Source organism: Mycobacterium sp. D16Q16, assembly GCF_002013745.1.
GTDB lineage: Bacteria > Actinomycetota > Actinomycetes > Mycobacteriales > Mycobacteriaceae > Mycobacterium.
In genome coordinates this window covers 57,672-114,816 of the sequence record NZ_MAEY01000011.1, presented here as the reverse complement: position 1 = coordinate 114,816, position 57,145 = coordinate 57,672, and the positions used below count along the sequence as shown (strand labels likewise).

55 protein-coding genes and 1 riboswitch (2 of these 56 only partly in view) are annotated in these 57,145 nt (G+C 65.0%); of the genes, 37 read left to right on the top strand and 18 right to left on the bottom strand.

The annotated features are described in order from the left end of the window. Window positions 1-593, bottom strand: the 5' portion of a protein-coding gene (locus B4394_RS12065) for an Rv0361 family membrane protein (RefSeq protein ID WP_078307542.1). Its footprint begins 187 nt before the window's first position; 593 of the gene's 780 nt are visible here — the first part of the coding sequence; it begins with the start codon at window positions 591-593; the stop codon falls past the left edge of the window. Window positions 594-697: 104 nt separating this feature from the next. Between B4394_RS12065 and B4394_RS12060 the strand changes: the two genes are divergently transcribed. Next, the gene (locus B4394_RS12060; RefSeq protein ID WP_078307544.1) at window positions 698-1,126 is read left to right on the top strand and encodes a DUF3151 domain-containing protein; all 429 of its coding nucleotides are present in this window, start codon (window positions 698-700) and stop codon (window positions 1,124-1,126) included. A gap of 156 nt (window positions 1,127-1,282) precedes the next feature. Further along, on the top strand, window positions 1,283-2,203 hold the full coding sequence (locus tag B4394_RS12055) for a cation diffusion facilitator family transporter (RefSeq protein WP_078315163.1): 921 nt from the start codon (window positions 1,283-1,285) through the stop codon (window positions 2,201-2,203). Window positions 2,204-2,216: 13 nt separating this feature from the next. On the opposite strand, the gene B4394_RS12050 is transcribed toward B4394_RS12055, so the two are convergent. Further along, window positions 2,217-2,981 carry a site-2 protease family protein gene (locus B4394_RS12050; protein ID WP_078307548.1) on the bottom strand — a complete coding sequence of 255 codons (765 nt, stop codon included), beginning with the start codon at window positions 2,979-2,981 and terminating at the stop codon, window positions 2,217-2,219. 9 nt (window positions 2,982-2,990) lie between these two features. Continuing rightward, window positions 2,991-3,662: a diacylglycerol kinase family protein gene (locus tag B4394_RS12045; protein WP_078307663.1), complete on the bottom strand. Its 672-nt coding sequence runs from the start codon at window positions 3,660-3,662 to the stop codon at window positions 2,991-2,993. A gap of 159 nt (window positions 3,663-3,821) precedes the next feature. Between B4394_RS12045 and B4394_RS12040 the strand changes: the two genes are divergently transcribed. Further along, window positions 3,822-5,117: an adenylosuccinate synthase gene (locus B4394_RS12040; RefSeq protein WP_078307550.1), complete on the top strand. Its 1,296-nt coding sequence runs from the start codon at window positions 3,822-3,824 to the stop codon at window positions 5,115-5,117. Continuing rightward, window positions 5,114-5,776 (top strand): PaaI family thioesterase, encoded by a 663-nt coding sequence (locus tag B4394_RS12035; RefSeq protein WP_078315162.1) that lies wholly within the window; start codon window positions 5,114-5,116, stop codon window positions 5,774-5,776. The genes B4394_RS12040 and B4394_RS12035 overlap by 4 nt, the downstream gene beginning before the upstream one ends. 4 nt (window positions 5,777-5,780) lie before the next feature. Here B4394_RS12035 and B4394_RS12030 read toward each other — a convergent pair whose 3' ends face one another. Beyond that, complete coding sequence (locus B4394_RS12030) at window positions 5,781-7,361, bottom strand: Na+/H+ antiporter (protein ID WP_078307555.1); 1,581 nt, start codon at window positions 7,359-7,361, stop codon at window positions 5,781-5,783. 60 nt (window positions 7,362-7,421) lie between these two features. Between B4394_RS12030 and B4394_RS12025 the strand changes: the two genes are divergently transcribed. The 7 genes from B4394_RS12025 to B4394_RS11995 all read left to right on the top strand — a co-directional run bounded on the left by B4394_RS12025 (window position 7,422) and on the right by B4394_RS11995 (window position 14,868). After that, window positions 7,422-7,739 (top strand): UBP-type zinc finger domain-containing protein, encoded by a 318-nt coding sequence (locus B4394_RS12025; protein ID WP_078315161.1) that lies wholly within the window; start codon window positions 7,422-7,424, stop codon window positions 7,737-7,739. 62 nt (window positions 7,740-7,801) lie between these two features. Further along, window positions 7,802-9,193 carry a formate-dependent phosphoribosylglycinamide formyltransferase gene (gene purT / locus B4394_RS12020; RefSeq protein ID WP_078307559.1) on the top strand — a complete coding sequence of 464 codons (1,392 nt, stop codon included), beginning with the start codon at window positions 7,802-7,804 and terminating at the stop codon, window positions 9,191-9,193. Beyond that, entirely contained in the window at window positions 9,190-9,639 is a 450-nt protein-coding gene (locus tag B4394_RS12015; protein ID WP_078307561.1) for an Rv0361 family membrane protein, read from the top strand. Before purT ends, B4394_RS12015 begins: the two co-directional genes overlap by 4 nt. A 46-nt stretch (window positions 9,640-9,685) precedes the next feature. Further along, window positions 9,686-10,099, top strand: coding sequence for a rhodanese-like domain-containing protein (locus B4394_RS12010; protein ID WP_078307563.1), 414 nt, complete (start codon window positions 9,686-9,688; stop codon window positions 10,097-10,099). Continuing rightward, complete coding sequence (locus tag B4394_RS12005) at window positions 10,096-11,328, top strand: O-succinylhomoserine sulfhydrylase (RefSeq protein ID WP_078315191.1); 1,233 nt, start codon at window positions 10,096-10,098, stop codon at window positions 11,326-11,328. Before B4394_RS12010 ends, B4394_RS12005 begins: the two co-directional genes overlap by 4 nt. A 62-nt stretch (window positions 11,329-11,390) precedes the next feature. After that, window positions 11,391-11,864: a hypothetical protein gene (locus B4394_RS12000; protein WP_078307565.1), complete on the top strand. Its 474-nt coding sequence runs from the start codon at window positions 11,391-11,393 to the stop codon at window positions 11,862-11,864. 10 nt (window positions 11,865-11,874) lie between these two features. Beyond that, a complete protein-coding gene (locus B4394_RS11995; protein WP_078315160.1) occupies window positions 11,875-14,868 on the top strand; it encodes an MMPL/RND family transporter in 2,994 nt (997 codons plus the stop codon). Window positions 14,869-14,883: 15 nt separating this feature from the next. On the opposite strand, the gene B4394_RS11990 is transcribed toward B4394_RS11995, so the two are convergent. Beyond that, window positions 14,884-16,389 (bottom strand): carotenoid oxygenase family protein, encoded by a 1,506-nt coding sequence (locus B4394_RS11990; RefSeq protein ID WP_078315159.1) that lies wholly within the window; start codon window positions 16,387-16,389, stop codon window positions 14,884-14,886. Window positions 16,390-16,485: 96 nt separating this feature from the next. Between B4394_RS11990 and B4394_RS11985 the strand changes: the two genes are divergently transcribed. Then, the gene (locus B4394_RS11985; RefSeq protein ID WP_078307571.1) at window positions 16,486-17,106 is read left to right on the top strand and encodes a TetR/AcrR family transcriptional regulator; all 621 of its coding nucleotides are present in this window, start codon (window positions 16,486-16,488) and stop codon (window positions 17,104-17,106) included. On the opposite strand, the gene B4394_RS11980 is transcribed toward B4394_RS11985, so the two are convergent. Next, a complete protein-coding gene (locus B4394_RS11980; RefSeq protein ID WP_078307573.1) occupies window positions 17,103-17,498 on the bottom strand; it encodes a PPOX class F420-dependent oxidoreductase in 396 nt (131 codons plus the stop codon). The two genes, B4394_RS11985 and B4394_RS11980, sit on opposite strands and share 4 nt — an antisense overlap. 123 nt (window positions 17,499-17,621) lie before the next feature. Here B4394_RS11980 and B4394_RS11975 point away from each other — a divergent pair, with 123 nt between their 5' ends. The 9 genes from B4394_RS11975 (at window position 17,622) to B4394_RS11935 (ending at window position 25,297) form a co-directional block, all read left to right on the top strand. Then, window positions 17,622-18,503, top strand: coding sequence for an amino acid ABC transporter permease (locus tag B4394_RS11975; protein WP_078315158.1), 882 nt, complete (start codon window positions 17,622-17,624; stop codon window positions 18,501-18,503). Beyond that, on the top strand, window positions 18,500-19,261 hold the full coding sequence (locus tag B4394_RS11970) for an amino acid ABC transporter ATP-binding protein (RefSeq protein ID WP_078315157.1): 762 nt from the start codon (window positions 18,500-18,502) through the stop codon (window positions 19,259-19,261). The genes B4394_RS11975 and B4394_RS11970 overlap by 4 nt, the downstream gene beginning before the upstream one ends. After that, complete coding sequence (locus tag B4394_RS11965; protein WP_078315156.1) at window positions 19,258-20,190, top strand: ABC transporter substrate-binding protein; 933 nt, start codon at window positions 19,258-19,260, stop codon at window positions 20,188-20,190. The genes B4394_RS11970 and B4394_RS11965 overlap by 4 nt, the downstream gene beginning before the upstream one ends. Before the next feature lies 1 nt (window position 20,191). Continuing rightward, the gene (locus B4394_RS11960) at window positions 20,192-20,686 is read left to right on the top strand and encodes a GNAT family N-acetyltransferase (RefSeq protein ID WP_078315155.1); all 495 of its coding nucleotides are present in this window, start codon (window positions 20,192-20,194) and stop codon (window positions 20,684-20,686) included. 58 nt (window positions 20,687-20,744) lie between these two features. After that, on the top strand, window positions 20,745-21,509 hold the full coding sequence (locus B4394_RS11955; RefSeq protein ID WP_078307584.1) for a DNA polymerase beta superfamily protein: 765 nt from the start codon (window positions 20,745-20,747) through the stop codon (window positions 21,507-21,509). An 11-nt stretch (window positions 21,510-21,520) separates the two neighbouring features. Continuing rightward, the gene (locus B4394_RS11950) at window positions 21,521-21,715 is read left to right on the top strand and encodes a hypothetical protein (protein ID WP_078315190.1); all 195 of its coding nucleotides are present in this window, start codon (window positions 21,521-21,523) and stop codon (window positions 21,713-21,715) included. Window positions 21,716-21,804: 89 nt separating this feature from the next. Continuing rightward, window positions 21,805-22,845 (top strand): LLM class flavin-dependent oxidoreductase, encoded by a 1,041-nt coding sequence (locus tag B4394_RS11945; protein WP_078315189.1) that lies wholly within the window; start codon window positions 21,805-21,807, stop codon window positions 22,843-22,845. After that, a complete protein-coding gene (locus tag B4394_RS11940) occupies window positions 22,842-23,954 on the top strand; it encodes an LLM class flavin-dependent oxidoreductase (protein ID WP_078307586.1) in 1,113 nt (370 codons plus the stop codon). The genes B4394_RS11945 and B4394_RS11940 overlap by 4 nt, the downstream gene beginning before the upstream one ends. Next, window positions 23,939-25,297, top strand: a complete 1,359-nt coding sequence (locus B4394_RS11935; RefSeq protein WP_502688378.1) for an NtaA/DmoA family FMN-dependent monooxygenase — start codon at window positions 23,939-23,941, stop codon at window positions 25,295-25,297. The genes B4394_RS11940 and B4394_RS11935 overlap by 16 nt, the downstream gene beginning before the upstream one ends. On the opposite strand, the gene B4394_RS11930 is transcribed toward B4394_RS11935, so the two are convergent. Then, window positions 25,259-25,990, bottom strand: a complete 732-nt coding sequence (locus B4394_RS11930; RefSeq protein ID WP_078307588.1) for an MBL fold metallo-hydrolase — start codon at window positions 25,988-25,990, stop codon at window positions 25,259-25,261. The genes B4394_RS11935 and B4394_RS11930 overlap by 39 nt on opposite strands. Before the next feature lie 68 nt (window positions 25,991-26,058). On the opposite strand from B4394_RS11930, the gene fgd reads away from it, so the two are divergent. Genes fgd through B4394_RS11905 form a run of 5 tightly spaced genes read left to right on the top strand, consistent with a single transcriptional unit; the run spans window position 26,059 to window position 33,683 of the window. Then, a complete protein-coding gene (fgd, locus tag B4394_RS11925) occupies window positions 26,059-27,072 on the top strand; it encodes a glucose-6-phosphate dehydrogenase (coenzyme-F420) (RefSeq protein ID WP_078307590.1) in 1,014 nt (337 codons plus the stop codon). Window positions 27,073-27,100: 28 nt separating this feature from the next. After that, window positions 27,101-27,451, top strand: coding sequence for a PNPOx family protein (locus tag B4394_RS11920; RefSeq protein WP_078307592.1), 351 nt, complete (start codon window positions 27,101-27,103; stop codon window positions 27,449-27,451). Between the two features lie 30 nt (window positions 27,452-27,481). After that, window positions 27,482-30,484: an alpha-mannosidase gene (locus B4394_RS11915; RefSeq protein WP_078315154.1), complete on the top strand. Its 3,003-nt coding sequence runs from the start codon at window positions 27,482-27,484 to the stop codon at window positions 30,482-30,484. Next, the gene (gene pta / locus B4394_RS11910; protein WP_078315153.1) at window positions 30,481-32,568 is read left to right on the top strand and encodes a phosphate acetyltransferase; all 2,088 of its coding nucleotides are present in this window, start codon (window positions 30,481-30,483) and stop codon (window positions 32,566-32,568) included. Before B4394_RS11915 ends, pta begins: the two co-directional genes overlap by 4 nt. Further along, on the top strand, window positions 32,565-33,683 hold the full coding sequence (locus B4394_RS11905) for an acetate kinase (protein WP_078315152.1): 1,119 nt from the start codon (window positions 32,565-32,567) through the stop codon (window positions 33,681-33,683). The genes pta and B4394_RS11905 overlap by 4 nt, the downstream gene beginning before the upstream one ends. Here the strand turns inward: B4394_RS11905 and B4394_RS11900 are convergent. The 3 genes from B4394_RS11900 to B4394_RS11890 are packed head-to-tail and all read right to left on the bottom strand — an operon-like array spanning window position 33,672 to window position 38,256. Then, window positions 33,672-35,948 carry a serine/threonine-protein kinase PknG gene (locus B4394_RS11900; protein ID WP_078315188.1) on the bottom strand — a complete coding sequence of 759 codons (2,277 nt, stop codon included), beginning with the start codon at window positions 35,946-35,948 and terminating at the stop codon, window positions 33,672-33,674. The two genes, B4394_RS11905 and B4394_RS11900, sit on opposite strands and share 12 nt — an antisense overlap. Beyond that, window positions 35,948-36,931 carry a glutamate ABC transporter substrate-binding protein gene (locus tag B4394_RS11895; RefSeq protein ID WP_078307683.1) on the bottom strand — a complete coding sequence of 328 codons (984 nt, stop codon included), beginning with the start codon at window positions 36,929-36,931 and terminating at the stop codon, window positions 35,948-35,950. Before B4394_RS11895 ends, B4394_RS11900 begins: the two co-directional genes overlap by 1 nt. Continuing rightward, the gene (locus B4394_RS11890; RefSeq protein WP_078315151.1) at window positions 36,928-38,256 is read right to left on the bottom strand and encodes a GlnX family signal transduction membrane protein; all 1,329 of its coding nucleotides are present in this window, start codon (window positions 38,254-38,256) and stop codon (window positions 36,928-36,930) included. The genes B4394_RS11895 and B4394_RS11890 overlap by 4 nt, the downstream gene beginning before the upstream one ends. A gap of 77 nt (window positions 38,257-38,333) precedes the next feature. Between B4394_RS11890 and B4394_RS11885 the strand changes: the two genes are divergently transcribed. Beyond that, a complete protein-coding gene (locus B4394_RS11885) occupies window positions 38,334-38,873 on the top strand; it encodes an NUDIX domain-containing protein (protein ID WP_078307686.1) in 540 nt (179 codons plus the stop codon). Between the two features lie 9 nt (window positions 38,874-38,882). Further along, window positions 38,883-39,254, top strand: coding sequence for a hypothetical protein (locus tag B4394_RS11880; RefSeq protein ID WP_078307602.1), 372 nt, complete (start codon window positions 38,883-38,885; stop codon window positions 39,252-39,254). Window positions 39,255-39,310: 56 nt separating this feature from the next. Here B4394_RS11880 and thiE read toward each other — a convergent pair whose 3' ends face one another. Continuing rightward, complete coding sequence (gene thiE, locus B4394_RS11875) at window positions 39,311-39,985, bottom strand: thiamine phosphate synthase (RefSeq protein ID WP_078307604.1); 675 nt, start codon at window positions 39,983-39,985, stop codon at window positions 39,311-39,313. Between the two features lie 24 nt (window positions 39,986-40,009). After that, a riboswitch (TPP riboswitch) is annotated at window positions 40,010-40,125 on the top strand. Between thiE and thiO the strand changes: the two genes are divergently transcribed. The 8 genes from thiO to B4394_RS11835 all read left to right on the top strand — a co-directional run bounded on the left by thiO (window position 40,124) and on the right by B4394_RS11835 (window position 47,491). Beyond that, window positions 40,124-41,185: a glycine oxidase ThiO gene (gene thiO / locus B4394_RS11870; RefSeq protein ID WP_078315150.1), complete on the top strand. Its 1,062-nt coding sequence runs from the start codon at window positions 40,124-40,126 to the stop codon at window positions 41,183-41,185. It overlaps the preceding riboswitch by 2 nt. Beyond that, window positions 41,182-41,379, top strand: coding sequence for a sulfur carrier protein ThiS (gene thiS, locus B4394_RS11865; protein ID WP_078290201.1), 198 nt, complete (start codon window positions 41,182-41,184; stop codon window positions 41,377-41,379). The genes thiO and thiS overlap by 4 nt, the downstream gene beginning before the upstream one ends. Window positions 41,380-41,444: 65 nt before the next feature. Beyond that, window positions 41,445-42,167: a thiazole synthase gene (locus B4394_RS11860; protein ID WP_502688523.1), complete on the top strand. Its 723-nt coding sequence runs from the start codon at window positions 41,445-41,447 to the stop codon at window positions 42,165-42,167. A gap of 17 nt (window positions 42,168-42,184) precedes the next feature. Beyond that, window positions 42,185-43,159 (top strand): ABC transporter ATP-binding protein, encoded by a 975-nt coding sequence (locus B4394_RS11855; RefSeq protein ID WP_078307612.1) that lies wholly within the window; start codon window positions 42,185-42,187, stop codon window positions 43,157-43,159. Beyond that, entirely contained in the window at window positions 43,159-43,911 is a 753-nt protein-coding gene (locus B4394_RS11850) for an ABC transporter (protein ID WP_078307614.1), read from the top strand. The genes B4394_RS11855 and B4394_RS11850 overlap by 1 nt, the downstream gene beginning before the upstream one ends. Window positions 43,912-43,931: 20 nt before the next feature. Next, a complete protein-coding gene (locus B4394_RS11845) occupies window positions 43,932-45,431 on the top strand; it encodes a M28 family metallopeptidase (protein WP_078307617.1) in 1,500 nt (499 codons plus the stop codon). Window positions 45,432-45,559: 128 nt separating this feature from the next. Continuing rightward, a complete protein-coding gene (locus tag B4394_RS11840; RefSeq protein WP_078315148.1) occupies window positions 45,560-47,056 on the top strand; it encodes a M28 family metallopeptidase in 1,497 nt (498 codons plus the stop codon). Window positions 47,057-47,095: 39 nt separating this feature from the next. Then, window positions 47,096-47,491, top strand: a complete 396-nt coding sequence (locus B4394_RS11835; protein WP_078307619.1) for a hypothetical protein — start codon at window positions 47,096-47,098, stop codon at window positions 47,489-47,491. Window positions 47,492-47,506: 15 nt separating this feature from the next. On the opposite strand, the gene B4394_RS11830 is transcribed toward B4394_RS11835, so the two are convergent. Next, window positions 47,507-48,223, bottom strand: a complete 717-nt coding sequence (locus B4394_RS11830; RefSeq protein WP_078307621.1) for an NUDIX hydrolase — start codon at window positions 48,221-48,223, stop codon at window positions 47,507-47,509. A gap of 95 nt (window positions 48,224-48,318) precedes the next feature. On the opposite strand from B4394_RS11830, the gene B4394_RS11825 reads away from it, so the two are divergent. Beyond that, complete coding sequence (locus B4394_RS11825) at window positions 48,319-49,269, top strand: TauD/TfdA dioxygenase family protein (RefSeq protein ID WP_078315147.1); 951 nt, start codon at window positions 48,319-48,321, stop codon at window positions 49,267-49,269. 1 nt (window position 49,270) lies between these two features. Here the strand turns inward: B4394_RS11825 and B4394_RS11820 are convergent, their stop codons facing one another. The 6 genes from B4394_RS11820 to B4394_RS11795 form a co-directional block, all read right to left on the bottom strand. Beyond that, complete coding sequence (locus tag B4394_RS11820; RefSeq protein WP_078315146.1) at window positions 49,271-50,725, bottom strand: NAD-dependent succinate-semialdehyde dehydrogenase; 1,455 nt, start codon at window positions 50,723-50,725, stop codon at window positions 49,271-49,273. Continuing rightward, on the bottom strand, window positions 50,722-52,071 hold the full coding sequence (gene gabT / locus B4394_RS11815; RefSeq protein ID WP_078307627.1) for a 4-aminobutyrate--2-oxoglutarate transaminase: 1,350 nt from the start codon (window positions 52,069-52,071) through the stop codon (window positions 50,722-50,724). The genes B4394_RS11820 and gabT overlap by 4 nt, the downstream gene beginning before the upstream one ends. A 136-nt stretch (window positions 52,072-52,207) precedes the next feature. After that, on the bottom strand, window positions 52,208-53,749 hold the full coding sequence (locus B4394_RS11810; RefSeq protein WP_078315145.1) for an APC family permease: 1,542 nt from the start codon (window positions 53,747-53,749) through the stop codon (window positions 52,208-52,210). Next, complete coding sequence (locus tag B4394_RS11805; RefSeq protein ID WP_078307632.1) at window positions 53,742-54,632, bottom strand: universal stress protein; 891 nt, start codon at window positions 54,630-54,632, stop codon at window positions 53,742-53,744. Before B4394_RS11805 ends, B4394_RS11810 begins: the two co-directional genes overlap by 8 nt. Window positions 54,633-54,634: 2 nt before the next feature. Next, on the bottom strand, window positions 54,635-56,578 hold the full coding sequence (locus B4394_RS11800) for a primary-amine oxidase (RefSeq protein WP_078315144.1): 1,944 nt from the start codon (window positions 56,576-56,578) through the stop codon (window positions 54,635-54,637). A 2-nt stretch (window positions 56,579-56,580) separates the two neighbouring features. Next, window positions 56,581-57,145 carry the 3' end of a gamma-aminobutyraldehyde dehydrogenase gene (locus B4394_RS11795; RefSeq protein ID WP_078307636.1) on the bottom strand. 872 nt of this gene lie beyond the right edge of the window, so only the last 565 of its 1,437 coding nucleotides appear in the window; the start codon falls outside the window, past its right edge — the gene reads right to left on this strand; its stop codon occupies window positions 56,581-56,583.

Sequence of the window (57,145 nt, the reverse complement as noted above, 5' to 3'; positions counted from 1 at the left end):
GTCTGGGACCACTCGGCGTCGGGGTAGCGGACGTAACCGTCACGGGTTTCGCCGCACGTGATTGTCCGCAGCGCTGCCAGGTTGCCGGTCTGGATGGCGTTGTCGTAGTTCTGAATGCTGGTGCGCACCAGCTCTTCTTGTGACGCCTTCGGTGCGGTGGTGCGCGAGATGACGACCGCGGCAAGGACGATCACCGCCGCCAGCGCGGCGACGACGAGTGCCAGCGCGATCACCCAGCCCCAGCTGCGCTTCTCCTCCTTGCGAGGAGCGATCGTCTCGGGGGTGGCGACCTTCGGGCGGGCCTGGGTCGCCAGCGGCGCGATGAGCTCAGTTTTCGGATCGTCGCCGACGGGCGCGATCATCTCGGTCTTGTTGGCGTCGAATCCCGGTGCCGTGTAGCGCGGAACGTCGGGCTTAGCGGGAGCCATCACGACGGTCTGGGCGTCATCGAGCGAGGGGACCGGTCCGGTGTCGGCGGTGTCGGATATCTCCGGGGTATTCGCGGCGCCTTCCGGCTGCTCGGCGGAGTCCGCAGGCTTCTCGCCCTGTGAGTCGGGCTTGGCCTCGGAATTTCCACCGGTGGGGTTCGCCATGCGTCTCGTTCCTTATCCGTGCTGAGCGCTCTTTTGCGCAGGCGCGATCGACCGCGCCCACCCTATCGCGATCGCGGGAGGCGGTTCGCGTCAGAATGGTTTCCATGAGTCCAATGCATGATCTGCTGGGTCCCGAGCCGGTGCTGCTACCCGGAGATGAGGACGCCGAGTCAGCCCTGCTCAACGGGCAGGATCCCGCCGCGGTGGCGGCGGCCTATCCGTCCGCCTCGATCGCCTGGGCCGAACTGGCCGAGAACGCGCTGGACGGTGACGGGTCCGTCGGCAGCACCGTCACCGCCTACGCCTTCGCGCGCACCGGGTATCACCGCGGCCTGGACCAGTTGCGACGGAACGGATGGAAGGGCTTTGGTCCGGTGCCGTATTCGCATGAGCCCAATCGTGGCTTCCTGCGGGCGGTGGCGGCCCTCGCGCGTGCCGCTCAGTTGATCGGCGAGAACCACGAGTTCGCGCGGTGCTGCGATCTGCTCGATGACTGCGATCCGGCGGCCCGCCCCGCGTTGCTCACGTCCTGACGTCGGCGCTCCCTAAAACCTTCTCGCCGACACGCCGCGTTATGCGCGGATCGTTCGGCATGTCACGGCGTGTCGGCGGGGTAAGGGGCGGACGAGCGGACCCATTGGCCTATGCGAACTTTTGCATATAAGTTCGAGAGGTCGAGAGGAGCCACCGTGGGAGCCGGACACGATCACTCGCACGTCGCCAGTTCAGCCAATCCGGCCGATGTCCGAGTGGGACGCATGTGCGTCTCGCTGGGCATTGTCGGTTCGTTCTTTGTGCTCGAACTCGTCGTCGCCCTGCTGATCAACTCGTTGGCCCTGTTGGCCGATGCCGGGCACATGCTCACCGACCTGGTCGGGCTCATCATGGGGCTCAGCGCCATTCTGCTGGCCCGCCGCGGAAGCACCTCGGCGGCAAGGACCTACGGATGGCACCGGGCAGAGGTGCTCACCGCGATCGTCAACGCGGCGCTGCTCACCGGCATCGCGGCGTTCGTGATGTACGAGGCGGTGGAACGTCTCACCAGTGGCGCGCCTCCGGAAGTGCCGGGGCTGCCGATGATGGTTGTCGCACTGGCCGGGCTGGCCGCCAACGTGGTGGTGATCTGGCTGCTGCGTTCACACGCCGAGAGCAGTCTTGCGGTGCGCGGCGCGTACATGGAGGTGCTGGCCGATGCCGTCGGCAGCGTCGGGGTGCTCGTGGCCGCCATCATCACCCTGACCACCGGCTGGAAGTACGCCGATATCGTTGTTGGCGTACTGATTTCGCTGTGGATTCTGCCGCGGGCGTTCTCGCTGGCGCGGGCCGCGCTGCGCATCCTGACGGAGACGTCGCCCAAGCACATCGACGTCGAAGAACTACGTGCCGCGCTGCTGGCGGTCGACGGTGTGACCAGCGTGCACGATTTGCATGTGTGGACCCTGGTGCCCGGCAAGGACATGGCCACCGCGCACCTGACCAGCACCGCCGACTCGGCGCAGGTGCTCGCCGGGGCGCGGTCCGTGCTCGCCGAGCGCGGTCTTCCCCATGCCACGATTCAGGTGGAACCACCTGAGGCGCAAGAGCATTGCGAAGAGCACGCCAACTGGTAGGGATCGGGCGCGGTTAGAGCAGCTTGCCCCAGAAGCGGAACAGCCAGCCGCCCACGCGGGAGAGATCGGGGTCGACACCCAATGACGCGACGATCCAGTAGACGGCGTCGAAGAATGCCCTGTTGATCGGTGGCGACATCAGCAGCACGAACAGGATCAAGAATCCGAACGTCTTGGCATTGCCGAGCGCGCGCTGCGTGTTCGGGCTCAGATGGGGTTCGAGCGCACCGTAACCGTCCAGGCCCGGCACCGGCAGCAGGTTGAGCACCACCGCCGTCACCTGAAGAAAACCCAGATAGGCCATGGCTGCCCAGAACACGATGTGCTCGCGGTCGGCGAAAAGCGCCGTCGTTCCCAGAATCAGCACCGCGAGGATGGCGTTGGCGCTCGGCCCGGCCACGCTCACCAGGGTGCGCTGCCGGTTGCTCATGCCCGCGGTGTGCACGTACACGGCGCCACCCGGGAGCCCGATGCCGCCGAGGGCGATGAACACGAGGGGCAACACGATGGAGAGCACCGGATCGGTGTATTGCAGCGGGTTCAACGTCAGATATCCGCGCGCACCGGTGTCGCCGAAACGCCACGCGGTATAGGCATGCCCGAACTCGTGCAGACACAGGGACACCACCCAGCCGGCGAACACGAAGACAAACACTCCGCCGCGGGCCAGCAGCTCGGTCGAATTGCCGCCGAGCCATGCGAGCACCGCCCCGGCGACGGTGACTGCGACGAGCGCGAGAAAGACAGGGCTGGGCCGGACCGACTGCGTGACGTTCACGGGCAAAAGCTACCGGACGAGCAACCAGCCCTGCTGGTGCCGATAGAAGGTGGACCGGGTGACGGGACGAGGGCCCGCGACACCGTCACGGACGACTACGGCGGCCTCGGTGCCCAGTTGAGCGGCTCGTCCGGTCACCCAGCGACGGGGAACCAGCCCCGCTCGGCCCCGTACGGAGGCCCGCAGGCCGGGCAGCGACTCGATGGGCTCGACGTCGACGGCGGCGATGCCCTCGAACAGCAGGGTGTCATCGACGGTGGCCTCACCGGTGACCCCGTCGCCGTCGATGCTCTGCCATGAGGCACGTCCGGCGAGGGCGGTGCCGGTGTCATCCCGGATAAGCGGCACCCGGCGCGCATGGCCCGCGCGGGCCCGCCGTGCCGCACCGATCCCGATCCGATAGATCCGGCGCGCGCGTGAACGGCGGTCCGGTACAAAACCCAGTTCCACGTCCAGTCTTTCGGCGCGCATCAGTCGGGTCAGCACCTGTCCGAGCTCACCGTCCCCGCCGACGACGATGAGCCGTATCGTGCCGTCCGGAAGCGCGTCCACGAGCGCGCGGACGGCGTCCGAATCCTGCACCCGGTGCACGGGGAGGTCCCGGAGAGCGCGGGGCAGCCGACGTACACCGAACAGCAAAACCCGCACGGACCCCGTTTCGGTGCCGCTCGGGGCACTCACCATGGAACTCCTTCGTCGGTGGCGAATACGTACAAAGCCCGTGGCCTGCGATACAGTGGCTCACCGGCTGAACAACATTTTGCACGCGCAGCGTCGCGCCGCCTTCGCCCAGCCGGAAGGACAGTGTGTGCTGCCAACAGGGAAGCGCAGATAACGCACATGCCGGCAATAGTCCTGATCGGCGCCCAATGGGGTGACGAGGGGAAAGGCAAGGCAACCGACCTGCTCGGTGGCTCGGTTCAATGGGTAGTCCGCTACCAAGGCGGTAACAACGCCGGACACACCGTGGTCTTACCCAATGGCGAGAACTTCGCCCTCCACCTCATCCCGTCGGGAATCCTCACCCCGGGAGTGACCAACGTCATCGGCAACGGGGTCGTTGTGGATCCCGGCGTACTGCTCACCGAGCTCGCGGGTCTGGAGCAGCGGGGTATCGACACCTCGGGCCTCATTCTCTCCGCGGACGCGCATCTGTTGATGCCGTATCACGTCGCGATCGACAAGGTGACCGAAAGATACTTGGGATCCAAGAAGATTGGCACCACCGGCCGCGGTATCGGCCCCTGTTATCAGGACAAGGTGGCGCGCATCGGGATCCGGGTCGCCGATGTTCTCGACGAGGAATCTCTGCGCCAAAAAGTCCATGCCGCACTGGAAATCAAGAACCAGGTGCTGGTCAAGATTTACAACCGCAAGGCGCTCGACCCGGATCAGGTGGTCGACGGCGTGCTCGAGCAGGCAGAGGGATTCAAGCACCGTATCGCCGATGCGCGTCTTGAGCTCAACCAGGCGCTGGAACGTGGCGAGACGGTGCTGCTGGAGGGATCGCAGGGCACCCTGCTCGACGTCGATCACGGCACGTACCCCTTTGTGACGTCCTCGAACCCCACGGCGGGCGGTGCATCCGTGGGGTCCGGCATCGGCCCCACCCGGATCACCACCGTGCTCGGGATTCTCAAGGCTTACACCACGCGGGTGGGTTCGGGTCCGTTCCCCACCGAACTGTTCGACGAGCATGGTGCCTACCTGGCCAAGACCGGCGGCGAGGTGGGCGTGACCACCGGGCGTGCCCGGCGTTGTGGCTGGTTCGATGCCGTCATCGCCCGGTATGCCACCCGGGTCAACGGCATCACCGACTACTTCCTGACCAAGCTGGACGTGCTGTCCAGCCTGCAGACCGTCCCGATTTGCGTCGGGTACGAGGTGGACGGCAAGCGCACCAACGAGATGCCGATGACCCAAAGTGAGATCTACCGCGCCACACCGGTTTACGAAGAGCTTCCGGGTTGGTGGGAGGACATCTCCGGTGCCCGCGAGTTCGGCGATCTGCCCGCCAAGGCGCAGGACTATGTGCTGCGCCTCGAAGAGCTCGCCGGTGCGCCGATGTCGTGCATCGGCGTCGGGCCGGGCCGGGATCAGACGATTGTGCGGCGGGACATACTCTCGAGGTCATGACCGCCGACGGGGACAGACTCGCCGCACTGCATGAAGAGATGAATCGGGCGATCCGTGAAATCCGTGGCGGGGGATTCCCGCAGTACTCGCCCTCCTCGGTGGGGCCGGGGTTCGGGCGCTTCCTGACTGCCGTGCGGCGGCTGCAGGATCTCGCGGTATCCGCCGATATGGACGACCCGCGCTGGGACGAGGCGGCCGATCTCACCGAGAAACTCGTCGAGCTGATGGACCCGTATGAGGCACCCGAAGGCGTTGGACCCGCCAACCGGGTCGCCGACGAGCCCGCCAACGGGCACCTGCTGCTGCCGCCGTGGTTCATCGACAAGGCCGGTCCGGACGGTATCCAGGCTCACGGCGACTTTCCGCGGTTCTACCTCGGCGGCAACGGCGCCGTGCACGGCGGCATCTTGCCGCTGCTGTTCGATCATCTCTTCGGGATGACGGTGATCATGGCGGGCCGCACCATCAGCCGTACGGCCTTCCTGCACGTCAACTATCGCCAGGTGGTGCCGGTGGGTGTGGCCCTGACGGCGTGCAGCCGCATCGACGAGGTGGATCGCCGCAAGGCGTTCGTCTCAGCGGAGCTCTACGACGCGCAGGGCGCGGTGCTGGCCGATGCGAATGGGTTGATGGTGCAGCTACTGCCCGGACAGCCGTGAGCGGCTACCGGTCGGCCTGATTCATGGTGGCCTCTTCGAGGTCGAGTCCGCGGAGCACGGTGCGCAGCACCTCGTCGTCGATATTGCCCGCGTCGCGTTCGGCGATGAACACCTCGCGCTCCTTCTCGAGCATCTCCAGCCGCAGATTCCGGAATGCCGCCATGGGGCTCTCGCCGGCGTCTTCGTCGCTGCGTCCGAGGCGCTCCCATGCCGCGTTGCGGCGGCGGGTGTTCCAGTGCCGCAGGATTTCGGCGGCGCGGCTGCGCACGTTGGTGTCCTCGATGCCGTCATTGTCATCGAGAAGTTCCTCGAGACGGTCCGCGGCCGCACGGGCGGCCTTGTCCTGAGCGGCGGCCTCGGCGAGCGCGTCCTTGCGTTCGTCATCGCTTTGCACGCCGAGTACCCGGATCACCCACGGCAGGGTAAGCCCATGCAACAGAAGGGTTCCCACTACCACGACGAAGGTCAGGAACACGATGTGCGGGTGCCCGGGCAGGGGCTCGCCGGTGATGGTGGTCAGCGGTACCGCGAAGGCCATCGCCAGGGACACCACGCCCCGCATTCCGGCCCATGCCACCACGAAAACCCCACGCGCTGAGGGGCGTTGGCCGGGTGGACGCATATACGCGAACGCGAAGACGAACAGGATGCGCACCACGATCACCGTGGAGAGCACCGCGATCGAAGACAGCACGATGGTGGCGAAGGACAGGCCTCGTAGTCCTTCGACGACCTTGGGCAGCTGCAACCCGATGAGCAGGAAGGCGAAGGATTCCAGCAGCAGCTGCACGGCCTTCCACACCGCGTCGTCCTGGAGCCGGGTGGCGTATCCGGCGTGCACCGAGCGGTGTCCCAGCATGAGCCCGGCGACCACGACGGCGATCACGCCCGAGCCATGAATCTCCTCGGCGAGCAGGTACGCGAAGAACGGCACCACCAGGCCGATGGCGCTCTCGGACAGAGGATCGTCGAGCTTGCACCGGATGATGTTGACCAATTTGCCGATGATGAACCCGACGAGCACCCCGCCGATGGCCGCGAGCGCGAAAATCTTGAGCCCGTCGGCCACGGTGGCGCCGAGCCCGATCGCCGCGGCTATCGCCACCCGATACGCGGTGAGCGCTGTCGCGTCATTGAGCAGACTTTCGCCGCCCAGCAGCGTCATGATGTTGCGCGGCAGCCCCAGGCGCCGGCCGATCGCGGTGGCCGATACCGCGTCGGGCGGTGCCACGATGGCACCCAGCACGAGTGCGCCGGCCAACGGCAGCTCGGGGACGGTGTAAAAGGCCACGAACCCGACCGCAACGGTGGTGAGCAGCGGAAGCAGCACGGCGAGGCTGCTGACCGCCCGCATGTTCTTGCGCAGGTTGACGTAGGAGCTTTCCAGCGCCGTCGTGTACAGCAGCGGCGGCAAGATCACGAACAGGACGAGGTCCGGATCCATCTCGATGGACGGCAGGCCGGGGATGGCGGTGGCCGCCAATCCGGCTACGACCAGCACCAACGGGGTCGGAAGCCCAAATCGCCGGGAAATCGCGGCCAGGACCAGGGCAACCGTCAGTACCGCCAGCAGGGAAACGTTCACCTTCGTATTCTGTGCGGAGAGCGGTTCTGGCGCCTAAGCGGGCATGTTGAGAGGGCATATATGAAGCGGCTGTTCCGGCGTGGATCCGCCGCTCCCGAGTCGACACAGGGCGAAGGCGCCTGTCCTGAGCTGGCCGCCGCCACCGGGCAAGACCCACAGCCCCGGACCCCGGGGCAGTGCGAGGACTGCGCGGCACTGGGTGAGCAGGTGTGGGCCCATTTGCGGTTGTGTCTGGAATGCGGCCGGGTCAGCTGCTGTGATTCGAGCCCCCACCAGCACGCCACCGCACATTTTCATGCCTCGGGGCATCCGGTGATGCGGTCACACGAGCCGGGTGAGGATTGGCGCTGGTGTTATGTCCACAGCACTCTCGGTTGAGGATGTGTGGCAATCTGGCACGCTAGGCACGGTCCAATAGGGCTACAGGTCGACCGGAAGGCGTGAAAGGCATCGTGGTGACGCAGGAGGGTTCGCCCCCCAGCGAGCACGGCTCGACGGGTTCCACGGGCACCGTCGAGCCCGGGCCCGCCGAGGCCGCGCCGGTGACCGAAGACGCCGTGCGTGCCACCAATGGCGCCAAGTCCGCTAAGGCTGCTAAGGCTGCCAACAGCGTGAAACCCCTCTCCGAACTGGCCAGCACCGAGTCCCCGGCGTCGAAGGCACCGGAACCCGTGGCCGTCAACCGCACCACCGTCATGCTGCTGGGGTCGGGTGAATTGGCCAGGGAACTGGCCATCTCCTTCCAGCGTCTGGGCGCTGAGGTGGTCGTGGTGGATACCGGCGAGGGCGGACCTGCCCATACCGCCGCAGACCGTTCGGTGCTCGCGCCGATTGGTGAGTCGGAGAGCCTGCTGGCGCTCGTCGAGAAAGAACGGCCCCGATTCGTGGTGCCGCTGGTCGAGACGGCGTCGGGCGAGGCGCTCGACAAATTGGCCGAGGGCAAGGTCACCCAGGTGATTCCGACGGCTAAGGCCGTCCGGATGGCCGGCGATCGCGAGGCGATGCGGCGGATGGCCGCCGAGGACCTGGGCCTGCCCACGCCCGCGTACTGGTTCGCGAACTCGGTCGAGGAGCTGCACAAGGTTCTCGAGACCGCGGGTTTCCCGGTTGTGGTGCGTCCGGTGTCGGCCGCCTACGGCCAAGGCCAATCGGTGGTGCTGCGTGACAGTGATGCCGAACCGGCGTGGGATCAGGCCGTCGCGTCGAACATCGGAGGCAGCCAGCGGGTGCTGGTGGAAACCGTGGTGGAGATCGACTACGAGATCACGCTGCTCACGGTGCGGACAGCCGGGGTCGGCGGGGCGACCAGACTGTATTTCTGCGAGCCCATCGCGCATCGGCAGAGCGGCACGGATGCGCTGCAGATGTGGCAGCCGCAACCGCTGAGTCAGGCGGCCCTGGAGCTGGCCCGGTCGATTGCCGCCAGGGCGGTCAATGCCCTTGGCGGGCATGGTGTCTACGGCGTCGAACTATTTGTCCGCGGCGACGAGGTGTACTTCTGCGACGTGAGTGCGCGGCCCTATGACTCCGGGCTGGTGACCGTGCGATCGCAGCGCTTGTCCGAGTTCGATATGCACGCGCGCGCGGTGCTGGGTGTGCCGATCGACACCATTTTGGTGTCGCCGGCGGCCGCCGAGGTGGTCTACGGCGACGGCCCTGGTCCCTCATCGCGGCAGCTCGACGAGGCGCTGCAGATACCGGAGAGCGATCTTCGGATGTTCGGGCATTCGGAGATCCACCGGCGTCGCCGCGTCGGCGTGGCACTGGCGACCGCACCCAACACCGCGCTGGCGCTGAGCCGTGCCCAACAGGTCGCCCGGCATCTGCGGTGACACCCGACGAGCAGGCCGCCGATCACGAGGACACCGGGAGTCCTGCACCATTCATCGCCGGGGCGGCGATCTTTGGAATCGTGGTGATCGGTATCGCGATATCGGCGTTCTTCCGGACGGGCGACGGCCTCACCGAAGAGGGCAGGGTGGGGCAGTCCGTGGTCGCGCAGAATGACGCGCTGCAGCGACGTGCGTATGCCGACTATGTGGCGAACAGCTGCCGGGCCATTGTCACGCCGGAAAAGAATGTGATTGCCGCACAGGACAAATCCGAGGCATCGCACGGAAACCGGTACGTGGACGACGTCAAGGACGTGAAGATCAGCGGGGATACCGCGACCGCGACGGTGACCTATCACTACATGAAATCCGAGGACAACAAGCTCACCGCGGACGTCTCCTTCGTCAAGGAAGACGGCTCGTGGAGGGTCTGCAGTCAGTACTGAAGGTCTTCACGCAAGCGGTTCATCGCAACCAATACACTGGCTCTTCGTGGGCTACGCAGGAGATATCACCCCCGAGGCGGCGTGGGCGCTGCTGAAGGAAAACCCGGAAGCCGTGCTGGTTGATGTGCGCACGTCGGCGGAGTGGAAGTGGGTCGGGGTTCCCGACCTCACCGAGCTCGGCCGCGATGTCGTGTACATCGAGTGGGTGCGCTCCAACGGCGAACGCAATGAGCAGTTCCTCGACGAGCTGACCGCGGCCGGGGTAACACCCGGCGAGCGCCCGGTGGTGTTCCTGTGCCGGTCCGGTAACCGGTCGATCGGCTCGGCGGAACTGGCCACCGAGGCGGGAATCGCCCCGTCTTACAACGTGCTTGACGGGTTCGAGGGCAACCTGGATGAGAACGGGCACCGTGGCGGCGTCGGCTGGCGGGCCATCGGTCTGCCATGGCGGCAGTCATGAGCCAGACGCCGGACGGTATCCCCTCGGTGCGGATTCCCAGGGCACTGCCCGAGGGCGTGAGCCAGGCGACCATCGGCGTACGCGGTGGCCTGTTGCGCTCCGAGTTCGAAGAGACCGCCGAGGCGATGTATCTGACCTCCGGGTATGTGTACGAGAGTGCTGCCGCCGCGGAACGCGCCTTCACCGGCGAGGTCGACCGGTATGTGTACTCCCGATACGGCAACCCGACGATCTCCATGTTCGAGGAGCGGCTGCGGCTCATCGAGGGTGCCGAGGCGGCGTTTGCGACAGCAACAGGGATGTCGGCGGTGTTCACCGCACTGGGTGCGTTGCTCGGTGCTGGTGACAGACTTGTCGCTGCGCGCAGTCTCTTCGGTTCCTGTTTCGTGGTCTGTAATGAGATCCTGCCGCGCTGGGGCGTGGAGACCGTGTTCGTCGACGGTGAGGACCTCTCCCAGTGGGAAGAGGCGCTGTCCGTTCCCACTCAGGCGGTCTTCTTCGAAACTCCTTCCAACCCAATGCAATCGCTGGTCGACATCGAGGCGGTATGCAATCTGGCGCATGCCGCAGGTGCAAAAGTGGTGCTGGACAACGTCTTTGCCACCCCGCTGTTGCAGCAGGGTATTCCGCTGGGTGCCGATGTGGTGGTCTACTCCGGCACCAAGCACATCGACGGGCAGGGCCGGGTGCTCGGCGGCGCCATCCTGGGTGACACCGAATACATCGAGGGTCCCGTCAAGACGCTGATGCGGCACACCGGGCCGGCGCTGAGCCCGTTCAATGCCTGGACGCTCGTGAAAGGGCTTGAAACGCTGGATCTTCGGGTGCGGCATGCCAACGAGTCCGCCTCCAAGATCGCGCAGTTCCTGGAACAGCATCCTGCGGTGCGCTGGGTGCGTTACCCGTTCCTGCCGAGCCATCCTCAGTACGAGCTGGCCAAGCGGCAGATGAGCGGCGGCGGCACCGTCGTCACCTTCGAACTCGACGCCGACGGCGACGCGGGCAAGCAGCGCGCCTTCGAGGTGCTCGACGGGACCTCGCTCATCGACATCTCGAACAACCTGGGCGATTCCAAGTCGCTCATCACTCACCCCGCCACCACGACCCACCGCGCCATGGGGCCGGAGGGCCGCGCGGCGATCGGGCTCTCCGACGGTGTGGTGCGTTTGTCGGTCGGGCTCGAGTCGACGGAGGACGTCATCGCGGACCTGGATCGGGCGCTGAGCTAACTCGGGCTAGCTTTAGTTAGCAGGGGCTAGCACTCCTGGGAGTTCCTTTGTAGTATCCCGTCATGACGCAACGAAGCGTTCATGTCGCGGTACTGGTGTTTGCCGCAGTGGTCATGACGACGGCAGTAACTGCCTGCTCGATGTCCGATTTCGTGGGCGGCGCCGTAGAGCGCACCACATATCCGCCGATCACTCCCATTCCGCCGCCCCCTCCGGGTGCCAGCGTTCTGCCTGCGGATTTTCCGCGCGATATCCCGGTCGTCAAGGGAACCTATCGCCAGGACGGCGAAGGCGATTCTCGGACCCTGGCGGTCAGCGGTGTCGACGCATCGGCCACGGCCGCAGCGGGCAAGCTGCTGACCGACGCCGGATTCGAACATCAAACCGTGATGGGCCAGGACGCCTATCTCAACAACAAGTACACCGTGCTGGTGGTCGGCGACGACCTCGGTGGAGCCTTCACCCTGCGCTACACCGTGATGCCGATGACCGGTGTGCCGGGCATGCCCAGTGTCACCTTCCCGCCGTTGATCTGAGGAGCCGACCATGTCGCACCAATACAGTCCGGCGTTCGAGCGGGCGGGACGCCTGGTGGCCAAGCACGCAAAGTTGGTGATACTGGCCTGGATTGCGGTCGGGGTTCTTGTCAATACCGCCTGGCCGCAGCTGGAGCGGGTGGCCAACGAGCACTCGGTCAGTCCGCTGCCGACGGGTGAGGTGAGCCCGGCGCTGGCATCGATGAAGGAGATGGGAAAGGCGTTCGGCCGCCCCGGTATCGACAACGCCGTCATCATCGTGATGCACAGCGACAAGGGATTTGACGCCGATGCACAGGCCCGGTACTCCGCGCTGATCGACCGGCTGGGCGGGAACAAGGAGTACGTCACCTTCGTCCAGGATCAGCTGGGCGATCCCCGGATGCGTAACAACCCGGTGGCGCGTAAGCAGGTCCTCAGCGAGGACGGCACCACCTGGTATGCCATGGCGGGGTTGGCAGGGGATCTGGGTACTCCGTTGGCGCAGAGGTCATATCGATCTGTCGATGACTTGGTGAAACAGACCTTCGCCGGATCGGGGACTACGGCGAACATCACTGGCGCGGCGGGCACCATCACCGATATGGGTAACGCCGCGCTGGGTGACCTGCCCAAGATCGGTGCGGTGACCGTGGTGGTCATCGGTCTCATCCTGTTGTTGGTGTTCCGATCGTGGTTCACCGCAATGCTGCCGCTGTTGGTGATGGGAATGAGCCTGCTCATCGCCCGCGGCGTCATCGCCGGGCTCGCCGATCGGAGCCTGGTTCCGGTGTCCTCGGTATCTGCCGGACTGATGATGGCCGTGCTGATGGGGGCCAGTGTCAATTACACGGTATTCCTGGTCAGCCGGTATCACGAACGAATACGTGCGGGGGAGGAGCCGCCGGAGGCCCTGGCGCATGCCTGTGGCTCGATGACCAGGGTCATCCTGGCGACGGCCGCGACCGTGGCGATCGCCAACATCGCGCAGTTGACCGCCAAGCTGGCCTTCCTCGCTGCGGCCGGTCCGGCGGTGTCCATGGGTGTGATCGTCGCGTTCTTCGTGGTCACCACGCTGCTGCCGGCGACGCTGAGCCTGGCGGCCACGCGCGGGTTGGGACTGCCGGGACCTGATCGGGCGGGGGTGTATTGGCACCGCATGGGTGTGAATGTCGTGCGGCACCCCTGGCCCGTCTTCGGTGTGGCCATCGTGATCCTGTTGGCGGCCGCGTCCTTCGTCCCCTTTATGCGACCCAGTTTCGACATGTCGCGGGTACTGCCCGATTCGGCCCAGTCAAACCAGGGTATGCATATCCTGAACGCCCATTTCCCAGCCAATTCGGTGATGCCGCAATACCTTCTGATCCAGGCGCCTTCGGATCTGCGCAATCCGCGTGCGCTGGGCGATCTTGACCAGATGGCCGAGCGGATCTCCCAGCTCAAGGGAGTCGGGAAGGTTGTCGGCATCACCCGGCCCGATGGGAACAAGCTCACCCAGGCCACGCTGGCGTGGCAGATCGGGTACATGGGAACGCAGATCGACAAGACGAGTGGACAGGTCAACGCCGACCTGCGGCCACAGCTCGAACGGATGTCCCAGCTCGCCGATGTCATGTCGGCCATGACCAACGAGCTGGGCGACGGGGATCTGGCCCGGATGCAGCAGATGATGCCGCAGATGTTGTCGATGGCCAAAGAGGTTGAGGGGCAGCTTGACCGGTATCAGTCGCTGATATCCCAGATGGGCACGGTGGCGGGGATGGTGGATCAGCTGGCCACGATGGGCCCCTCGGTCGAGGCGACCTTCTCGGCGCTCGATGCCGGGGTGTCGTTGACTCAGACGCTCACCGAATCCCCGTTCTGCCCGGTGCAGCCCGATTGTGTGAAGCTGCGCGATCAGCTGGTGGCGCTGCGCGACACGGGTCCGCTCTCGTCGGTGGAGAGCCTGCGAGAGTCGGTGCGGACGGTCACCGGCGGCAAGACGATTACCCAGCTGCTGGGTGATATGAACAGTCAGTTCAAGCAGATTCGCGGATTGCTCGCGAAATTGCCCGAGATGGAACGCAAATTCGAACGCATATCGGGGTACTTCCAGCAGCTGAAGGGGCTGGGAGTGGATATGAACTCTGTCAAGACGATGGGCGTGCGGATCCGCGATTTGAACACCCAACTCGAGGACACCGTGCGGTCCATGGGCGAGGCCGCGGTGACCCTGCAGACGATCGGCAAGGACTCCAATTCTCCTGCGGCATCCGGATTCTCCGTGCCAGGGGCGATGCTGCAGAATCCCGGATTCAAGGAGCTGAGTTCGGCCTTCCTGCAGGACGACGGGCGTACCGCCATGTATCTGGTGCAGTCGCCGCTCAACCCCTATGGACCCGAAGCGATGCAGCTGAGCCGTGACATGGAACGCGTCGGCAACGAGGCCACGCCCAACACCGCGCTGGCCGGTGCCACGGTGTCGGTGGGCGGTTTTCCTGCCATCAACGCCGATCTGAAGAAGGCCTACGACAGTGATCTGCGCGAGATCATCGTGGTCACACTGCTCATCATCTTCGTGGTGATGTGTCTGCTGCTGCGGGCGGTGGTGGCGCCGCTGTATCTGCTGGGCACGGTGCTCCTCACCTATATCGCCTCACTGGGCATCGGTGTGCTGGTGTTTCAGGTTCTCCTTGGGCAACAGCTGGATTGGGCCGTCCCGGCGATGACCTTTGTGCTGATTGTGGCCGTCGGGGCCGACTACAACATGCTGTTCATCTCGCGGCTGCGGGAGGAGAGCGCCCGGGGCATGCGGCTGGGCATCATCCGGACCGTGCGTCAGACCGGATCGGTGATCACCTCGGCCGGTTTGGTGTTCGCCGCCAGCCTGCTGGGCATGATGGTCGGGTCGGTCAATCAGATGGTGCAGATGGGGTTCATCATCGGGGTGGGCATCCTGCTGGACACCTTCATCGTCAGGACCCTGATGGTGCCGACGCTTGCTCAGGCATTCGGCAAGCTGAGCTGGTGGCCCTCCAAGGCGTGACCGGGCACGGGCCCGCTAGGCCACTAGTTCCGGATGCGGCAGCGGCGCATCGGGATTGGCAACCCGGCGGGTAAATGTGCCGTGGAACCCTATCGGCAAGTGATGCGTCAGGTGCGCCACCGCCAATGGACCTCGCTCGACATCACGCGCATCGAGAATGACTAGTTGCGAACGGTTTTCCACGAGATCGTGATTGACCGCGAGCAGCCAGCCGTCATCTTGTGCGGAGTCTTTGTCGCGCGGCACAAAGAGGGGTTCGCACACCGAGGCCTTCCCGAAGTCGCAGTGTGTCATGGTGCCGGTGCGATGGTCGAACTTGAAGATGCCGTTGTAGTGGCCCTTGCGTTCCAGCGTCCCGGCCGTATAGGTGATCTGATGATTGCGAGTGGACTGGCGCCAGTCATATTGCGGGAATTCGATTTTCGCGGACTGTGACACCACTTCCTCGGTGATCTTGCCGCTGGGTGAGATACGGAAGCGCACCAGGTGACTGTCCGGCCATTCGCGGATCACCAGATGGTGATGAGGATTCGGGTGGTCTTTCGGTCCCATGGCGGAGACCAGTGTTCGTCGTAAAAATTCGAGGCTTTCATATCTGACGAATTCGACCACCGCATCGGGGCCGTCCTGGAAGGCGTTGGTGACATGGATATGAGTCTGGGGGGCGTGTTCGATGACGAGCGGCTTCGACCCGTCGCGTGGCACCAGAATGAACTTGGTACTGCCATTGGTCAGCTGGTACTCGAGGCTTTCGTCAAAACGCTTGCCGCGCAGCAGCTGGCCGACGTTGGGGCGAATCGGATCGAGCACGAAGACCAGGTACTTCTCGGTCAGCGCGAAATCATGGTTCCAGCCCATATCCCACAGGGTTACCGAATTGATCTGCGAGAGTTTACCGCTGGGGCTCACCCGGTAGCAGCGCAGTCGTGGTGTGGGAAAGACGTCGAGGCCGAAGTTGAACATCTCGCCGGTGACAGGATCCCATTTCGGGTGTGCCGAGAAGGCGCCGACATACCCGAGCTTGCCCTTGAAGTCGTTGGTGCCCAGCGTTTCCAGGGTATCGGGATCCAGCCGGTGTGGCGGGCCGCCCTCCCAGAGTGCCAGCATTTCCCCGGCCAGCGACACGATGTTGGTGTTCGCGGTGTTCGCCGGCACCTGGAGGTTGGCGAGTAGCTTCCCGGGCACCTGGGTGGTGATCCCGGGTCTGCGCATCGGGCCCTGCTGCAGCCCGTCCCGGAACTGCTGAGTGCGCACATATCGGTTAGTGAAGCGGACCGAGGAACCGTCCAGGATGAATCGGGACACCATGCCGTCGGCATCGAACATCGTCCGCAGCACGGTGGTGCCCACCTCGAACTTGCCAGGGCCAATGCGGAAGAGCGTGCCGGTCAGCGCGGGCGGCAGGGTGCCGTCGATCTCTGTGACCTCGTAGTCGTATTCACGCAGCTGGGACTCGAAGGGCCGGGAGACGAGCTCCTCGAAGTCCGTGTCGGAGGCTGAATGCTCGGGCGCAAGTGTCATGAACTCTCCTAGACCGCATTGTCGGCAGTTTCTGATGACGGGTGTCCTCAACATTAGCGAGTAGGTTGCCTATGTCAAGACGAAGGGCGTTTACGCGTGACGAACGGTCAGATTCACCGCACGTACGGTGGCAAGACGCGAGAGCAGCGCCGAGATGAGCGGCGCGTGGCCCTGCTGCGTGCGGGCCGTGAGCTGTGGAGTGAGAAGGGCCTGGCCGCGGTCACCGTTCGGGGCGTGTGTGCCCGGACCCGGCTGACCGATCGGTACTTCTACGAGCAGTTCGAGGTAATCGGCGATTTGGTTCTGCAGATCGTGGACGACGTGTTCGCCGAACTGTTCGCGTCGATGGCAGAAGCCGGTCGGGTGGCCGGTGACAACCCCCACGCGCAGCTGACGGCGGGACTCACGGCGTACCTGGAGCAGTCGGTCGCGGACCGGGCGGTGCTGCGGATCCTGACATCCGACCTGGCCGGATATCCCGGACTTGCCGCCAAACGCCGAAGCCTTCAGCACCGCGTCGCGCGGGCGATACTCCTGACCATCGCGCCAGAGGTGTCCAAGCCGGAGCCTGCCCTGCTCGATGCCGCCGTGTTCGGCGTTGGGGGCGTCACTCTCCTCATGGAGGACTGGCTTGCCGATGAAAATAGGTGCAGCGCCGGTGAACTGGGAGCCAAGGCCACCGACATGTGTATGCGCCTGCTGGGGCCGCTGGCCTAGCCGTGGCTCACGAACTTGGTGGGCCGCAGGTACAGAATGACGCGGTCTGCCTCGTCACCGGTGCTCGTCCCGGCCCAGGGCGCCTGGTACAGGTGGGCAAGCTCTTGGATGAAGGACCCTGTCGGATCGTCGTCGATCTGGTCGATGGTGCCGCGCACCTCCAGGTACCGGTACGGGTTGGAGGGGTCCAGGATCGAGAAGGCGACGCGGGGTTCGGTCTGGATATTGCGGAACTTGGCCCGCTTATTGGTGTGGGTGAACCGGACCCGTTCGCCGTCCCAGCTGAACCACATCGGACTGGACTGCGCGCCACCGTCGCCACCGACCGTGGCCAGGTGACCGTAGAGGCGCTGTTCCAGGAGATCTTCGAAGCCCGCGGGGATTTCTGGCATGACCTATTTGAACACTCTGCCGGCGCGGATTCTTCCCCGGCCGGACATGACGGATGGCCGCCGTTCGATTCGCCGGGAGCCAAAGACTGTTGTGCACTGGTCGGTGTTCCTAGGTTCGACCGCATGACATCGGCACCCGCTGCGCCGCCGCGCGCCCGGGCGTCGGATGACGCCGCCGAGCCGGTGCTGCGGGTGCGGCGCCGGGCGCGTCCGGGCAACTGGATCCTCTCGGCCGTGGCGCTGCTGTTCGTGGCCATGTTCGTGCACGGTCTGGTGCGAAACTCGGGGTGGGACTGGCCGACATTCGCGCGGTACTTCACCGCCAAGTCGGTGCTGGCGGCCCTATGGTTGACCATCCGGCTCACCATCTACGGCACGGTGCTGGGGTTCGTGCTGGGGGTGGCGCTGGCGGCGGCGCGCCTGTCCAACAATCCCGTTCTGAAGGTCATCTCGTGGACCTACGTGTGGATTTTCCGTTCCATACCGCTGATCGTGCAGCTGCTGTTCTGGTTCAACATCGCCTACCTGTACGACAGCATCAGCTTCGGAATCCCATTTGGGCCAGGCTTGATCACCGTCGACACCAATGAGCTGCTGAGCGGTCTGACCGCCGCCGTGATCGGGTTGACCCTGCACCAGGGCGCGTATTTCGCCGAGATCATCCGGGGCGGTATCCTGTCCGTCGACGAGGGGCAATTGGAAGCCGCTGCGGCCCTGGGGATTCCCCGGCGCCGCCAGTTCTTCCGGATCGTGCTGCCGCAGGCCATGCGGTCGGTCATGCCCAACGCCGCCAACGAGGTCATCAGTTTGGTGAAGGGCACATCCATCGTGTCCACCATGGCCATCGCCGATCTCTTCTACCAGGTGCAGGTCATCTTCGGGCGTAACGGACGCGTGGTGCCACTGCTCATGGTGGCGACGGTCTGGTACATCGTCATCACCTCGGTGCTGACCGTCGTGCAGTACTACATCGAACGGCATTACGCCCGGGGAACGCACCGATGAGCACCATCGAGGTGCGTGGTGTGCGCAAGTCCTACGGCCAGGTGGTTGCGCTGCGTGATGTGAATCTGACTGTGCGACAGGGGGAGGTGACAGTCATCATCGGGCCCTCGGGCTCAGGGAAGTCGACGCTGCTGCGCACCCTGAATCACCTGGAGAAGGTGGACGGCGGGACCATCCGCATCGACGGTGAGCTCATCGGTTACCGGCAGCGTGGATCGGTGCTCTACGAGCTCTCGGAAAGGGCCGTTCTGCGTCAGCGTTCGCAGGTCGGCTTCGTCTTCCAGAACTTCAACCTGTTCCCGCATATGACGGTGCTGGAGAACGTCATCGAGGCGCCACTGGCGGCGCGGCGGGCGCCGCGCGCCGAACTGGTGGCCGAGGCGACCCGGCTGCTCGAACGGGTGGGGGTCGCCGACAAGCTGGCGGAGTATCCGCGCCGGCTCTCCGGTGGCCAGCAGCAGCGGGTGGCTATCGCCCGTGCTTTGGCGTTGCAGCCCAAAGTGATTCTGTTCGACGAGCCCACGTCCGCGCTAGATCCGGAGCTGGTCACCGAGGTGCTCGATGTGATCCGCCAGCTGGCCCGTGACGGTGCCACCCTGGTGATCGTCACGCACGAGATTGGTCTTGCCCGGGAGATCGCCGACACCGTGGTCTTCATGGATCACGGTGCCATCGTCGAGCAGGGACCGCCAGAAGAGCTGCTGGACAACCCATCACATCCACGGACCATCGGCTTCCTGTCGAAGGTGCTCGCGTGAGGGGGCTTATCGCGCTGTTCTGCACGGCGATCGTTGTGCTCACCGGTTGTGCTGGGGGCGCGGAGCCGGGCGCATCCTCGCCCTTCAATCTGAGCCCGAACCAGGAGCGGGTGCGTGCGGCGAAGGCGGACGGCATCGCCGCCGAGGTGCCCGATGCCGTCCGCAAGCGTGGCACCCTGATTGTCACCGGAGATGCTAATTCCGCACCGCCACTGCGGTTCTACGCCGATGACGACAAGACGATGATCGGGATCGAGACCGATGTCGCCTATCTGGTGGCGGACATTCTGGGACTGCGCATCGACCTGCGTTCTGCGGACTGGGCGCAGAACTTCGTCAAGGTGGACTCGGGCGAGGTCGACGCGTTCATTTCGAATGTGACGGTGACCGAGGAGCGCAAGGAGAAATTCGACTTCGCCACCTACCGTTTGGACAACGTCACCTTTGAGGCCCGGCGATCCCTGGACTGGAAGGTCCAGGGTGCCAGGGATATCGCGGGCAAGACCATCGGCGTCGGGTCAGGCACCAACCAGGAAGCATTGCTGGTGCAGTGGAACGAACAGAATGTCGCAGCGGGTCTTCCGGCCGCAGACCTGAAGTACTTCCAGCAGACCACCGGCTACTACCTGGCATTGGCGTCGGGGCGCATCGATGCGTATGTGGGTCCCAACCCGACGGCGGTGTTCCATTCCCAGGCGACCGGGCAGACCAAGTTGATCGGTAGCTTTTCCGGCGCGGGAGAGGCGCTGCAGGGCGAGATCGCGGTGCTCACCAAGAAGGACAACGGGCTGGTGCGGCCAATCGCCGATGCCATCAACCACGCTATTGCCGACGGCACGTATCGTAAGGTGTTGCAGCGCTGGGGATTGGAAAGCGAGGCGGTCGCCACGTCGGAGATCAATCCCCGCGGACTACCCAGGCAAGGATGACATGACGGCATGTGAGGACCTACTGCAGTTCGTCACGGTCCAGCAGCAGGATCCGCTGGCCGCCCCGCTACTGGCCGAGCTGGCGGTGGAATACAGCACGCGCTACGGCGGGACACTCGACGAGCATCATGAGTTCCTGGTCAACTATCCGGCCGTCCACTTCAGCGCTCCCGATGGAGGGCTGCTGATCGGACTGCAAGCAGGTGTGGCCGTGACCGGTGGCGCGTTCCAGCGCTATGACGCCGATACCGCGGAGCTCAAACGCATCTGGACGTCCAGCGCTCACCGTCGGCAGGGCCTGGCAGTGCGCACCCTGGGCGCGCTGGAGCTGGAGATCCGCAGCCGCGGGTACCGGCGCATCTACCTCACGACCGGGCCGCGCCAGCCCGAAGCGAAGGCGCTGTATCTCGCCGCGGGATACCGACCGCTCTACGACCAGACCCTGTCCGCCGACGAGGTTGGCATCCACCCATTCGAGAAGGACCTCGAGGCCTAACTCGGCAGGAACGAATTTCGGTTGCCCACGTGAGGGCGTTCCTGATGAAATCTGCTGCATGTTGCACTCCAGTGATGAGCACCGTCTGATTGCCGAAGGGAACACCGTCCTGCGCGGACAGGTGGGCTCTGGGCTGCACGGCGTCACCACGGGCGACGATGATCGCGACGAGATGGGCGTGTGCATCGAACCCCCGGAATGCGTGATCGGTCTGCGTCGATTCGAGCAGTACATCTTCCGGACGCAACCCGAGGGTGTCAGATCAGGACCGGGTGACCTGGACCTGGTCGTGTACTCACTGCGCAAGTGGGCGAGGCTCGCGGCCGCGGGCAACCCGACCGTGCTGCTGCTGCTATTCATCCCCGATCAGGAGCTCACGGTCAGCACCGACGTGGGACACGACGTGCAACGGCACCCCGAACGGTTCCTGTCGCGCGTGGCGGGCCGCAAATTTCTGGGCTACCTGAACTCCCAACGTAGGCGGCTGACTGGTGACCTCTCGCGTCGCACCAATCGGCCCGAGTTGATCGAGCGGTACGGGTTCGACACCAAATTCGCTTATCACGCCTTACGTCTCGGCATTCAGGGAATCGAGCTGATGGAGCACGGCAGGATCACTCTGCCCATGCCACAGCCGTACCGGAGCCAGTTGGTTGACGTGCGTCAGGGTAAGTACACGCTGCCCGATGTGCTGGGTTGGCTCGACGAGGTGACGGCACGTTTGGAGTCTCTGACGGCGACCGCGGATCTGCCCGAGCAGCCGGACCAGGTGATCATCGACAACTGGCTGGTCCAGACATACCAGCGCCATTGGGAGGCATAGTGGATCCGGATATGAAGCTGCCCAGGCAGATTCGCAAGGCGATCGCCGATATCAAGGTGACACTGGACGCGATCGACAATGATCCGCATGCGGACAAGGCGCGTTACCAGCTGGACCTGTTATCGGAGATGGTCTCGCAGCGTCCGGAACGATTTCAGCCGTGGAGCTACTATCGGCCCCGCGTCGAGGAGGAATTCGGCGAGTAGGGCCACTGCGAAGCAGACAGCGCCGCGGCCCTTTTCCTCAGGCTGAGATTAACGCCGTCATTGTGCCGGTCGTAGCCGTTGAACCGGTCGTGACGACATTGCTCGGCCTGGCTCTGGACGGACACGGTTGGCATCCGGACGCGGATAAGCATGCCGGTAGCCCCCTGACCGGCAAGTACTGGACCCAGCAGGTGCAGCTCGCCGAGCGCGGGCTGCTGGATTTCGTGACGTTCGAGGATTCGTTCGCGCGTACACGTGGCGGGCGTCTGGACGCGATACTCACCGCCGCCCGGGTGGCGCCAGTGACAAACCACATCGGGCTCATTCCCACCGCGCCGGCCACCCACAACGAGCCGTTTCACATCTCCAAATCGATTGCGACCCTGGATATTGTGTCCGGCGGCCGCGCCGGCTGGCAGGTAACCATCGCCGACACCGGGGAAGAGGCCGACGCGTTCGGCCGCACCAAGGTGCTGCCGCTGCAAGATCTGCTGGAGGAGGCCGCCGACTCCGTTGAGGTGGTCCGACGGCTCTGGGACAGCTGGGAGGACGATGCCGAGATCAGAGACGTGGCGACGGGGCGCTTCATCGACAGGGACAAGCTGCACTACATCGACTTCGAGGGCCGGTTTTTCTCGGTGAAGGGGCCCTCCATCACGCCCAGGTCCCCGCAGGGCCAATCCGTGATCGCGGCATTGGCGCGCAGCCGCCCCGGGCAGGCCTTCGCCGCCAAGAACGCCGACGTCGTCTTCGTCACCCCCCATGACGGGGCCTCGGCCGCCGAGATCCCCGCCCGCCTGCACAACACAGCAGGTCATCGCATCATCAAGGTGTTGGCGGATCTCGTGGTCTCATTCGGCCGTGAGGATGAGTTCCATTCGGATGCAGCAATTTTCACAGGACAGGCTCCCGAACTGGCCGAACTCATCGCCCAATGGCACGAATGGGGTATCGACGGTGTACGCCTGCGTCCCGCGGTCAATGCGCTGGACGTCCCGGTCATAGTTGACGAACTCGTGCCCCTTCTTCAGGCCCATCACGGGTTCCGCGCCGAGTATGAAAACGGAACGCTGCGCGATCGGCTCGGCCTGCCTACCGCCACCAACCGCTACGCAAGGAAGTCGGCATGAACGTCCCGCTCTCGGTTCTGGACTTGTCTCCGGTCAGCGAAGGATCGGACGCCACGGCGGCATTGCGCAACTCGATCGACCTGGCCCAGCACGCAGAGCAATGGGGATACCGGCGATACTGGCTCGCCGAGCATCATTTCGTCTCGGTGGCGAGCACCGTTCCCGCTCTGGTCATCGCCCATATCGCCGCCGCCACTCAACGGATCCGGGTGGGTGCCGGTGCCGTTCAGATCGCCTCGACTACGGCCGCTGCAGTCGTGGAGAGCTTCGGCATCCTCGATGCGCTCTACCCGGGGCGCATCGATCTTGGGCTCGGGCGCACGGGTCATCGCATCAGGGACCGCCTCGCCGGAAACGAGCAGAAGCCCGAACCGGCACCGGCACATGAGGTAGACGGGTTGTTCATCCCGCAGGCGCCGACAGAGTTCGGCATCAAGGACAACCCAAAACTGCGGGCCACCGTTGCCGCCCTCCAGCAGCCGGGCGCGCAGATCGCCGACTTCGACCAGCAGGTGTCCGATATCCTGGCATTCCTCGACGGCACCTACGTCAGCCCGGAAGGTGTTGCGCTGCATATCCGCCCAGGAGAGGGCGCCGATCTGCCGCTATGGCTCTTCGGCTCCAGCAAGGGCGAATCGGCTCTGGTGGCGGCACGGCGTGGTCTGCCGTTCGTGGCGAATTATCACGTCACCCCCTGGTCCACCCTGGAGGCGGTGCAGGCGTACCGCGAGGCGTTCCGGCCGTCGAAAGCGCTGGCCGAGCCCTACGTCATCGTCTCGGCTGATGCTGTGGCCGCCGAGGACGAGCACACCGCTGCCCACCTCACCAGTACGTTTGGTCGCTGGGTGCACTCGATCCGGTCGGGGAATGGAGCCATTCCGTACCCCGATCCCGATGGTGCACAACCACTTACCGATGAGGAACGCCGTCATTCGGAGGATCGCATCGCCACTCAATTCGTCGGCGATGCAGGCCAGGTCGCTGAGCGGCTGGACACGCTGGCCAGGGTCACGGGTGCCGACGAGCTCGTGATCACCTCCATCACCCACCGGCACGATGACCGGCGCAGGTCCTACGAACTCATCGCCAAGGAATGGGGGCTGATCTGATGACGGACACCCAGGTCCGGGAAGGTGTGCACCGCAAGCCGATTCACCTCGCCGCACACTTTCCGGGGGTCAACAACACCACGGTGTGGTCCGATCCCGCGTCGGGGAGTCAGATCGATTTCACCTCCTTCGTGCATGTGGCGCGCGCCGCCGAGCGTGGACTGTTCGACTTCTTCTTTCTCGCCGAGGGCCTGCGATTGCGCGAGCATCGGGGCCGGATTCATGACCTCGACGTGGTCGGTAGGCCCGATACCTTCACGGTGCTGTCCGCGCTGGGCGCCGTCACCGAGCGGCTCGGACTGGTGGGGACCATCAACACCACCTTCAACGAACCCTTCAATGTGGCAAGGCAGTTCGCCTCGCTCGATCATCTGACGGACGGGCGTGCGGGCTGGAACATGGTGACCTCGTCCGATGCCTTCACCGGTGAGAACTTCCGGCGCGGCGGTTTCCTGGACCACGCCGACAGGTACCACCGGGCTGAGGAATTCATCACGGTGGCCCGCGAATTCTGGGACAGCTGGGACAACGACATCCACCCGGTAAACCACAAGGGCCCGCAGTTCACCGTCCGCGGTGTGGCGACCGCACCGACGTCTCCGCAAGGGCATCCGGTGCTGCTGCAGGCCGGGGATTCCGCGGACGGGCGGGACTTCGGCGCCAAGCACGCCGACGCACTGTTCACCATCCACTCCTCGATTCCCGCGGGGCAGAAGTACTACGCCGACGTCAAGGCTCGTGCCGTCGCGCACGGTCGAAACCCGGATCAACTCAAGGTCTTTCCGGGCGTCACGTACGTGCTCGGTGATACCGAACACGAGGCGATCGAGAAGGCGGCGTATATCAGGGACCAGCAGGTGGGCCCGCAAACCGCCCTGGCCTATCTCGAACAGGTCTGGGGTCGTGATCTCTCCGGGTACGACCCGGACGGGCCGTTGCCGGACGTGGAGCCGACCGGGGACGAGTCGATTACCCGCGGCAAGGCTCGCCACGGCGATCCGCGGGAGATTGCCGCCAAGTACCGGGAGCTCGCGGAGGCCAAGAACCTGTCGATCCGCGAGCTGATCAAAGAGGTCACTTCGCGCCAGCAGTTCATCGGTACCCCGTCACAGGTGGCTACGGAGGTGGACCGCTACATCCAGGCCGATGCCTGCGACGGATTCATCCTCGTCCCGCATCTGACACCCGCGGGCCTCGATGACTTCGTGGACACCGTGGTGCCGCTGCTGCAGGAGCGCGGCGCCTTCCGCACCGAGTACCAGGGTGACACCCTGCGCGAGCATCTCGGGCTCGACGCCGTCACCTCACTGGCGCAGGGCGATCTCGACCGCGTCGCGCAGTGATCCCGTCCACGCCGGACCATGCCCGGGAGCCAGCACATCGGCGTCTACATCGGCAAGGGCCTCGGCACTGCGCCGCGCCTGCTCCATGTCTCTGGTGAAAGGTGCGGGCAGCAGCTGAGGTCCCGAACGGGTCGCGATCGGATGCCCGGTGATGATGGCGTCCCCGACCACCAGCACGTGACCGGCGACCAGGTACGAGCAGTGACCGCCGGAATGCCCGGGTGTCGGGATGGGAACGGGCGCGCCCGGCAGATCCGCGAGCTCGGGACCGATCGGAGCAGCCGTCGGAATGCCGTCACGGACCCCGGCTCCGAGACGCATCGCGTGGATGACCCACGGCAGCCATCCGGGCCGCCACAGATTCAGTACCACCCTGAAGGGTTCGGCCTGGTCCACGTAATCGCGCCGCACATTGCCCAACTCGGCGTTGTGGGCATACACCGGGACGCCATGTTCGGCGGCCCACCAGATCGCCGTCCCCATGTGGTCGATATGTCCGTGCGTGAGCACCACCGCGCGCACGTCTTGAGGTTTGTGTCCCAGCGCCGCAATCGATTTCAGTACGTCGTCACGATCTCCGGGGTAGCCCGAATCGAAGAGTGTGACTCCCGAGCTGTCCGAGGCGATCACCCAGTTGACCGCCTCCCCGTTGACTACGTGCACGGCGTCGCTGACCTGGGTGATCTCGACCATGGAAAGGAGACTATCCGGGGTTTGGTTAGGGTGGTTGGAGAACTCACATTGAGGCGAGGAGCGCGCGGATGGCACGGGAACTGAAGCTGGGATACAAGGCATCGGCGGAGCAGTTCGCGCCGCGTGAGCTCGTCGAGTTGGCGGTCGCCACCGAGTCGCACGGTTTTGACAGTGCCACCGTGAGCGACCACTTCCAGCCATGGCGATACAACGGTGGTCACGCCCCGTTCTCGCTGGCCTGGATGACCGCCGTGGGTGAGCGCACCCAGCGCCTACAGCTCGGTACCTCGGTGCTGACCCCGACATTCCGATACAACCCGGCCGTCACCGCCCAGGCCTTCGCCACCATGGGCTGCCTGTACCCGGGCCGCATCTTCCTGGGTGTCGGCACCGGCGAGGCGCTCAACGAGATCGCCACCGGGTTCATCGGTGAGTGGCCGGAGTTCAAGGAGCGTTTCGCGCGGCTGCGCGAATCCGTCCGGCTCATGCGCGAACTGTGGACCGGTGAGCGTGTTGATTTTGAGGGCGAGTACTACCGCACCAAGGGTGCCGCCATCTACGACGTGCCCGAGGACGGCATCCCCGTCTACATCGCCGCGGGTGGCGCCGTCGTCGCGAAGTACGCGGGACGCGCCGGCGACGGATTCATCTGCACCTCCGGCAAGGGCGAGGAGCTGTACAAGGACAAGCTCATCCCCGCCGTCCACGAAGGCGCAGAGGCTGCGTCGAGATCTTTCGACGACATCGACCGGATGATCGAGATCAAGATCTCCTACGACCCGGATCCAGAGAAGGCACTGGAGAACACCCGCTTCTGGGCGCCGCTGTCGCTGACTCCCGAGCAGAAGCACAGCATCCACGACCCCATCGAGATGGAACGTGCCGCCGACGAGCTGCCCATCGAGCAGGTCGCCAAGCGCTGGATCGTCGCCTCCGACCCGGACGAGGCGGTCGCCAAGGTCGCCGACTACGTGGGCTGGGGCCTGAACCACCTGGTGTTCCACGCGCCCGGTCACGACCAGAAGCGGTTCCTGGAGCTGTTCAAGAACGACCTCGAACCCCGGTTGCGGAAGCTGGGATGAGCGCTCGCGCGAAGACCGTTAGGCACCGATGAGTTCCCTACTTCGACGCTTTGTCGACGCGGTCAACACCGTGCCGGTGATAGCGCTGAACGTGCCAGGGCTGCGCAGCCTGGCGGGCCGGTACTTCACCGTCGTCACCTACACCGGCCGCCGATCCGGGCAGATCTTCAGCACGCCCGTGAACTACTGGCGCTCGGGAGACGACATCGTGATCTGGGTCGGCATCCCCGAAACCAAGAAGTGGTGGCGCAACTTCCTCGGCGAAGGCAGGCCCCTGCAGCTCCGGCTCAATGGCGTTGACGTGCCCGGTTACGGAATCGCGAGAAAAGACGACAGTGGCCGCGTGACGGTGACCGTCCGTCTGGGCGAGAGTGCCTAGAGCGAAATAGTTAGCCGATAGGGTCAGTTCATGCATGACGACCGGCGAATCGTTGAGGACCGCATCCGGCGTTTTGTCGACAAGCGCCTGAACAGTGCCGTCTATGTGGATTCGGCACCGCTGACGCTGACGGCGTGGGCCGTGCCCGGGGAGCCCGTGCCGTTCGCCGAGGCGGTGACACAGGACTTCACCGAGATCACCCCCGGGACGCCATGGGGACCACCGTGGTCGACGATGTGGCTGCACGTGACGGGCACCGTTCCGGAACAGTGGCGCGGTCGCTCCGAGGGTGCCCCGGAGATGAGGGTGGAACTCGGGTTCACCGGAGGGCCGGGTTTCAACGCCGAGGGGCTGGTGTACCGGCCCGACGGCACCGTGGTGAAGGGCATCGCGCCGCGCAACGCGTTCGTGCCCATCGACGATCCGGCTGCCCCGGTGGACTTCTACATCGAGGCCGCCGCCAACCCGGACATCGGTAAGCACTTCTGGTCACCAATGCCGTTGGGAGACAAGGCCACCTCCGGCGACGAGGCGCTGTATCGGTTGGGTGGTATCGATCTCGCGTTACGTGACCTGAACCTATGGGGGCTGCAACAGGACATCGCCACCCTCGACGGGCTGATGCACACGCTCCCCGAGGATCTGCCCCGTCGCCACGAGATCCTGCGCGCCCTGGAACGCGCGCTGGACACGGTGAATCCCGATGATCTCGCGGGCACCGCGGCCGCCGGACGTGCCGCACTTGCCGAGGTGCTGGCGCGCCCCGCATATGCCAGTGCCCATCGGATCACCGCTGTCGGGCACGCCCATATCGACTCCGCCTGGTTGTGGCCGGTGCGTGAGACGGTCCGCAAGTGCGCGCGGACCTTCTCGAACATGGTCGACCTCATGGACCGGCATCCCGATTTCCGTTTCGCCTGCTCCTCGGCGCAGCAGTACGCGTGGATCAAGGACACGTACCCCACGCTGTTCGCCCGTATCAAGGAGAAGGTCGCTGCGGGACAGTTCATTCCGGTGGGTGGCATGTGGGTGGAGGCCGACACGAACATGCCCGGGGCGGAGGCGATGGCACGCCAGTTCGTGGCGGGCAAGCAGTTCTTCCTCGACGAGTTCGGGATCGACACCCCGGAGGTGTGGCTGCCCGATTCGTTTGGCTACTCCGCGGCCATGCCCCAGATTGTTGCTGCATCAGGTTCGGAATACTTTCTGACACAGAAGATTTCCTGGAACTCGGTGAACCGGATGCCGCATCACACCTTCATCTGGGAGGGGATCGACGGCACCGGGGTGTTCACGCATTTCCCGCCCGTCGACACCTACAACTCCGACCTCGGTGGCGGCGACCTCGCCCATGCCCAGCGCAACTATCGCGACTCCGGTGCGGGCACCATGTCGCTGGTGCCCTTCGGCTACGGCGACGGTGGCGGCGGCCCCACACGGGAAATGCTGGCCTATGCCACGCGAAAACGTTCCCTGGAAGGTTCCCCAACGGTGTCCCTGGGGGCCCCGGCAGAGTTCTTCGCCGCCGCTCAAGCCGAGTACGTCAACCCACCGCGCTGGTCCGGTGAACTCTATTTGGAGCTGCACCGCGGCACCTACACCTCGCAGGCGAATACGAAACAGGGCAACCGTCGCAGCGAGCATCTGTTGCGGGAGGCCGAGCTGTGGGCGGCCACGGCCGCGGTGCGCACCGGCTTTGAGTACCCGTACGTCGAGCTGGACGAGATCTGGAAGCTGGTGCTGCTGCAGCAGTTCCACGACATCTTGCCCGGCAGCTCCATAGCCTGGGTTCACCGCGACGCCGAGCGGAACTATGCGGCCATCGCGAAAAGACTCGAAACCATCATCGAGTCGGCGACACGGGCCCTGGCGGGTAAGGGTGACCACAGGCTGATCTTCAATGCCGCGCCGCACGATCGCGACGGGGTGCCCGCCCTGGGCGCTGCCGCCGTCAACGAGCCGCGGCAGGTCGCTCCCGCGAAGACCGGGAGAGGATTCCTGCTGGACAACGGGATTCTCGCCGCCACCTTCGATGCCGACGGGCTATTGGTCTCGCTCGTCGACGCTGCCACCGGCCGGGAGGCCATGGCCGCACCCGGGAATCTGCTGCAGTTGCATCGTGATACGCCGAACCAATGGGACGCCTGGGATATCGACGGCTTCTACCGGAACACCGTCACCCATCTCACGTCGGCGGACTCGGTCACCGTCGTGGACGGTGCGCTGGTCATCGAACGGACATTCGGGAATTCGCATGTGGTGCAACGGATAACATTGCAGGACGAGTCGCCCGCACTGGACATCGACATCGACATCGACTGGCACGAGACCGAAAAGCTGCTCAAGCTGGCCTTCCCCTTCGATGTGCAGGCCGACCGGTCGGCATCGGAAACTCAGTTCGGCCATGTGTATCGGCCCACGCACGCCAACACCTCATGGGACGAAGCCAAGTTCGAGATATGCGCGCACCGCTGGGTACATGTGGGCGAATCCGGCTACGGGGTGGCGGTGGCCAACGATTCCACCTACGGGCACGACATCAGCCGTCGTGGTTCCACCACCGTCGTGCGGATGTCATTGCTGCGCGCCCCGCTGTTCCCAGATCCCGATTGCGACCAAGGGCATCACCGCCTGAAGTTCTCGGTGCGGCCGGCCGCGATGATCGGCGACGCCGTCGAGCAGGGATACCGGCGCAACCTCGCCTCGCGCGTTGTCGGCGGCGCCGTGCGGAACATCGAACCGCTTGTCAGCTTGGATAACCCGGCCGTCGTGGTGGAATCGGTGAAGCTGGCGCTGGACGGCTCCGGCGATGTGATCGTGCGGTTGTATGAGTCGCGCGGCGGACGGGCCGAGACGACACTCCTGACGAACTTCGACCATCAACGGGCGCTCGTCACCGACCTGCTGGAGCGTTCCGTTGAACCCTCCGACGCAGCCGGTGTCGTCAGTTTTGACGGTGAGGCGATGCACCTGACACTCCGACCGTTCAAGATCTTGACGCTGCGATTTCCCGGCGTAGAAAGGCGCGCATGACCGAGGCTAGAGGATTGAAGGCATCGAGTATCTACATTGCCTCGCCCGAAGGCGACACCGGAAAGTCCACCGTCGCACTGGGTGTGATGCATCGGCTGGCCGCCACGGTGGCGCGCGTGGGTGTATTCCGCCCGATCGCGCGGTCCGGGGAAAGTGTGGACTACATCCTGGAACTGCTGCTGGAGCAGAGCACCGCCGACATCGCGTATGAGGACTGTCTCGGCGTCTCGTACCACGATCTGCACCAGGATCCGGACGCGGCGATCGCCGCGATCGTCGACAGATACCACTCGGTGGCGGAGCGCTGCGACGCCGTGGTGATTGTCGGTAGTGACTACACCGATGTCGCCAGTCCCAGCGAGCTGAGCACCAACGCGCGCATCGCCGTCAATCTCGGTGCCCCGGTCCTGTTGACCATCAAGGGATTCGATCGGACTCCCGAGGAGATAGCGGCTCTTGCCGAGGTCTGCCTCGGAGAGCTCAAGGCGCAGCGTGCGCACACCGCGGCCATTGTCGCCAACCGGTGTGACCCCGATCAGCTGCCCGAGGTGCGCCAGGCGTTGTCGCGGTTCGACAAGCCGGCCTGGGTGCTGCCCGAGGTGCCGCTATTGTTCTCGCCGTCGGTTGAAGAACTCATGAAGGCGGTCAACGGCTCGTTGGTCAGCGGTGACGAGGCGCTGATGTCACGTGAGGCCACCAGCTTCATGGTCGCGGGCATGACGGCCGAGCATTGCCTGGAACGACTGCAGGAGGGGCAAGCCGTCATCTTCCCCGCGGACCGTTCTGATGTGTTGCTCGCGGTGGCCAGTGCTCATGTGGCGGAGGGATTTCCATCGCTGTCCGCCATCATTCTGAACGGCGGACTCAAGCTGCATCCGAGGATCGCCGACTTGGTGGACGGTATCGGACTGAGGCTGCCGATCATCGCGACGGATTCGGGGACGTTCGAGACCGCGAGTGCGGCGGCGCATGCCCGTGGCCGGGTGACCGCCGCCTCCGCCCGCAAGATCGACACCGCGCTCGCGTTGATGGACAGGCATGTCGACGGCGCAGATCTCATCGCGCAGCTTGCCATCCCGATACCGTCTGTCACCACACCGCAGATGTTCGAGTATCAGCTGCTGGACCGGGCGCGGGATAACCGCAAGCGCATTGTGCTGCCCGAGGGCGACGACGACAGGATTCTCAAGGCGGCGGGCCGGCTGCTGCAACGTCAGGTCGCTGATCTGACGATCCTGGGTGAAGAGGCCGAAATTCGTTCCCGTGCTGCCGAGCTCGGTGTCGATATCTCGAACGCCCTGGTCGTCAGCCCCAAGACAAGCGAGCTCGCCGAGCAGTTCGCGGGCCAGTATTTCGAGCTGCGCAAGCACAAGGGCATGACGGCCGATCGGGCGCGCGAGATCATGCGCAACGTCTCATATTTCGGCACCATGCTGGTCTACAACGACATCGTCGATGGCATGGTCTCGGGTGCGGCGCACACCACCGCGCATACGATTAGGCCAGCGTTCGAAATCATAAGGACGACGTCCGGTGTTTCTACAGTGTCCAGCATCTTCTTGATGTGCCTGGCCGACCGGGTGTTGGCATACGGCGATTGCGCCATCGTGCCCGACCCGACCTCCGAGCAGTTGGCCGATATCGCCATCTCCTCGGCGCGCACGGCCGCACAGTTCGGTATCGACCCGCGGGTCGCGATGCTGTCCTACTCGACGGGAACCTCCGGTAGCGGTGCCGAGGTCGAAAAGGTGCGCGTCGCCACCGAACTGGTGCGCGCCAGGCAGCCCGAGCTGCTGGTGGAAGGGCCCATCCAGTACGACGCGGCGGTGGAGCCCTCGGTGGCGGCCACCAAGATGCCCGACTCCCCGGTCGCCGGACGTGCGACGGTGCTGATCTTCCCGGACCTCAACACCGGGAACAACACCTATAAGGCCGTGCAGCGCAGTGCCGGTGCCATCGCCATCGGGCCGGTCCTGCAGGGGTTGCGCAAGCCCATCAACGACCTGTCCCGTGGGGCACTGGTGGAGGACATCGTCAACACCGTCGCCATCACCGCGATCCAGGCACAGGATCTGACCCGATGAGTGCGGTGCTCGTTCTCAACTGCGGCTCGTCCTCGGTGAAATATCAGCTCATCGAACCGGATTCGGGCCGGGTGGATGCCCACGGGCTGGTGGAGCGCATTGGCGAGGAACCCGTCCGTAATCACGAAGAGGCACTGCGGCTCGTCTTCGACTCCATCAACACCGACGATGTGGAAGTGGTCGGCCACCGGGTGGTGCACGGCGGACAAAAGTTCCATGAGCCGAGGGTGCTCGACGATGCGGTGGTCGCGCAGATCGCCGAGCTATCCTCACTGGCGCCCCTGCACAACCCGGCGGGTGTCCAGGGCATCGAGGTCGCTCGCCGCCTGCTTCCCGATGTGCCGCAGGTGGCGGTGTTCGACACCGCGTTCTTCTATAGCCTGCCGCCCGCGGCTGCCACGTACGCGCTCGATCGTGAGGTGGCCGAGCGCTATGGCGTGCGGCGCTACGGATTCCACGGCACCTCGCATCAGTATGTGTCCCAGCAGGCGGCCGGCTTCCTGGGGCGCGGGTACGCCGAGATCAACCAGATCGTGCTGCATCTGGGCAATGGGGCATCGGCATCGGCGATCCTGCACGGCCGCGCCGTGGAAACCTCGATGGGGCTCACGCCGCTCGAGGGTCTCGTGATGGGCACCCGCACCGGTGATATCGACGCGGGCATCGTGTTCCATCTGGCCCGCCATGGCATGAGCATCGACGAGATCGACACAGTGTTCAACCGCCGCTCGGGCATGCTCGGGCTGTGCGGTGCCAACGATTTTCGCGAGATTCATCGCCTGATTGAGGCCGGGGATGGCGCGGCTCAGCTCGCCTACAACGTGTACGTACATCGGCTCCGCAAGTACATCGGCGCCTACATCGCGACATTGGGTGGCGCCGACGTCATCTCGTTTACCGCCGGGGTGGGTGAGAACGATGCGGTGCTGCGCGCCGATGCCATGGCCGGACTCAAAGTGCTCGGCATAGAGATTGATTCCGAACGAAACCTGGTGAGATCCAGCGATATTCGCCGCATCTCCACCGATGCTTCACGGGTGACGGTGCTGGTGGTGCCCACTAACGAGGAACTGGCCATCGCCAGGGCGGCGGTGGGGGCGGCTCTAAAGCAGTGATGTCGGGCGCGTGGAGTTGGCAAGGTCGACCAGCGCGTAGCGGTGGGCGCGTTCGGTAGCGCGGCGTGCCAGTGCCCGCAGGCTTCTCTCGACACCCTGGCGCAGGCCGCGTTTGGTGAACGGAACACCCAGGATGTGGTGTCCCGTTGAATGATTGGTCTTGATCCAGTCCAGTGCGGTCCCGAGCACCAGCGCCCTGATCTGCAGCACGCGCGGCTCCGTCTCGGGTAATGCCTCGACCCTGCGCGCCGCCTCGCGGATATCGTCCTCGGTGACCTCTGAGAGGGTGCGGCCGGACAACAGCGTGACAGCACTGGTGAGGCGCGCGGTGGTGAAATGGCGCGAGGTGGGGGGCACGTTGTCGAGCATGCGCACCGCTTCGGCCCGTTCCCCGCGTGCGGCCAGGGTGCGGGCCAGCCCGTAGCCCGCGGAGATGACGCTGTTGTCGGTGGACCACACGGTGCGGTAGAAGTCGAGATTCTTCTCGTCACTGGCAAGTTCGGCAGTCGCCGCCAGCGCCATCTTGGGGGCGATCTCGCCCGGCAGGTAGTCCAGGACGGCGGTGAAATGCTTGGTGGCCTGGTCGTAGTCGCCGTTGAGAAGTGCCGCCATGCCGCGGTACCAGGTCAGTCGCCACGGTGTGCCCACTCGGTCTTCGAGCTGATCGAGCTTGCTGTTGGCCTTGGCGACATCGCCCAGATCCAGAAGCGCACGGGCCTCCATCAGCGGTAGCTCCATCGATTCGGTCAGATCCACGCCGTCGGCGTCGATCCGGCCCAGGCGCGCGGCCTTCAGTGATTCGAGGGTCTGGATAGGCTGACTCAGCACGGTTGCCTGCAGGATCGCGGCGCCCACATCGGTGGGATCCAGAAGTGGAACCTGAAGGGCCGTCACGATATCCGGCGCTGTCAGGCTGGGCGGATGGGCCAGCCCATCGACGTACACGTCGGTGTGCGCCACCAGTAGGTCAACCCCGAACGTCGAGCGGGACGGGCTGAACAGCGTGGACATACCCGGCCGTGGCGTGCCCGAGTCCAGAGCCACTACCTCGCGAAGCACCCCCACCAGCTGAGTGACCATCTCCTCGGCACTGCCGAACCGTGCGGCGGGATCGGGATCGATGGCGCGGCGTAAGAGCCGGTGGTAGGAGTCGTATTTGGTGAGCACCGGGTCTTCGTCCGGCAAACCGTCCTTGTATCGGCCCTTGCGGGTGGGCATCCTCAGGGTCAGCACCGCGAGGGTCCGCCCCACCGTGTAGATGTCCGAGGCGACGGTTGGGCCGGTCTTGGAGATCTCGGGTGCCTGGTAGCCGGGAGTTCCATACAGGTTGCCGTAGGCGTTCAGCGAGGCCACCGCACCCAGGTCGATGAGTTTGAGTTGCTCCTCGGTGATCATGATGTTCTCGGGCTTGAGGTCGTTGTAGGTAAGTCCGACAGAATGCAGAAATCCCAGTGCGGGAAGGATTTCCAGCATGTAGGCGATGGCCTGTGCGACAGGAAGGGCGCTGCCCTTGGGCTGCTTGAGCGAGGTGCCGCCGACGTACTCCATCACGATGTACCCAACCGGATTCCCGTGCTGGTCCGGGTGCTCGACGAAGTTGAAGATCTTCACGATCGAGGGATGCGCCACCTCGGCGAGGAAGCGTCGCTCGGCCATCGCGATGTTCTGTGCCTCGGCGTCACCGGAGTGCACCAGGCCCTTGAGCACCACCGGCCGGTCGTTGACATTGCGATCCACCGCGAGGTAGATCCACCCCAAACCACCGTGGGCGATGCAGCCCTTGATGGCGTACTGTCCGGCGATCACGTCGCCCGGATTCAGTTGTGGCAGAAAGGAGAAGGTGGAGCCGCAGGCCGGGCAGGTGCCGTCGCTCTGCGCGGGGCTGCTGTCCGTTGACCGCCCCACCGGTTTACCGCAGTTCCAGCAGAACCGTTTGGATTCCTCGACAACGGGATTGGTCATCAAGGCGGCCAGCGGATCGATTTCCGGAACGCGGGGGATCTCGACCAGTCCGCCACCGAGACGGCGGGTGGGGGAGAGCCGAACCCGGGTGGTGGTGGCGCGGGCCTCGGGCTGGGTGGTGGGTTGCGTCGTGGGCTGAGTGGAGTCCGGTGCGCGGAACACGGCCTGAGTGGCCATGGGCCGCATCGTGGAGGCGGAGTCGGCGTCTAGGTCCGCGAGGGATGCGGGCCGCGTCCCGGGGCCCTCGTCCTCGGGTGCGTTGTTGGCCGGTTCGTCTTCCTGGCCATCGGGATCTTCACTCATCAGTCCCGGTACCTTGCGCTCGGAGGTGCGGGTGCGGGCCCGAGCACGCTCAACCATTTGCGGTACAAGGCATTCCATGTTCCATCACGCCGGATGCGCTCGAGGGTGCGATTGACGAACCGGACTAGATCGGTGTTCTCGAGCCTGATGCCGATCCCATACGGTTCATCGCTCATGTTGGGCCCGATGATATGGAGATAGGGGTCTTGGGACATCAGGCCGGCGAGGATCGAGTCGTCCGTGCTCACCGCATCGACTTGCCGCTGCTGCAGTGCCACAAGGCAATCCGCCCACGTCACCACCGACATGATGACCGGGGGCGGCGTGATCTGCGAGAGCCGGTTCAGGGAGGTGGTGCCGCGCGCGGCGCACACACGTCTGCCGGAGAGGTCCTGCGCGTTGGTGATACCCGAATCGCGTGAGGTCAGAATCCGCTGGTACGTCATCAGGTAGACCGTCGAGAAGTTGACCTCCTTGCGCCGTGCGCAGGTGATCGTCATGGTCTTCACCACGATGTCGACGGTCGAGTTCTTCAGTGCGGCGATGCGATCCGCCGAGGACAGGATCCGGTACTCCACCCGCTCGGGGGTGCCGAAGATATCGCGGGAGATCTCTCCGGCGATATCGACGTCGAATCCAGTCAGCTCACCGGTGATCGGGTCGCGGAAGCTGAAGAGGTTGCTTCCGATGTCCAGCCCGACGATGAGCCGGCCACGCTTGCGGATCGCCGCGACCGCATCGTCATTGGCGGCCCTGTCATTGGTGGGCCGCAGGCTCGCGGTTGGGTCACATGAGGTGTCCACCTTGTCCAGGAGCGCCCGGTTGGGTTCCTGTTCGGTCATCTCTGCCGGGGTTGGCCTCGGCACGGTGAGTTGCGGCAACGGGGTGGAATTCTCGGGCGTCGTGCATCCGGCCAGCACGGTGGCGATGACCGCCAGCGCCGCCAGCCTGCGTGCCTTGCCCCGCGTCACTTCGCCGCTCATCGGTACTCGCTCAGCCTCGGCCACAGGCCGACTCCCACGCAGATCGCACCGCCCACCGAGAGGATCAACGCTCCCGCCGAGGACAAGGTCAAGGCGCGCTCGGCGTTGAGGACACCCGAGCGGAGCTGACGCCGGCTGTCCTGCACACCGTTGCGCAGTGCCGCGTCGAGACTGTCGAAGGCCGGCGTCGAGTCTGATTCACTGCTGCCCAGAGCCACCTGGGTCGCGGCTTGGTAGTTGCCGACGCCTATATAGGCGTTGATCCGGTCATCCGCCAGTCGCCACCTGGTGAGCAGCTGCTGCGCCCGCTCCAGGTCTGCTCGGGCGATGGCATCCGGACTCTTCAGGTATTCGTCGATCTTGCGTTCCATCTCGTCGATGCGGTCGTAGTACGACTTCTTGCGGACGTTCTCGTCGCCGCGACGGATGAGGGCAAGGGTCTCGTCGGCACGTGCCTGCTGGGCCGAGATGACCAGTTGGGTGATGGTTTTCAGCGAATGAGCGCCGCCATTGCGCGCATCGGTGCCCAGGGAGGCTGAGACGGCCAATGCGATACCCACCCAAACCACCATAAGCAGTAGCGCGGCACCACCGGCCAGCATGCCGGGATTGACCATGCGCCGAGTCTTCTTGGACAACCAGCGATGGCCGAAGACCCCGCCGATCATGGTGCCCAGCACGATGACGATGACAGGGAAGGGCACCCGGGTGGACGCACTGGTCTCCTGGTCGACCCGATTGGACGTCTCCTCGTAGAGAAGCTGCGCGTCGGGCAGGATCGTGTGTTGCATCAGCGCGGACGCCTCACTCAGATACGAGGCGCCGACGGGATTGCTTGCCCGGTTGTTGGTGCGCGCGGTCTCGACCAATCCGGTGTAGACCGACAGTTCGGCGTTGATCCGGCTCAGCAGCTCCTGCATCGGTCTGTCGGTCAGACCGCTGGAAGCGGCGACGAGTGCGGTCGAGGCATCGGTGATCGCCTGCTCATACCGTTCCCGAACACCCTGAGGTTCGGTGCCCGCGATGAACGCTGTGGTCGCGGCGGCATCGGCGACCGACAGGGTGCTGTACAGCTGTCCGGCCGAGTAGGCCAAGGGTTCAGTGTGGTTGAGCACCGTGCTCAGGGCGAGTTGCCGGTTCTGCACGCTCGCCGAAGTGGCCACCGCGGACAGCACACCAGCGGTGGCCAGGACGATACCGAGCATCAGAATCTTGCCGGGTGTGGACTTGAGAAACCACCACCACGGATGAGCCGGCACGACCGGTGTGGTCGCGCCGACGGGCTCGGTCGACGGGTGCGCTAACCGCGTCGTCCCGACAGTCACCTCTTACCTTCCTCTCCCCGGCCTTAATGGAAAGTCTAAGAGCATATTTAGCCTTTGGTGGCTCTACTGTGGACTCTGTGCGTGGCGACGGTGACGGATGGGTTGTCGCTGACACGGGTGCACGATTCTGGGGACGGTTCGGTGCGGCGGGTTTGCTGTTGCGCGCGCCACTGGCGAGCGGCCAGCCCGCTGTCCTGCTGCAGCATCGCGCCTGGTGGAGCCATCAGGGAGGTACCTGGGCATTGCCCGGGGGTGCACGGGACAGCCATGAGTCCGCCGAGCAGGCCGCGCTTCGGGAGGCAGCCGAAGAGGCGGGCATCGCACCAGGTGCGATGACCATCCGCTCCTCGGTGGTGACGAAACGCATTGATGGTCAGGCGCATTGGACGTACACCACGGTCGTTGCCGATGCCACCGAGTTGTTGCCCACGGAGGCCAATCACGAGAGCACCGAGCTGCGGTGGGTGCCCGAGGAAAAAATCGAGGGGATGCGGTTGCATCCCGGGTTCAAATCGGCCTGGCCAATGCTGCGGGTTGTCGAAATGTTGCCAAGTGGCGTGGATGGGCTCGGCACTGTCGAGCTCGAGCCCGGGCGTTTCGCTTGGCAACTGCCGTAGCGTGCCGTTATGCGCATCGGATTTCTTCTGACGTTGGCGATGATCACGAGCGTGCTGATGGGCGCCTGCGGCTCAGAGAAAGCCGAGAGTGGGCCGGGTGACCGCAACGAGGTGGTGGCCACCGCGCTCGCTCGCGTCGAGGCTGACCTGGGTAAACCCGTCAAACTCGACGTGAAGATGTTCAAGAGTGCTGACGACTGGGCGCTCATCGACGGTCAGCTGCAGGACACCGGCGGCTCCAACCCGACCCGGTATGAGGGCCTGCTCAGAAAGACCGGGCCGAAGTGGACCATTCTCGAGAGCGCGATCGGGCCCACCGACGTGCCCTGGGTGGGGTGGAAGGCGAAGTATCCGGACGCCCCCGCGCAGATCTGGCCCTGACGCTCACGCCGAGTGTGAAGCTATGGCGACGATTCGGCTGAAATCGCGCCGCAGCTTCACACTCGGTGAAGGACCAGCTCGCGAAGCGACGCTGCCGCCGCGCGGGGATCGGCTGCCGCGGTGATCGCGCGCACGACGACGATTCGTGACGCTCCGGCGGCGACCACGTCGGGCACCCGCGCCTCGTCGATGCCGCCGATCGCGAACCAGGGTTGAGAAGTCCCAAGATCAGCGGCCGCTTTCACCAGACCCAACCCGGGCGCGGTGCGGCCCGGCTTGGTGGGCGTCGGCCAGCACGGTCCGCAACAGAAGTAGCCGACCTCGTCATCGGCTGCGGCCACCGCGGCTTGGTCGGCGTCATGGGTCGACCGGCCGATCAGCACATCGGGTCCGACGATCTCCCGGGCGACCGAAAGCGGCAGATCGTCCTGGCCGAGGTGCAGGATGTCGGCCCCCGCTGCCCGGGCGATATCGGCGCGGTCGTTGACCGCGAACAGTGCACCGTGACGGGCCGCGGCCGCACCGAGAATCGCCAGATACTCGAGCTCCTCGAGGGGCTCGAGGCGGCCGAACTGCTGCTCACCCACCGAGCCCTTGTCGCGCAGCTGCACGATGTCGACCCCACCGGCGAGGGCGGCGTCGACGAACTCGGCGAGATCGCCGCGCTCCCGACGGGCATCGGTGCAGAGATAGAGGTGAGCGGACTCAAGACGGGTCGAACGCGGGTGCATAGTCGAAGACGCTAGCGTTGTAGGTGTAAGTAACGCGGGAGCCCCGGGATGAGCGGGCTGAGAGTGGGCCAACGAATCCAGCCCTGACCGTCCGACCTGATCCGGGTCATGCCGGCGAAGGGAGTGACTCCGATTGTGATGTCGTCTCAACAAGGCTCGGTGGCCGTGATCGGCGGCGGTGTCATCGGCCTTTCCGTGGCACGTGAAGCCGCCCGTCGGCGTTGGCGGGTCACCGTTCACGATGACGGCCGCAAGGGCCCGTCATGGGTGGCGGGCGGGATGCTCGCGCCGTACAGCGAGGCGTGGCCCGGTGAGGATGACCTGCTGGGTCTGGGTATCGAATCCCTCGGGATCTGGCGGGACGGCTTCATCGACGAAGGCGTGGAAAACACCGTGATCACCGCGCGGGGGTCGCTTACCGTGGCCGTCGACACCGCCGATGTCGGCGAGCTGCGCACGATGATCAACTGGCTGGCCGGGCGGGGCCATACCGTCGCAGAGACCGCCAACGCCCGGGATGTCGAGCCGCTGCTGGCGCAGAACATCCGCCGCGGGTTCACCGCGCCCGAGGAACTCGCCGTCGACAATCGCAAGGTGCTGCACGCCCTGACCGCCGACTGCGAGGCGCTCGGTGTGCGAAGGGGCGCGCCGGTTGCCACGGTCGATGAGGTGCCGGACGACCAGATCGTGGTCGCCAACGGGGTAGCGGCGGCAACGCTCGCAGATCTGCCGGTTCGCCCGGTGAAGGGTGAGGTGCTGCGGCTCCGGCGGCGTCCCGGCGCGATGCCGCCCCCCACACATGTCATCCGGGCGCGGGTCCATGGGCGACACGTCTACCTGGTGCCCCGCGAGGACGGCGTCGTCGTCGGCGCCACGCAGTACGAGCACGGCCACGACACCGCGCCGGCCGTGGCGGGAGTGCGGGACCTGCTGGATGACGCGTGCGCGGTGCTGCCCTGTCTGGGCGAGTACGAATTCGCCGAATGCGCGGCGGGGCTTCGCCCGATGACCGAGGACAATCTGCCCTTGGTGGGCAGGATCGATGACCGCACCCTCGTGGCGGCCGGGCATGGCCGGTCCGGATTTCTCCTCGCGCCGTGGACGGCGAAGACGATAGGGGCGCTGCTTGACGGTGGCGAGTCGCCGGCCGCCGTCGATCCCCGCCGGTTCGAGAAGGCACATAGTCAGGAGGCCCGATGAACATTCAGGTAAATGGTGATGCGCGTGAGGTCGCCGAGGGTGCCAACATCTGGCAGCTGCTCGACCAGCTGGGCTTTCCCGAGTGCGGTATCGCGGTGGCCGTCAATCACACCGTGGTACCCAAATCCGACTGGGACACCACTGTTTCCGATGGCGCCCTGGTCGACGTCGTCACCGCGGTGCAGGGGGGATAGGCGCGGTGGCCAGTGCAGATAAGCCGCTGTGTATCGCGGGTCGATCCTTCGGTTCCCGGCTCATCATGGGAACCGGGGGTGCCGCGAATCTCTCGATTCTGGAACGGGCGCTGATCGCCTCCGGCACCGAGTTGACCACCGTCGCCATCCGCAGAGTCGATGCCGCCGGAGGCACCGGGGTGCTGGATCTGCTCAAGCGGCTGGACATCAGGCCGTTGCCGAACACCGCGGGGTGCCGGGGTGCGGCCGAGGCCGTGCTGACCGCGCAGCTGGCGCGCGAGGCCCTCGGGACCGACTGGATCAAGTTGGAGGTCATCGCCGACGAACGCACCCTGCTGCCCGATGCCGTCGAGTTGGTGCGTGCGGCAGAGCAGCTTGTCGATGACGGGTTCGTGGTACTGCCCTACACCAACGACGATCCGGTGCTGGCTCGCAGATTGGAAGACGTGGGATGCGTGGCGGTGATGCCGCTCGGGGCCCCCATCGGCACCGGGTTGGGCATCACCAACACACATAACATCGAGATGATTGTGGCGTCGGCCGGAGTACCGGTGATCCTGGACGCGGGAATCGGCACCGCCAGCGACGCCGCGCTCGCGATGGAACTTGGCTGCGATGCCGTGCTGCTTGCGACGGCCGTGACCCGCGCTGCCGATCCTGAACGCATGGCGGCGGCGATGGCGGCGGCCGTGACCGCTGGCCACCTCGCCCGTCACGCGGGTCGCATACCCCGCCGTTTTTGGGCGCAGGCCTCCAGCCCGGATCCGGACGGAAGCACGCAGCAATAGCTGGCATAGTGGGCCGCATGATCGAACTGCGGTCGCTGACCAAGGTATATGGGCAGACCCCGGCGGTCGACGACCTCTCCGTCACCGTCGAGCCAGGCGTCGTGACCGGGTTCCTGGGCCCCAATGGGGCAGGTAAGTCGACCACGCTGCGGATGATCGTCGGGCTCGCGCGTCCGACCTCCGGGACGGCGACGATCGGCGGCAAGCAGTACCACGAGATCGACCATCCGCTTCGCGAGGTCGGTGCGCTGTTGGATCCCAAGCAGTTTCACCCCAACCGGTCGGCACGCAACCACCTGCGATGGATCGCCGCCGCCAATGACATTCCCTCCCGACGCGTGGATGAAGTGCTGGAGATGGTCGGCCTTACCGAAGTTGCCAATCGGCACGCCGGCACCTTCTCGCTGGGGATGTCCCAGCGGTTGGGCATTGCCGTGGCGTTACTCGGTGATCCTCAGGTGCTGTTGTTCGACGAGCCCGTCAATGGTTTGGACCCCGAGGGCATCCACTGGATCCGGACGCTCATGCAAAGCCTGGCCGCGCAGGGGCGCACGGTGCTGGTCTCAAGTCATCTGCTGTCCGAAATGGCCAATACCGCAGACCAATTGGTGGTCATCGGGCGGGGCCGCCTGATCGCGGCGACGTCCATGCATGAGTTTGTGAGCCGGGCCGGTGCCGACGTGGTGCGGGTGCGCAGCCCCCAGATCGACATCCTGCGCGCGGCGGTGGAGGAAAGCGGGTTCTCGGTGAAGGTCTCGGAACGCAGTGGAGAAGAAAGTGTGTTGGAAGTCAGCGGTGCTCTCATCGAGCAGGTCGGCGAGCTCGCGGCACGTCGCGGTGTGACGTTGTACGAACTTTCCCCACAACGAGTTTCGCTGGAGGATGCGTATCTGTCGTTGACCGACGATGCCGTGCAGTACCGCAGCCGGGTTGATGGCGTGGTGCCGGAAACCGCTACCGATGTGCCCGCCGACGCGGAGAGTGCTCGCTGATGGGGGTTATCGCGGCCGAACGGATCAAGGTCTGCACCTCTCGCTCGGCAGTGTGGTGCAGCCTGCTCGCCCTGGCACTGGGTTTGGGATTAGCGGGCCTACAGGGTGGGTCGGCCTCCGTCTATACGCCGATCTCTCCCGGCGACGCCGCGGGCGGGGCGACCGTTGTCGGGATTCCGCTCCTGATGGTACTGGCCGCCATGACGGTGACCAACGAGAATCGAACCGCGATGGTGCGAACCACCTTTCAGGCCACGCCCAACAGGTTGTCGGTCATCGGTGCCAAGGCCCTGGTGGCGGGGCTCTGGGTGGCCGTGGTCACCGCGGTCACCGCGCTGACCTCGATCGTGCTGGTGCGTGCCATGGCTGGTCCGGTGGCCGGTGCCAATCTGGCGCTCGACGGACCCGGCGTGTGGAACACGGTCGGGTCGGTGACCGTGTACGCGTTCTTGTGTGCCGTTCTCGCGGTGGCGGTGGGAGTGTTGCTGAAACACACCGCCGGCGCTGTTGCGGTACTCCTCTTGTGGCCGACGGTGCTCGAGTTGATGCTGGGCTGGCTCACTGACGCAGGAAAGGCGTTGCAGCCCTTTCTTCCTTTCGCCAACGGCATCAGGTTTACCGGCGTGCCTTGGTACACCTCGGACGGCGTCCGCTTCGTTTGGGGCACGACCGGTTCCCTCATCTACTTTGCTACCGTGGTTGTCATCACGCTCGCTGCGGCCCTGGCCGTGGTGCAGCGACGCGACGTTTAAGGTCGGGACAAGGGAGAACGATGGGGACCAAGCGGGTTGTGTACGCGGTCGCGGTGTCCGCGGCATGTGCACTGGCGACTGTGACGGCATGCGATCGAGACGGCGGCGAGGCACCCCGTTCGGCGCCCCAGGCCGGATCCCAGGAGGCGGTCGGCTTCGCGCACTCCTTGCACGAGAAGGTGACCGTCGACAATGTCGTGAAGCATCTCTCGGCGCTTCAAGAGATCGCCGACAAGAACAAGAACACCAGGGCGGCGGGTACTCCCGGCTTTGATCAGAGTGTCGATTATGTAGTAAAGGCACTGAAGGACAAGGGGTTCGACGTACAGACACCCGAGTTCAGTTTCAAGTACTTTCAGGCTAAATCCCTTGAGCTGACGGTTGGTCCCAAGAAGGTTGACGCTTCGGTGCTCTCGTACTCGCCGGGCGGCCAGGTGCAGGGACGATTGGTCGCGGCGCGGGCGGAAGAGTCGCCGGGTTGCACCGCCGCGGACTACGACGGACTGGACATCAAGGGTGCGGTGGTCTTGGTCGACCGGGGATCGTGCCCATTCTCCGAGAAGGAGAAGGCTGCCGCCGAGCGCGGTGCGGTGGGTCTGATCGTCGCGGACAACGTCGACGAGAGCCAGTCGGGTGGCACCCTCGGTGAGGACTCCGCTCCGAAGATCCCGGTGGTGGGCGTCACGAAGTCGACCGGAGCCGATCTGCGGGCACATCCCGATCAGGTTGTCCTGAAGGTCGACGCGGAGACCAAGGACGTCAAGGCGCGCAATGTGATCGCGCAGACCAAGACGGGTGCCACCACGGATGTCGTGATGGCCGGCGCTCACCTCGACAGCGTTCCCGAAGGACCGGGTATCAATGACAACGGCACCGGTACCGCGGCGGTTCTAGAGACCGCGCTGCAGCTGGGGCCGAGCCCGGACGTCAAGAACGCGGTGAGGTTCGCGTTCTGGGGTGCCGAAGAGGAAGGGCTGATCGGTTCCACCGACTACGTCAAGTCCCTCGACGTGGACGCACTGAAAGACATTGCCCTGTACCTGAATTACGACATGCTCGGGTCCCCGAATGCCGCATACCTCACCTATGACGGCGACCAGTCCGAAGAGCTCGACGCGAATGAGGTTCCGGTGCGGATCCCCGAGGGGTCGGCCGGTATCGAGCGGACAGAGGTCGCGTACCTCGCCGAGCAGGGCAAGAAGGCCCATGACACCGAGTACGACGGCCGTTCGGACTACGACGGATTCAGCAGGGCGGGCATTCCCACCGGCGGCATCTTCTCCGGCGCCGAGGACAAGATGTCGTCCGAAGAGGCGCGGGACTGGGGCGGCAAGGCGGACCAGCCCTTCGATCCGAACTACCACCAGGCGGGCGACACCCTGGCCAACGTGAACAAGGACGCGCTCAAGATCAACGCGGGCGGAGTCGCCTACACGATTGGCCTGTATGCGCAGAGCATCGACGGACGCAACGGGGTACCCGTTCACGAGGACCGCACCCGTCACAAGCTGAAGGACTAACCGCGGTAACAGGTTCGTTGCAACGTCCCGAAAGGCCTTGGGAACCAACGCTGGTGCGGTAGCGTGTGCGATTGCTCGATTCGCACAAGTCCACTGGGGTTCCAAGAGGTTTCATTGAGGTTCTTTTGATGGCGCTGTTTCGCGCCCGGGGGCTAGCGCGCGGTTGCGCCCTGCTCGCAATTGCGGTGGTGGCGAGCTGCTGTGCGCACCCGACACCGGGTGCCACCGCGGTGCCGCCCAACCCCAACCTGGCGGCGGATCTGGCACGCACCGTCACCGTGGACGCCATGCTGGCGCACCTGCAACAGCTGCAGCAGGCCGCCGACGCCAACGGCGGGAACCGTGCCGAGGGAACGCCGGGCTACGACGCCAGCGCCGACTACGTGACAAAGGCATTGAAAGATCGCGGGTTCGAGGTTCAGACGCCGGAGCTGTCCAGGCTCAAGGTGCTCACCGAGGGCAAGCCGCTCGTCGATATCGGCGGACGGCCTTATGCGGTGGATCAGGCCTCCTATTTCGCTCAGACCCCCAAGGATGGGCTCAAGGCCACCATCATCCGCCCTTCGGGCAAGGCCAGTGGTTGCGCCGCGGCGGATTACGGCACCCTCAAGCTGGACGGTCAGATTGCGGTAGTCGACGGTGCCGGGTGTTCGGTGGTCGACAAGCACAATGTCGCCAAGGAGAAGGGCGCGGCGGCGGTGCTGGTGACGATGCAGGCGGGCGCCGGCGAGGGCCTGTTCACCCCGAATTACTATGAGCAGCTGTCTATTCCGGTCGGAATCATCGACTCGGGAGTCGACACCCTGCTGCGCCGCAACTCGTCGCCAGTAACCCTGGTGCTGGATATGAGCATCGCGAAGGTGCGCTCACGCAACATTATTGCCCAGACAGCAACAGGTGATCCGGCAAATGTGGTGGTCGCCGGGGCACATCTGGACAGTGTGGCCAAGGGCCCGGGGATCAACGACAATGGAACCGGTGTGGCCGCGGTCTTGGAGACCGCACTGCAGCTGGGACCCAAGCCGGTGGTGAACAACGCCGTCAGGTTCGCGTTCTGGACCGCCGAGGAAGATGGGCTGGCAGGGTCGATCGAGTATGCGAAGGGCCGCAGCGCCGAAGAGCTCAACGACATCGCGCTGTATCTGAACTTCGACATGCTCGGCTCGCCCAATGCCGGGTACTTCGTGCTCGACGGTGACCAGTCGGCCGCTAAACCGGATCCGAACCGGCCGCCGTTGGACGTACCCGAGGGATCCGCGGGCATCGAACGGACCTTCGCTGGATATCTCAACCTGGCCGGCAAGCGGCCGGCGGCCGAGGAGTTCAACGGCAGATCCGATTACGGTCCGTTCCTGGCCGCGGGTATCCCTGTCGGCGGCATCAGCTCGGGTGCGCTGGAGAAAATGAGCGGCCCGGAAGCCAAGATGTGGCAGGGCCGCGCGGGTCAACCGTTCGACCCCAACTACCACGGCCCGAAGGACAATCTCGCGAACGTCGGCAAGGTGGCACTGGGGATCAACGGCTCGGCCGTGGCCTTTGCGGTCGGCACCTATGCACTGTCTACCACTGGGCCCAACGGGGTGCCGGAGCGCAAAGTTCGGCGACACTCTCCACAGGAGCGTTAGGTCCAGCTAGCATCCCAGCGCATGAGGAGAATTCTCGCGTTGCTGGTGGCTCTGGCGTCGAGCGCCGTTCTTGGATTGCCGTCAGCCGCGGTAGCGCAGGCCGACCCCGGGGTGAAAATGACTTACCGGGTGACCGCGCAGGATCCGGGGAGCAACCGCCAAGTGGTCATCTCCTACCGCACGGGTAAGGGCGAGAAGGCGGTCAAGTACACCTGGCTCGACCCCTTCGTGCCCTGGACGCACGACATATCGATGACGGCTCGTGAAGCGCAGGTGAGCATATTCAGCGACCAGGGTGGCAACTACCTCGGCGAGATCCTGCGCGACGGCAATGTCATCGCATCCAATTCGGTGTATCTCGACCCGGGCTGGGTGGCCGAACAGGGCGCGCCTTATGGGGCGCCGACGTTGTTGGCACGCGCCGACGTGTCCTAGAGCCTGCGCCGACACCTATCGCCAGGCGAAGACCGGCTGCTCCAGCTCGTCGACGCGGTCGCCGCGGCCCTCCAGACAGAGCCATCGCACCTGGAGCAAGACGGCCCCGGTCGGGGCATGGATGAGGTCGTTGCCCAGCGGGATCTGCACTACGGGGCGTGGGCTCTCGGGAATCGTGACGTAGCGCGGCGAATCGTCGCGCTGCAGCTGATGCAATCCCACCCGGTAGGCAGCCACCACCTCGTCGGGCGAGGGACGCATTTCCAGACGTCCGCCACCCCACACCACCACCGGGGTGATCACGTATCCCGAACGTGTCGGATAGTCATCGAGCAGGCCGAGCACCGTCGAATCCGGCAATGCGACGCCCAGTTCCTCATCCAGCTCACGCAGCGCGGCCTGCACCGCGTCCTCGCCCGGATCCAATCGTCCACCGGGCAGCGCCCATTGCGCGGCATGAGAGTTGAGCCGGGAGGTTCTGCGGCACAACAGGAATGCCGCGCCGCCCGAGACATCGACCATCCGGCCGTCTAACCCCTGCTCGGGTATCTCCCGGCCGCCTATCCACTCGTCCACCGGTGCCGGGTCGATGCGGTCTTCGCCCAGATCCGAGTCGACCAGCACCACGGCCACCGCGGCGCGGCGTTTCTGCGGGTCCTCGACGGTCCTGCGTTCGTGACCCGCCAGGTGCTCGCGAATCCGGTCCCGCAGTTCCTCGTCGTACGCGATCACCGTTCGACCATATCTGCCGCCGCCGGCGGCGGCCCTTTCGAATCGACTTGGCTCTATCCCTGGGCTTACCGCGCCGGGATTGTTGTGATGCGGGAATGAGTGACGACCAAACACGACGTATCTATCGTGACGCCGGAATCACCGTCGAAAAGCTCGGTGAACACATTGGTGCCCGGGTCGACGGTGTACAGCTCGGCGCCGATGTGCCGGCCGAACGGGCCGAGGCAATCCGCCTCGCGCTGGCCGTCCACAAGGTGCTGGTATTCACCGGGCAGCATCATCTGGATGACGCGCAGCAGTACGCGTTCGCCGGTCTGCTCGGGGAGCCGACGCTGCCGCACCCCACGGTGACTTCGCACGGCAGCGAGCTGCTGAACCTCGAAGGGGCGGCCAACGGCTGGCATACCGATGTCACCTTCGTCGACCGCATCCCGAAGGCGTCGGTGCTGCGCCCGGTGACGTTGCCGTCCTACGGTGGCGCTACCACGTGGGCGTCGACCGTCGCCGCGTACGAGCAGCTGCCGACACCGTTGCGTGCGCTCGCCGACGACCTATGGGCCATACATACCAATCTGTACGACTACGTGGGCGCAGGTGCATCGGGTGGCGTGAGCGCCGAGCGCCGCGCGGCGTACTACAACGAGTTCACCAGCTCTCTGTACGAAACATTGCATCCGGTAGTGCGGGTGCACCCGGAGACCGGTGAGCGCAGCCTGCTGCTCGGGCAGTTCGTCAAGAGTTTCCAAGACCTGCACGGTGCCGAGTTCGCGGCGCTCTTCCAGCTGCTGCAATCGCGTATCACGAAACTGGAGAACACCTTCCGGTGGAACTGGCGGTTAGGCGATGTGGCCATCTGGGACAACCGGGCCACCCAGCACTACGGTATCGCCGACTTCGGAGACCAACAGCGCGAGCTACATCGCGTCACGTTGGCAGGGGATGTGCCGGTCGACATCCACGGCAGGCGAAGCCAGATCCTCAGCGGCGATGCCAGTCACTACTCCGGTATCGAGGAGCCGCGGCGACTGGAATTGTTCGCCGCCTGACCTATGGCAATGCTATGTACTTCGTTTCGAGGTATTCCTCGATGCCCTCACTGCCGGCTTCGCGCCCGATGCCCGATTCCTTGATCCCGCCGAACGGCGCGGCCACATCGGAGATCACACCGCGGTTGACGCCGATCATTCCCGACTCGACAGACTCCGAAACGCGTAGCGCACGATCCAGGTTGGTGGTGTACACGTACGCGGCGAGCCCGTACTCGGTGTCGTTGGCGGCCGCGACTCCCGCGTCCTCGCCGTCGAACCCGGTGATCGCGGCAACAGGACCAAACACCTCTTCGCGGAGAATTCTTGCGTTCGAAGGCACATCGGTGAGCACGGTCGGCGGGTAGAAGTAGCCCTCGCCGTCGGCGATGGCACCTCCGGTGGTGATGACAGCTCCCTTGCTGACGGCATCCTGCACCAACTCGTCGACCGAGGCGCGCTGCTTGGCGGTGATGAGCGGGCCTACCTGTACGCCGCTTTCGTCGCCGGGACCGATGGTGAGCGCACCCATGCGGGCGGTGAGCTTCTCGGCGAATTCAGCGCGTACCGCGTTATCGACATGAAAGCGGTTGGCCGCGGTGCATGCCTCGCCGATATTGCGCATCTTGGCCGCCATCGCGCCGTCGACCGCGGCGTCCACGTCGGCATCGTCGAACACCACAAACGGGGCATTGCCGCCGAGCTCCATCGACGAACGTAGAACCCTTGTGGCGCACTGGGACAGCAGTACCTTGCCCACGGCGGTGGAGCCGGTGAAGGTCAGCTTGCGCAATCTGGAATCTTCGATCAGCGGGCCGGTCAGGCCGGAGGCGCTGGTGGTGGGAAGAATCGACAGCACGCCCGGGGGCAGCCCGGCGTCGGCGAATACCTGGCCCAGCAGCAGCATGGTGAGTGGCGTCTCGGCGGCGGGTTTGACGATCATGGTGCATCCGGCGGCGAACGCCGGACCGATCTTGCGGGTACCCATGGCCAGCGGGAAGTTCCAGGGAGTGATGGCCAGTGCCGGACCGATGGGCTGCTTGGTCACCAGGATCCGGCCGGTGCCCGTTGGCGATGAGGTGTACCTGCCGTTGATGCGCACCGCTTCCTCGGAGAACCAGCGCAGAAACTCTCCGCCGTAGGCGACCTCGCCCTGGCTCTCCGCCAGCGGCTTGCCCATTTCCAGGGTCATCGCCAGCGCGAAGTCATCACGCCGCTCCATCACCAATTCCCAGGCCCGCCGGAGTATTTCGGCTCGTTCACGGGGTGCGGTCGCCGCCCAGGACTGTTGCACGGCCACAGCCTCATCAAGCGACGTGGCACCGTCGGCCGTTGCGGCATCGGCCACGGTGGTCAGCACGGCACCCGTGGCCGGGTTGTGCACAGGGAACCGGGCGCCGGTCGAGGACGGCACCTGCTTGCCGCCGATCCATAGATCGGTGGGGATGGCATCGATCAGGGCTGAGTGGTCAGTCACTGGTGGCTCGCCTTCTCACGAATGATGTCGGTGAGGACGGTGATGCCCTCGTCCAATAGATCGTCCCCGATCACCAACGGGGGGAGCAAGCGGATCACGTTGCCGAAGGTCCCGCAGGTGAGGATCAGAACACCTTGGGAGAGCGCCTCGGCGGCAATGGCTTTGGTCAGGGCCGCATCGGGTTCGAGAGTGCCGGGTTTGACGATCTCGATGGCCAGCATGGCGCCTCGGCCGCGTACTTCACCGATGACGTCGACGGTGCGCGCCAGCGTTTGGAGGCGAGACACCACCGAGGTCTCGATGGCCCGGGCGCGGGCCGGCAGGTCCAGATCGTGCATGGCACCCAGCGAGGCGATGGCGGCCGCGCAGGTCACCGGGTTGCCGCCGTAGGTTCCGCCCAGGCCGCCGGTGTACACCGCGTCCATGAGATCAGCGCGACCGGTGACGGCGGACAGCGGCATGCCCCCGGCGATGCCCTTGGCCATGGTGATGATGTCAGGGACGATGCCCTCGTGCTCGGAGGCGAACCAGGCACCCGTACGTGCGAATCCGGTCTGTACCTCGTCGGCGATGAAGACGACGCCGTTGTCCCGGGCCCAGGCCGTCAGCGTGGACAGGAATCCGGGTGCGGGGACGATGAATCCACCCTCGCCCTGGACGGGCTCGATGATGATCGCGGCCAGCGACTGCGCACCGATCTGGGTTTCGATGAGAGAGATCGCGCGCCGTGCGGCGTCCTCGCCGGACAGACCCGGCTCGTCACGCAGGGGGTAGGAGGCCGGCATCCGGTAAACCTCGGGCGCGAAGGGCCCGAACTGCGACTTGTAGGGCATCGCCTTGGCGGTCAGTGCCATCGTCAGGTTGGTGCGGCCGTGGTAGGCGTTGTCGAAGGCGACGACCGCCGGGCGACCGGTGGCAAGTCGCGCCACCTTGATGGCGTTTTCCACGGCCTCGGCGCCGGAGTTGAACAGTGCGGTGCGCTTCTCGTGATCGCCGGGTGTCAGGGCGTTGAGGAGCTCGGCGACCCGTACGTACCCCTCGTAGGGCGTCACCATGAAACAGGTATGGGTGAAATGGGCCGCCTGGTCGGCGATGGCGGCGGCCACCGCGGGATGTGAGGCGCCGACGGTGGTGACCGCGATACCCGACCCGAGGTCGATGAAGGAGTTGCCGTCGGCATCGACGATCACGCCGCCATCGGCATCCACGGCGTAGACCGGTGCGGTGGATCCGACGCCCGCGGATACCGCGGCGCGGCGGCGCTCGGCCAAGGCGCTGGACCGAGGTCCGGGCAGGGGCGTCACGATGTTGCGCTTCTGCGCGAGGCGATAGGCGATGTCGGTCATAGCGCTTCCTGTCGTCGATCCGGCGATCTCAGTCTGCCGCTGCGGTGTGTTTCTGTGAATGGACGGATTGTCCACCGAAGGCCCACACGTACGCCGTTTTGGCGTACGTTCCCCCTTCGCGCGGACCACATGGCTGCTATTCCACGAGCGGCGCGGTGTCGCGAGTCAGGGTGCGCCCGAGGAAGAAGTCCGGGCTCTTGACGCGCATGATCACCATGAGCACCGCCCCGAAGGCCAGAATGCCGAAGCCCAGATAGAACACCAGGCCGATACCGCCGATCGAGGCGCCGCTGCCCGTCTTTTCCGGATCCATGCTTTCGCGCACGGAGATGACGAACACCGCAGCTAGCATGAGCCCGCCCAGCAGCGGAAAGAGGAACTTGTACACCACGTTGTGGGCATTCTGGAACAGCTCCGTGCGGAAGTACCACACGCAGGCGAAAGCGGTAATGCCGTAGTACCAGCAGATCATGATGCCCAGTGCCGCAATGGTATCCAGCAGGGTGCGATCGGACAGCAGGCTGACAACGGTGTAGAACACGGCTGTCACCGCGCCGGCCACCACGGTACTGAAGGTCGGCGTCAGGAATCGCGGGCTGACACTGGCGAACTGCTTCGGGAAGGCGCCATAGGTGCCCATGGCGAGCATGGTGCGGGCGGCGGGCAGGGAAGTGGTCTGCAGGCTCGCCACCGCTGAGGCGAAGATCGCCAACAGCAGCAGCGGGCCGAACCAGCTGCCTAGCACCGGATTGGCGAGGGCGCCAAAGACATTGTCCTTGTTCTCCTCATTGGCCAGGCCCAGATCGGTGTCGCCGACACCGGCGAACATCATCACGGCGACAGCCACCAGCAGGTAGGTCAGCAAGATCGACAGCACGCACAGCAGGCCGGCACGGCCGGGTACCTTTGTCGGGTCCTTGCATTCTTCGCCGAGTGTCAGACAGGTGTCCCAGCCCCAGAATGCGAAGATCGAGCCGACGAGCCCAATGACAAAGGCGCTCAGGGTTAGTCCCGTCAGCGGGTTGAACCAGTCCAGATCGAAGTCGAGATGCCCGGCCGCGCCAGGCGCCTTCGTGATGGCGACGACGGCGAAGATCACCAGCACGATCATCTGAAACCCGACGAGGACGTACTGCACCTTTTCGCTCGTGGTGATGCCGCGGCTGGAGATGTAGGTGGCGATGGCCAACAGCGCGACGGTCGAGATGATGTTGACCGCCTTGTTGCTGGCGAGGTCGCCGACCGTCTGATTGTGGAAGATGGCGCCCAGAAACTGATATCCGTATTGCACACCGATGGATGCCAGGTTGGACAAGACGATGATGGTGGCGATCACCATGCCCCAGCCACACATCCAGCCGATGTACGGGCCGAATGCCTTGGTGGACCAGGTGAAGGAGGCGCCGCAGTCCGGCGCGCGCGAGTTGAGCTCGCGGTAGGCGTACGCGGTGAGGAACATCGGGATGAACCCCGCGATCAGGACGGCCGGCATCTTGAGGCCGACCGCGGCCACAATCAGGCCGATGCTGGCCGTGAGCGTGTATCCCGGTGCCACTGTGGAGATACCGAGGATGGCGCCGGTAAAGGTGCCGATGCGTCCGGCCGCCAAGCCTTTTGAGACAAGTCCCTCGGACCGCTCGGCATTCTCCAGCTCGGCGTGAGCGACGTCCTCAGTCACTATCGCCCCCTTCTTCCTTGGGAATCACAACCATCGGGACCTGCAGCACGCGGAGCATCTTCGCGGCCGTCGAACCGAGGAAGAGTCGTCGCGGCTGTGCCAAGCGGCTTGAACCGACCATGATGATGTCGCCCTCGTGCCAGTCGAGCTTGTTCACCGCAGCCTCGACGGTGGGTCCCTCGGCGACCATTGACGTGACCGGAAAATCTTTTGGCAGAAACAGTTTTGCGGTTTCGAGGGACTGCTGAGCATGAATGGTGGCGCGTTCGCGCGCCGACTGATCGTCGTCACCCCCGGGGATCGGGTCGAACGAGACCAGTGAGACCAGGCGCAGCGGTGCGCCGGCGCGCTGGCAGGCCCGCAGCGCCGTGTCCAGCAGCACGCGCGCGCCCGGCCGCGTTCCCATGGCGCAGGTGACTTCGCGGACGCGGAGGTTCTTCTGATAGCGCGCACCACGCGGCGAGATCACCAGTGGTATCGGTGAGGAGTGCACCAGCTCGTTGACTACCGATCCCAGCGAGAGACTGCCGACCAGACCGCCGCCTGAACCACCCACCACGACTGCCTCGACCCCCAGAGCCTCGCACTGCGCGATGAGTCCCTCGGCAATCGACTCGTGGAAGCTGATATGCGTCTGGACCGTGAGGTCGTCGGGAATGGTGGCTTCGGCATGGTTCAGCCAGTGAGTGGCATTCTCGGACAATATGTCCTGGCGCTCCTGCTGCGGGAGCGGCGCCAGGATAGGGCGGTCCTGGGGGAGCACCATGCACAGATCGAGATGCGCGCCCAGTGAGCGTGCGATCTGCGCTCCCACCGCTAGCGCGTCATCGCCGCCCGGAGTGGCCAGGTATGCAACGGCAATCCTCTTGGCGGCGGTGTTCATGGCTAAGCCTCCTGGTGTCCGGATGTGTGACAGCTCTTCGGCGGGGTGGGTGCGACGTCGAGCGAGGGGTTGCGGTCGAAGAATCCGACCGGTTTGAGCCAGAAATTCACGGTGTCGACGGGCATGATCGGCCAGTCTTCGGGGCGGGTGATGTGGTGAATGCCGAACACATACCAGAGCACCACGTCGGTGTTCTCGATGGAGCGGTTGTGCTCAGTCCAGGAAGGCAGACCATGGTCTTCCTTGCTCTGTGTAACGAATTCTCCTGCGGGCCAGCGCTCCTCGGGTGAGTTGGGGGTCACCCAGAGGGTGTGCTCGATGGCGCGGCAGCGCGCCAGCACCGGTGAGGACGGGTCGAACATGGCCGGGATGGCAGCACCAGGTACCAATTTGTAGGCCGGTGCGGTGCCGATGCCGTTGCGGGTGTTGTCGTTGACCACCTTCCAGGCGCGCTGCGTCTGCCAGCAGAAGTCCTGTTTGCCTTCCGATTCGGTGCGCAATGGGGTGTTGCGCTGCCGCAGAGACAGCCCGTACGGGTTGTTGGGGCCAACCGGCTCGATCTCGGTCTCGGTGGCGTACACAGTGTTCTCGGTGCCGTCGACGTCCAGGTCCAGTCTCGCGACAAGGAAATGTTGGTGGTACGGCGCGTAGGTCCGGTTGTCGACCAGGGTTCCGTGTGGGTGTGCGGCGCCCTCGGCGAAGTTGCTCACCACCATGATTCCCGTTGCACGGACCTCACATTCGATATTTCCGTCCTGATAGAACCGCCAGTACGTGAGGTATTCGTAGTTGGCGACGGTGACGTGGAAGGACACCGTGAGCCGGCGCATCCGGCGTACCTCGGCACCGTGGTCGTGATCGACGTGCTTCCACAGGACGGCATTGTCTTCTTCGTGAATGCAGATCGCGTTCTTGATGGTGTACGGCTCGCCCTTGCTGTTATGCAGCACGGCATCGAGGTAACGGATCTCGCCGAGGCAGTCGCAACCAAGTTCCAGTGAGGTGGTCATGAAGCCGATGCCCCACTCGCCGATATCGAAAGCTGTTCTTCGGTAGTGATCTTCGCAGTGATCCCGGTAGGGCACCATCATCTCGGCGAAGGACATGCGGTTGGCCACTGATCGCACCCGGCCGTTGTCGTTATACGTCACGGCATGCAGTGTCATGCCCTCGCGGTAGTTGAAGCCAACTCGCAATGACCAGTTCTGCCACTCGAGTTTATTGCCTTCGATGGTGAAGGAAGGACCGTCGGGCTGGGTGATATGCAGTGGTTGCAGCGACTCTCGGGTGCTCTGCCGGCGCAAGCGTTCCGGAACGTGCCGGGGCACGTACTCGCCCATCATCTCGGGCCGTGGGACGGTGAACGTGTCCTCGATCTCCAGCAGCTCCATGCTGTTCATGTCGATGATGCAGTGGAATCCGTTGACAGGGCCCGCGTACGGATTGGCGCCTTCGGTGGAACGCACCCAGGTGTCCGACCATCCGAGGCGCCGGCCCTTGTACTTCTCGGGCATGACCGCGTCGCCGTAGGTCCAGGTATCCATGAACACCAGGTCCATGTCGGTGATTCCGCGGGTGGCCAGGGCGGCGATGACCTCCGGATGGCGCCTCAGGGCGGCGTCGGCCTCTTCCCACTCGTCGACCGTGAAGTTGGGTTGCACTCCGGGAATGTGATCCCAGGACTGCACTTCACCGGCGGTCAGCGAGACGACAGCCTTGTAGGTGGCGTTCCGTTGGGTGTCCAGACACGTGGCGAGTGCCCGGCGCTCGGGCCGTGCGCCGTTGCTGTCGAATGCGGCGATCTCGGCCTTGGAGGGCTCGGACAGCTCGATGGACGTATACCGCCAGCCGCTCCCGACGCCGTGCGCTTGCGCCAGAAGTTTGGCTGTCGCGGTGAATTCATCCGCGGTCAGAGGATCAAGAGGATGGAACGTGTCGGTTGCCATGTCTAGTGCGCGCTCATCACGTGCTTGATCCGGGTGTAGTCCTCCACCCCGTAGGCCGACAGGTCCTTGCCGTACCCGGAGTATTTGAACCCGCCGTGCGGCATCTCGGCAACCAGTGGGATATGACAATTGACCCATACGCAACCGAAGTCGAGTTCGCGAGTGAACTTTTCGGCGGTCTCGTGGTCCTTGGTCCAGACACTGGAGGCCAGTGCGTAACGCACTCCATTGGCCAGACGGACGGCCTCGTCCGCGTCGTCGAAGGATTGGACCGTCAAGATGGGTCCAAAAGTCTCCTCCTGGACGATTGAATCGTCCTGCCGCACACCGGTGACGATGGTGGGCTCGATGAAGAAGCCCTTGTCGCCCCAACGTTTTCCGCCGGTCACGACCGTCGCGTGTGCGGGCAAGTTCTCGAGTTTCTTGGTGACCGCGGTGAAGTGGTTGATGTTGTTCATCGGCCCGTAGAAGCTGTCAGCGTCATCGGGCAGGCCCGGCCGCAAGGTCTGTGCCGCGGAGTTGAGGGCGCTGACGAACTTGTCATGGATCGACTGGTGCACGATCACC

Bases quoted from the DNA above. Each gene is read 5' to 3' on its own strand.
- B4394_RS12060 (WP_078307544.1), top strand. From the start codon at position 698: ATGAGTCCAATGCATGATCTGCTGGGTCCCGAGCCGGTGCTGCTACCC.
- B4394_RS12040 (WP_078307550.1), top strand. From the start codon at position 3,822: ATGCCGGCAATAGTCCTGATCGGCGCCCAATGGGGTGACGAGGGGAAA.
- B4394_RS12035 (WP_078315162.1), top strand. From the start codon at position 5,114: ATGACCGCCGACGGGGACAGACTCGCCGCACTGCATGAAGAGATGAAT.
- B4394_RS12025 (WP_078315161.1), top strand. From the start codon at position 7,422: ATGAAGCGGCTGTTCCGGCGTGGATCCGCCGCTCCCGAGTCGACACAG.
- B4394_RS12005 (WP_078315191.1), top strand. From the start codon at position 10,096: ATGAGCCAGACGCCGGACGGTATCCCCTCGGTGCGGATTCCCAGGGCA.
- B4394_RS12000 (WP_078307565.1), top strand. From the start codon at position 11,391: ATGACGCAACGAAGCGTTCATGTCGCGGTACTGGTGTTTGCCGCAGTG.
- B4394_RS11995 (WP_078315160.1), top strand. From the start codon at position 11,875: ATGTCGCACCAATACAGTCCGGCGTTCGAGCGGGCGGGACGCCTGGTG.
- B4394_RS11990 (WP_078315159.1), bottom strand. From the start codon at position 16,389: ATGACACTTGCGCCCGAGCATTCAGCCTCCGACACGGACTTCGAGGAG.
- B4394_RS11980 (WP_078307573.1), bottom strand. From the start codon at position 17,498: ATGCCAGAAATCCCCGCGGGCTTCGAAGATCTCCTGGAACAGCGCCTC.
- B4394_RS11975 (WP_078315158.1), top strand. From the start codon at position 17,622: ATGACATCGGCACCCGCTGCGCCGCCGCGCGCCCGGGCGTCGGATGAC.
- B4394_RS11970 (WP_078315157.1), top strand. From the start codon at position 18,500: ATGAGCACCATCGAGGTGCGTGGTGTGCGCAAGTCCTACGGCCAGGTG.
- B4394_RS11960 (WP_078315155.1), top strand. From the start codon at position 20,192: ATGACGGCATGTGAGGACCTACTGCAGTTCGTCACGGTCCAGCAGCAG.
- B4394_RS11955 (WP_078307584.1), top strand. From the start codon at position 20,745: ATGTTGCACTCCAGTGATGAGCACCGTCTGATTGCCGAAGGGAACACC.
- B4394_RS11950 (WP_078315190.1), top strand. From the start codon at position 21,521: ATGAAGCTGCCCAGGCAGATTCGCAAGGCGATCGCCGATATCAAGGTG.
- B4394_RS11940 (WP_078307586.1), top strand. From the start codon at position 22,842: ATGAACGTCCCGCTCTCGGTTCTGGACTTGTCTCCGGTCAGCGAAGGA.
- B4394_RS11935 (WP_502688378.1), top strand. From the start codon at position 23,939: ATGGGGGCTGATCTGATGACGGACACCCAGGTCCGGGAAGGTGTGCAC.
- B4394_RS11930 (WP_078307588.1), bottom strand. From the start codon at position 25,990: ATGGTCGAGATCACCCAGGTCAGCGACGCCGTGCACGTAGTCAACGGG.
- fgd (WP_078307590.1), top strand. From the start codon at position 26,059: ATGGCACGGGAACTGAAGCTGGGATACAAGGCATCGGCGGAGCAGTTC.
- B4394_RS11920 (WP_078307592.1), top strand. From the start codon at position 27,101: ATGAGTTCCCTACTTCGACGCTTTGTCGACGCGGTCAACACCGTGCCG.
- B4394_RS11915 (WP_078315154.1), top strand. From the start codon at position 27,482: ATGCATGACGACCGGCGAATCGTTGAGGACCGCATCCGGCGTTTTGTC.
- pta (WP_078315153.1), top strand. From the start codon at position 30,481: ATGACCGAGGCTAGAGGATTGAAGGCATCGAGTATCTACATTGCCTCG.
- B4394_RS11905 (WP_078315152.1), top strand. From the start codon at position 32,565: ATGAGTGCGGTGCTCGTTCTCAACTGCGGCTCGTCCTCGGTGAAATAT.
- B4394_RS11900 (WP_078315188.1), bottom strand. From the start codon at position 35,948: ATGAGTGAAGATCCCGATGGCCAGGAAGACGAACCGGCCAACAACGCA.
- B4394_RS11895 (WP_078307683.1), bottom strand. From the start codon at position 36,931: ATGAGCGGCGAAGTGACGCGGGGCAAGGCACGCAGGCTGGCGGCGCTG.
- B4394_RS11880 (WP_078307602.1), top strand. From the start codon at position 38,883: ATGCGCATCGGATTTCTTCTGACGTTGGCGATGATCACGAGCGTGCTG.
- thiE (WP_078307604.1), bottom strand. From the start codon at position 39,985: ATGCACCCGCGTTCGACCCGTCTTGAGTCCGCTCACCTCTATCTCTGC.
- thiO (WP_078315150.1), top strand. From the start codon at position 40,124: ATGTCGTCTCAACAAGGCTCGGTGGCCGTGATCGGCGGCGGTGTCATC.
- thiS (WP_078290201.1), top strand. From the start codon at position 41,182: ATGAACATTCAGGTAAATGGTGATGCGCGTGAGGTCGCCGAGGGTGCC.
- B4394_RS11860 (WP_502688523.1), top strand. From the start codon at position 41,445: ATGGGAACCGGGGGTGCCGCGAATCTCTCGATTCTGGAACGGGCGCTG.
- B4394_RS11855 (WP_078307612.1), top strand. From the start codon at position 42,185: ATGATCGAACTGCGGTCGCTGACCAAGGTATATGGGCAGACCCCGGCG.
- B4394_RS11850 (WP_078307614.1), top strand. From the start codon at position 43,159: ATGGGGGTTATCGCGGCCGAACGGATCAAGGTCTGCACCTCTCGCTCG.
- B4394_RS11845 (WP_078307617.1), top strand. From the start codon at position 43,932: ATGGGGACCAAGCGGGTTGTGTACGCGGTCGCGGTGTCCGCGGCATGT.
- B4394_RS11840 (WP_078315148.1), top strand. From the start codon at position 45,560: ATGGCGCTGTTTCGCGCCCGGGGGCTAGCGCGCGGTTGCGCCCTGCTC.
- B4394_RS11825 (WP_078315147.1), top strand. From the start codon at position 48,319: ATGAGTGACGACCAAACACGACGTATCTATCGTGACGCCGGAATCACC.
- gabT (WP_078307627.1), bottom strand. From the start codon at position 52,071: ATGACCGACATCGCCTATCGCCTCGCGCAGAAGCGCAACATCGTGACG.
- B4394_RS11805 (WP_078307632.1), bottom strand. From the start codon at position 54,632: ATGAACACCGCCGCCAAGAGGATTGCCGTTGCATACCTGGCCACTCCG.
- B4394_RS11800 (WP_078315144.1), bottom strand. From the start codon at position 56,578: ATGGCAACCGACACGTTCCATCCTCTTGATCCTCTGACCGCGGATGAA.